Annotated in this window: 31 protein-coding genes (2 of these 31 running past the window's edge); 1 reads left to right on the top strand and 30 read right to left on the bottom strand. The window is 60.8% G+C overall.

All coding sequences use genetic code 11. The features are described 5' to 3' along the window. The 30 genes from EDB95_RS11985 to EDB95_RS11830 form a co-directional block, all read right to left on the bottom strand. A protein-coding gene (locus tag EDB95_RS11985) for a dihydrodipicolinate synthase family protein (protein WP_133993880.1) crosses the window boundary here: on the bottom strand, positions 1-575 show its 5' portion. 331 nt of this gene lie to the left of the window's left edge; the window shows 575 of its 906 coding nt (coding positions 1-575); the start codon lies at positions 573-575; its stop codon lies beyond the left edge, outside the window. Then, positions 572-1,717 carry an iron-containing alcohol dehydrogenase gene (locus tag EDB95_RS11980; protein WP_133993878.1) on the bottom strand — a complete coding sequence of 382 codons (1,146 nt, stop codon included), beginning with the start codon at positions 1,715-1,717 and terminating at the stop codon, positions 572-574. The genes EDB95_RS11985 and EDB95_RS11980 overlap by 4 nt, the downstream gene beginning before the upstream one ends. 17 nt (positions 1,718-1,734) lie before the next feature. Beyond that, positions 1,735-2,700: a dihydrodipicolinate synthase family protein gene (locus tag EDB95_RS11975; RefSeq protein ID WP_133993876.1), complete on the bottom strand. Its 966-nt coding sequence runs from the start codon at positions 2,698-2,700 to the stop codon at positions 1,735-1,737. Next, complete coding sequence (locus EDB95_RS11970; RefSeq protein WP_133993874.1) at positions 2,697-3,533, bottom strand: fumarylacetoacetate hydrolase family protein; 837 nt, start codon at positions 3,531-3,533, stop codon at positions 2,697-2,699. Before EDB95_RS11970 ends, EDB95_RS11975 begins: the two co-directional genes overlap by 4 nt. Then, positions 3,520-6,864, bottom strand: coding sequence for an exo-alpha-sialidase (locus tag EDB95_RS27755; protein ID WP_246073616.1), 3,345 nt, complete (start codon positions 6,862-6,864; stop codon positions 3,520-3,522). The genes EDB95_RS11970 and EDB95_RS27755 overlap by 14 nt, the downstream gene beginning before the upstream one ends. A 5-nt stretch (positions 6,865-6,869) precedes the next feature. Continuing rightward, entirely contained in the window at positions 6,870-9,401 is a 2,532-nt protein-coding gene (locus tag EDB95_RS11960) for an alpha-L-rhamnosidase (protein WP_133993870.1), read from the bottom strand. Next, positions 9,398-12,505 (bottom strand): glycoside hydrolase family 2 protein, encoded by a 3,108-nt coding sequence (locus EDB95_RS11955; protein ID WP_133993868.1) that lies wholly within the window; start codon positions 12,503-12,505, stop codon positions 9,398-9,400. The genes EDB95_RS11960 and EDB95_RS11955 overlap by 4 nt, the downstream gene beginning before the upstream one ends. Continuing rightward, on the bottom strand, positions 12,502-15,855 hold the full coding sequence (locus tag EDB95_RS11950) for a beta-L-arabinofuranosidase domain-containing protein (RefSeq protein WP_162852567.1): 3,354 nt from the start codon (positions 15,853-15,855) through the stop codon (positions 12,502-12,504). Before EDB95_RS11950 ends, EDB95_RS11955 begins: the two co-directional genes overlap by 4 nt. A gap of 101 nt (positions 15,856-15,956) precedes the next feature. Further along, positions 15,957-17,891: an exo-alpha-sialidase gene (locus tag EDB95_RS11945; RefSeq protein ID WP_246073615.1), complete on the bottom strand. Its 1,935-nt coding sequence runs from the start codon at positions 17,889-17,891 to the stop codon at positions 15,957-15,959. Beyond that, positions 17,888-18,721, bottom strand: a complete 834-nt coding sequence (locus EDB95_RS11940; RefSeq protein ID WP_133993864.1) for an SGNH/GDSL hydrolase family protein — start codon at positions 18,719-18,721, stop codon at positions 17,888-17,890. Before EDB95_RS11940 ends, EDB95_RS11945 begins: the two co-directional genes overlap by 4 nt. After that, on the bottom strand, positions 18,708-19,661 hold the full coding sequence (locus EDB95_RS11935) for a glycoside hydrolase family 43 protein (protein ID WP_133993862.1): 954 nt from the start codon (positions 19,659-19,661) through the stop codon (positions 18,708-18,710). The genes EDB95_RS11940 and EDB95_RS11935 overlap by 14 nt, the downstream gene beginning before the upstream one ends. Continuing rightward, on the bottom strand, positions 19,658-21,172 hold the full coding sequence (locus EDB95_RS11930; protein ID WP_133993860.1) for a glycoside hydrolase family 140 protein: 1,515 nt from the start codon (positions 21,170-21,172) through the stop codon (positions 19,658-19,660). The genes EDB95_RS11935 and EDB95_RS11930 overlap by 4 nt, the downstream gene beginning before the upstream one ends. 6 nt (positions 21,173-21,178) lie before the next feature. Next, positions 21,179-24,601: a DUF6298 domain-containing protein gene (locus EDB95_RS27545; protein WP_211352093.1), complete on the bottom strand. Its 3,423-nt coding sequence runs from the start codon at positions 24,599-24,601 to the stop codon at positions 21,179-21,181. Between the two features lies 1 nt (position 24,602). Beyond that, positions 24,603-26,243 carry a polysaccharide lyase gene (locus EDB95_RS11920; RefSeq protein ID WP_133993858.1) on the bottom strand — a complete coding sequence of 547 codons (1,641 nt, stop codon included), beginning with the start codon at positions 26,241-26,243 and terminating at the stop codon, positions 24,603-24,605. A 6-nt stretch (positions 26,244-26,249) separates the two neighbouring features. Then, positions 26,250-28,049, bottom strand: coding sequence for a RagB/SusD family nutrient uptake outer membrane protein (locus tag EDB95_RS11915; RefSeq protein ID WP_133993856.1), 1,800 nt, complete (start codon positions 28,047-28,049; stop codon positions 26,250-26,252). A gap of 11 nt (positions 28,050-28,060) precedes the next feature. Next, positions 28,061-31,261 carry a SusC/RagA family TonB-linked outer membrane protein gene (locus tag EDB95_RS11910; protein WP_133993854.1) on the bottom strand — a complete coding sequence of 1,067 codons (3,201 nt, stop codon included), beginning with the start codon at positions 31,259-31,261 and terminating at the stop codon, positions 28,061-28,063. A gap of 23 nt (positions 31,262-31,284) precedes the next feature. Then, positions 31,285-31,788: a DUF3826 domain-containing protein gene (locus EDB95_RS11905; RefSeq protein ID WP_211352092.1), complete on the bottom strand. Its 504-nt coding sequence runs from the start codon at positions 31,786-31,788 to the stop codon at positions 31,285-31,287. A 129-nt stretch (positions 31,789-31,917) separates the two neighbouring features. Beyond that, a complete protein-coding gene (locus tag EDB95_RS27540; protein ID WP_211352091.1) occupies positions 31,918-38,055 on the bottom strand; it encodes a family 78 glycoside hydrolase catalytic domain in 6,138 nt (2,045 codons plus the stop codon). An 8-nt stretch (positions 38,056-38,063) separates the two neighbouring features. Then, positions 38,064-43,952 (bottom strand): glycosyl hydrolase family 95 catalytic domain-containing protein, encoded by a 5,889-nt coding sequence (locus EDB95_RS27535; protein WP_162852566.1) that lies wholly within the window; start codon positions 43,950-43,952, stop codon positions 38,064-38,066. After that, positions 43,949-45,568 carry a glycoside hydrolase family 28 protein gene (locus EDB95_RS11880; RefSeq protein ID WP_211352090.1) on the bottom strand — a complete coding sequence of 540 codons (1,620 nt, stop codon included), beginning with the start codon at positions 45,566-45,568 and terminating at the stop codon, positions 43,949-43,951. The genes EDB95_RS27535 and EDB95_RS11880 overlap by 4 nt, the downstream gene beginning before the upstream one ends. 2 nt (positions 45,569-45,570) lie before the next feature. After that, on the bottom strand, positions 45,571-48,237 hold the full coding sequence (locus tag EDB95_RS11875) for a hypothetical protein (protein WP_133993852.1): 2,667 nt from the start codon (positions 48,235-48,237) through the stop codon (positions 45,571-45,573). Beyond that, positions 48,234-49,283 (bottom strand): Gfo/Idh/MocA family protein, encoded by a 1,050-nt coding sequence (locus EDB95_RS11870; protein ID WP_133993850.1) that lies wholly within the window; start codon positions 49,281-49,283, stop codon positions 48,234-48,236. The genes EDB95_RS11875 and EDB95_RS11870 overlap by 4 nt, the downstream gene beginning before the upstream one ends. 13 nt (positions 49,284-49,296) lie before the next feature. Next, positions 49,297-50,157 (bottom strand): amidohydrolase family protein, encoded by an 861-nt coding sequence (locus tag EDB95_RS11865; protein ID WP_133993848.1) that lies wholly within the window; start codon positions 50,155-50,157, stop codon positions 49,297-49,299. Then, the gene (locus EDB95_RS11860) at positions 50,138-51,370 is read right to left on the bottom strand and encodes a CaiB/BaiF CoA transferase family protein (protein WP_133993846.1); all 1,233 of its coding nucleotides are present in this window, start codon (positions 51,368-51,370) and stop codon (positions 50,138-50,140) included. Before EDB95_RS11860 ends, EDB95_RS11865 begins: the two co-directional genes overlap by 20 nt. Further along, positions 51,367-52,650, bottom strand: a complete 1,284-nt coding sequence (locus EDB95_RS11855) for a CaiB/BaiF CoA transferase family protein (RefSeq protein ID WP_133993844.1) — start codon at positions 52,648-52,650, stop codon at positions 51,367-51,369. Before EDB95_RS11855 ends, EDB95_RS11860 begins: the two co-directional genes overlap by 4 nt. Next, positions 52,647-53,807: an extracellular solute-binding protein gene (locus tag EDB95_RS11850; protein WP_133993842.1), complete on the bottom strand. Its 1,161-nt coding sequence runs from the start codon at positions 53,805-53,807 to the stop codon at positions 52,647-52,649. Before EDB95_RS11850 ends, EDB95_RS11855 begins: the two co-directional genes overlap by 4 nt. Before the next feature lie 15 nt (positions 53,808-53,822). Then, positions 53,823-54,275 (bottom strand): MaoC family dehydratase, encoded by a 453-nt coding sequence (locus EDB95_RS11845; protein WP_133993840.1) that lies wholly within the window; start codon positions 54,273-54,275, stop codon positions 53,823-53,825. A gap of 70 nt (positions 54,276-54,345) precedes the next feature. Continuing rightward, on the bottom strand, positions 54,346-55,479 hold the full coding sequence (locus tag EDB95_RS11840; protein WP_133993838.1) for a glycoside hydrolase family 88/105 protein: 1,134 nt from the start codon (positions 55,477-55,479) through the stop codon (positions 54,346-54,348). Between the two features lie 10 nt (positions 55,480-55,489). After that, positions 55,490-56,059 (bottom strand): hypothetical protein, encoded by a 570-nt coding sequence (locus tag EDB95_RS11835; protein ID WP_133993836.1) that lies wholly within the window; start codon positions 56,057-56,059, stop codon positions 55,490-55,492. A 137-nt stretch (positions 56,060-56,196) separates the two neighbouring features. Continuing rightward, positions 56,197-57,000: a carboxypeptidase-like regulatory domain-containing protein gene (locus tag EDB95_RS11830; RefSeq protein WP_133993834.1), complete on the bottom strand. Its 804-nt coding sequence runs from the start codon at positions 56,998-57,000 to the stop codon at positions 56,197-56,199. 75 nt (positions 57,001-57,075) lie between these two features. On the opposite strand from EDB95_RS11830, the gene EDB95_RS11825 reads away from it, so the two are divergent. Further along, positions 57,076-57,671: the start of an outer membrane protein assembly factor BamB family protein gene (locus tag EDB95_RS11825; RefSeq protein WP_133993832.1), read on the top strand. 1,552 nt of this gene lie beyond the right edge of the window; 596 of the gene's 2,148 nt are visible here — the first part of the coding sequence; it begins with the start codon at positions 57,076-57,078; its stop codon lies beyond the right edge, outside the window.

Here is a 57,671-nt window from a genome sequence, read left to right as displayed (position 1 = left end):
GCCGACCTGGCCGACCAGCCCAGGAGGTGGCAAAAGCCTTCGGGTTTTCGCCGCAGCGCCTCAAACAGCCGTTCCTCCCCCCGTTCGGAATCCTTCATACCCACGATATTCGGGTGACCGGAAAGTTCGTCCACCAGGGACAGTGGAATCGACATGTGCGTCGTCGACGGGATGTTGTAGATAAATAAGGGGCCACCCACGCGGTCTGCGAGCGCAAGGAAATACGCCCGCATGTCGTCCACCTCCAGCGCGTAGTAGGACGGCAGCGTCGACACCACCGCGTCCGCACCCGCCTCGAAGGCGCTAAAGGCCAGTGCCAGCGAATCCTCCAGACAGGCCGATCCTATCCCAACAAACAACCGTTGCCTGGGCGTTTGCAACCGGCCCGCGAGACGGATGTACGCCGATTTCAAAGCGAGGCTCAGGCTTGGCCCCTCACCGGTTGTCCCCAGGATAAAGGGGTCGACTCCATATTGTTCGAATCGTTCCCACAAACGTTCCACGGCGGCCTCGTCCAGGAGACCGTTCTCCTCCAGCGGTGTAATGGCCGGAACAACAACACCAGAATAGTTCATAACGCAGCATTAAAGATGTCCACCGCGTCCTGCCACGCGACAGGACGCGGATTGTTTTTGAGTAGTCTTTTTACTTCCATCGCCCCCGTGGCCAGGTCGGGCACCGACGCGGAGGATACGCCCACCTCCGCCAGCCGGGAAGGAATCCCGCAGTCCCGGATCAATGCCCGGACCTTGCCCACTCCCGCCCGGGCCGTGGCCTCGTCCGTGGCCGCCCGGGAACAGCCCAGCGCCAGGGCAACGTCCGCATAGCGCCGGGGGGCCGCCACCAGGTTGAACTCCATCACGTGCGGGAGCAACAGGGCGTTGGATAAACCGTGGGCCAGGTGGAACGCGCTCCCCAGCGGATACGACAAGGCGTGTACCGCAGCCGTGTTGACCGGCCCCAGGCAAAAACCACCCAGCAGGCTTCCCAGGATCAGTTGCGCCCGGGCGTCCACGTCGTTCCCGTCCCGGACCGCGCGGACCAGGTTTTCGGCAATCAGCTTCATCCCCTGGAGCGCGTACATATCGATAAAAGGATGGGCGTAAATATTGGTGTACGCTTCCAGGCAATGCGTAAACGCGTCCAGCCCCGTGGCCGCGGTGACAGCGGGCGGTACGCTCAGGGTCAGCAGCGGATCTATATACACCACGTCCGGTACCAGGTAGGGGCTGATGATGCCTTTTTTCTGGTTATCGGTATCATCCACGAGGATGGCGTTGGGAGAGGCTTCGCTACCCGTACCCGCGGTAGCCGGCAGACACACCAGCTTGCGGTACCGGCCCTGGAGCAGGCCGTTGCCCACATAGGCCTCCAGGGGTTGGGGATTCCCCACTTGCGCCGCGACGAGCTTGGCAATATCCAGCACGCTGCCGCCCCCCGCCCCGATCACGACGTCCGGGTTAAAAGGCGCTGCACGGCTCATCAGTTCGCGGAAGTCGGCAAAAGTAGGTTCCTGCACAATCCCGGTATCCACGGAGACCACCACGCCCCTGGCTTCCAGGGAATCGATCAGCCCCTTTAACAGGGGCAACAAAGGAAATATCGTCACCACCAGGACCCGTTCGGGATTCCAGGCGGTGATGTCTTCGGTTAACCGTTCCAGGGCGCCTTTGCCCATCACCAGCTTACCGGGGAAATACATTTTCAGTTCTGTCATAGATTACATAGTGAGGTTTAAATAGGGGGATCTAAAGGAATCGGCGTGCTCAATGCCTCCGCCGGAACGGGGGTAATACCCAGGCGTGCACACCAACCCTGGAAGGAGTCAAAGATCTCATCCAATGTCCTTTTCTGGGCGACGGTCAGTTCCGTGGCCACCGCCCGGCTGATGGTGCGTATGGGCAACCCCCGTTTCCGGAGGAAGTATTTGGCGCTAAGGGGATAGGCTACGTGGATCAGGGGATCTACCCGGCTGAGCTCACCCTGCAGCCACTTCACGTCTTCCTGCCGGGCGGGGTCGGTCGCGTTGTTCACCATCCACACCAGGACCTCCGGGTAGAAGTTCCCCGAGATCGAGGACATCCCCCGGGCGCCCATTTGCAGCGAGTACATGGCGTTTGGCGTGTGCGCGTCGTAAAACTCGAAGTTTGTCACGTCCCTGGCCACGTCCAGTTTGGCCTTGACCTTTTCCAGGTCGATCGAGGTGTCCTTGTGGTACACCAACCGGCCCGTATCCAGCAACGCCCGGAAAACCCCGGGCGTGATGATCCGCTTGTAGGGCGCCGGGCATTCATACAACCCCAGCGGAATGTTCCCCGTCAGGCGAAACATCTTGTCAAAATTCTTCATCAGCACCGCGTCGTCGTCCTCCACATTGGCATAGTGCCCCGTGATCAGGATGACCGCATCGATCCCGGTGTCGTGGATCCGCCTGGTAAATTCCGCCTTGTCCTCGACCGTGAGGCCAAAAGAGCCCGTGGCGACCACCGGCACCCGGCCCCGCACCCGGCGAACGATGTGCCGGGTCAGCTCCAGCCTCTCGTCCTCGCTGATGCTGTACATCTCGCTCGACAGACAATTGGCAAAAAAACCCCTGACACCGGCCGCCAGGTAAAACTCCACCAACACCGATACCGCCTCCAGGTCGACTTTCGCCTTGAGGTTGAACGGGGTGATCATCACCGGTACAAACTTGTTCATTCGACTGTATTTATAAGGATTCCAATATTATCTATACCTATCGTTATCTTGTCTCCGCTTTGGAGCGTAAATCCTGCCTCCGGGACGATACACGTCCCCGTCATCAGGTAACATCCGTTGGGGAAGGCGCACTCCCTGTATAAATATCCCACCAGCTCGGTATGCGCCCGCTTCATCCGGTCGATCGTCACGCTGCCTTCGAAGACCTGCCTGCGCTCCCGATGTATGGTCATGTGGATGCCCGTGGCCGGATCTATGGGCGTCTCCGTGACCAGGATGCTCGGCCCCAGCCCCGCGCAACGCTCATATACCTTGGCCTGCGGCAGGTAAAGCGGGTTCTCCCCTTCGATGCTCCGGCTGCTCATATCGTTGCCGATGCTGTAGCCCACGATGTTTCCCGTGCTGGTGATCACCAAGACCAGCTCCGGCTCCGGCACATCCCAGGTACTGTCCTTACGGATGCGCACCGGCTCGCCCGGCCCTGATACCCGCTGGGCCGTGGCCTTGAAAAACAGCTCCGGACGCTCGGCTTCATACACTTTGTCGTAAAACACCGCGCCCCCGCTTTCCTTGCTTTCTTCCATCCGGGCCGTTTTGCTGCGCAGATAGGTCACCCCCGCCGCCCAGACCTCCTGGCTCCCGATGGGGGCCCTCAGCGGCTGCGTGTCCAGCCACTCCTTCGTCCCCACGCTCGTCAACCGCTTTATTTCTTCCAGCAGGAGCGCATACAGGTTGTCCCGGTTAATATAATGATCCCAGTCCTTCTCAGGAGACACATAACAGTGCCCCTCGTGTTCCAGCAGGATGGTATGGGCTGTTTTAAAGATGCGCATATACACTATTTTGAAATATCGATTTGACATAGGCCACGTTGGCCCCGTAGTTCTTTTTGACATTGTGCGGGTCCTTCGCGTCCCGCGACCGTTCGATCACCAGCCACCCGCTCCAGCCCATCCGGTCCAGCGTTTTCTTTAGCTGGTGCAGATCCACCTGTGGATCGTACTGCAGCCACACGCTGTCCTTGTTACTGCAATGGATCTCGCTGATCCGGTTTTTACCCAGCGTCTCCAATTCTTTGTAAGGGTCTTCCCCTTGTTGGATCGGGTCCGCGAGGTTGAAACAGATCTTGATGTTTGGGGAGCCGATGTCCTTTAGGAGTCGTATTGCTTGCTTCGCATTCAATGACGTCTCTATCCCAATCACCACCCCCGAGTCTTTGGCCATTTGGCCAACGGCTTTTAGCCGCTCTACTATAGCCGGCCGCAGCTCCGGGTGTTTCTTTAAGTCCCCTTCCACACCCAGCGGTAGAAATCCCGTATGCACGCCCATTTGCCGCATGGTGGCGATGCAATCGCCTACCGCTTTCACAGCCGTGGGTCTCGTGGGAAAAGACTGCGCATAAAACCCGGTCATGGCCAGGGAGCAGATCTCAAGGTTTAACGCCTTGCTCTTGCTGAGGTATTGGTTTCTGATGGAGTCGATCGCCAACTGGTTGTCAAAGGTCTCCCGTGTCCCCAGGCCGCCCATGTCTACTTCGATGCCATCCGCGTCCAGGCGCTTAGCCAGGTCCAGGGCGCCTAACTTCTGGCGTTTGAGCAGCATCAGGTCGATCAGGGCTACGCGGTAGCGCGGGGGCGCCCCCTCTGCCGCGAGCAGCGCGGCTTTGGCGTGGGCGGCGAGCAGCGAGGCTCTGGCGCGGGCGGCCCGCCCCGCGGGTCTTGCGGGCGCCGTCACCGCCATCGCGTCAAACGCCGGTTCCGACACGAGCGCGTGCGCGTGCTCAAACACCGCCGTCAGGCTGTCAAACCCGTGGATCGCGTCCGCGGGCAGTTGGCCCCCCAGCGCGTACATAGCGGCTTCCGGTTCTATCGTTACTTTATGTTCATCGATTTTCGTCGTATCGAGGTGGAAGTATTTTGAGAAAAAGTAGTAGACGGCCTCCCGTTTATTGATCCCAAAGTCATGTACTTCGTGCGGAAGGTGTACATCGTGAACGTCGCCCTCCGCCCCGAAATAGCCATATACCTTTTGGAGATACGGATACTCGATCCGGGGCACATGGTCCGTCCAGTCCCCTCCGTCGCTTACCACCAGCAAGGGCCGGGGCGCCGCCATGGCCGCGATTTCGGGCACGTCCGTCCCCCCCGCGCTTTCGTACACCGGCATCCCGCTTTCGCAGGGACACCCGCCGAACATATAGCAGGAGACCGAGGCGACGGGGGCCGCCACCCTGATCCGGTCGTCCAGGGCCGTCACCATCGTTGTCAGGCTCCCCCCACCCGATCCACCGCAGATCCCTACGCGGGCCGTATCCGCTTCCTTGAGGCTCAACAGGTAGTCCAGCAGCCGGATGCTGTTCAGCACCTGGATGGTCTGCGCCAGGCTGCGCCGGTGGTCCTCATACCTGAATTGCAGTTGCGATTCGCCCCACGCAAAAAGATCGTAGCTCACCGCGATACACCCCAGCCGCGCGAGCGTCGCACACCGGTACTGGCAGTCGGGGCGATAGCGGCCGCCGTCCCAGTGGCCGTCGGGGCAGAGGATGACGGGGAGTTTGCCGGCGGCGCGTCCCGGGCGGTAGATCGACCCGCACACATACAACCCCGGCAGGGTCTCCAACGCAATATTCTGCACGGTATACCCATCCTTATGGCGCACCGCCGTCAGGATCGGCGGTTTCCCGGGCGAATGCGGCAGGGGTGAGAGCCGCAACGCCTTGTACAAGTCCGTACGGAGTTGCGCCTTCCGCGTCTCCCAGGACGCCCGATCGTTGTACCGGGCGGAAAGTTCATCCAGGTAAGCTTGACCGTCGGCTACGGACCAGCGGTAGTATTCGTAGTCCTTGAGCTTATAGGTCGAGTCGTTGATCTTGTTCACCTTCATGTCCAGGGGCGTAAGGATGTCGTCCAGGGTTTGGTCCGCGGACGCCCGGAAACGCCAGAAGGCAAACGGGACGACCTTACCCGTCATCATCGAGTCCGGCATTTTGATACGGACGTGGTAACGGGTCTCCACGTCCTGGAGGACGTCTTTTAACGGGCGGGTATAGTCGCCGTCGGAAGATTCCGAAGCCACCGTGATGCCTGGCCAGATGCCGCCCGCGATGGGTTTTTCTTCGAGTTTGGCGGGATCTACCTCTACGTATTTGATCCGTTGTCTTCTCCAGGTATATACGATGTGTACCATCCCGTCGGGGGTTTGGATCACAGAAGGATAGGAATACTGACTGATTTTCGAGTCTTCGAGCACCAGCGAGGCGTTCCATTGCCGCCCGTCCCGGGACACGGCCACGTTCAGGGGTGTCCGGTCTCCCTTGGTTTGTCCTTCGGGTGGAAGGACGTGGTTGTACACCAGAAGCTGCCGGCCGTCTTTGAGGGTGACGGCGTCGGTGCCGGAATTGTTGTTGGGTAGATCGGTGGGGGTCAGCGCGGACCAGGTCCTGCCGCCGTCGGTCGACCACGATTCCATAATGGCGCGCTGCTGGCTACGGCAAAGGACCTGTAAGCGCCCGTCGGGATAGCGGAGGATGCTGGGTTGGATGGCTTTCCCTTCGAGGGGTCCGATCATACGCCATGTTCGCCCCCCATCGTCCGTCTCCTCGAAATGTACCTTCCAGCCGTCTTTTTCCGTACTGCTCGGGCACAACAAACGTCCACCGTCCAGAAGAACGGGTTTGTTTTTGATGGGGCCGAGGAACCCGTCCGGCAGGGCGATGGCGGAGGACCAGGTGACGCCATTATCGGAAGAGGTTTTTAGAAAACCTTTCCAGGCAGCGACTTTGGGGCCGACCTTATAAAATAGCAGCAGTTGCCCGCCGGGGATCTGGTAGAGTACAGGGTTCCAGCAGGCGTAGCGGAGCGTGTCGCGCCGGCCCGTCGAGGGATTCGTGCTATCGTGCTGGATCCCATCGGCCGCACGTGCCGGGGCCGTCCACTGTCCCCCCACCATCCGGCTGACCCAGATACACACGTCGGGCGCGCCCTCATTTTTGCCTCCAAACCAGGCCGTCACCAACCCCGCCGGCGTGGCCGCGATCGTGGCCGCGTGACAAGAAGGAAAGGGAGCGCTTGTAAAAATAAATTCGTCCTTGACGATCCCTTTCTTCCACGTCTGGGCATGAAGGGCGACCGGCAGCAAGAGGAAAATCCAACCCATTTTTGTCATAACACTCATTTTCGTTCTTCTAAGGTATATACACCTGACCCTAATTCCAGGCTTCCCTTCCGGCCCGGCAGATACACCCGGGCGCGGGCGTTTGGCGGGATCCGAAGGTGCCAGGTCCATTTATCTGGCTCGTTTTCCCAGGCACTATACACCAACCCATAAGGTGTTCGGTAGGACGCGCGTACAAAACCCAGGCTGTCCACGCACACCGGTTTCATGATGATCAGCCCAAAACCGGGCGTCCCGGCCTTTATCCCCGCCAGGTCCTCGTATAACCAAGGCAAAAGATCCCCCAACAACATGACGTGGTTCCGGGAATTCATCGAGGATTCGGCGGTGTTGCCGTTCCAGCGTTCCCAGATGGTGGTGGCGCCTTGTTCCACCATGTAGCCCCAGCCCGGGTAGTCCCGGTTGTTCGCGACGCGGTACGCCAGGTTGGAAAGACCATTGTCCGTAAGCCCGCGCATCAGCCAGCCGGTACCGATGACGCCGGTGGCGACGTGGGTGTATCGCGCCAGGGTCCGCAGGAGGCGCGCCGTGTCCTTTGTCAGGTCGAAAACCAAAGGCAACAAGCTCGCCGTGGCTGTGCTGTCAGCGGCCTTCGCAAACGCACTGTCAAAAGCCCTCGCAGCCACCGCGCGCATCTTCTTCCAGCGGGGTACGTCGGCTGGCGACCCTGCCAGCGGCGCAAAACCCGTCATCAGGTCCAGGAGGTGTGCGTCATACGCCGTGGCGATCAGGGTCCCACCGGTGGATGCAACACCCGGCGGCGCACACCAGTCCCCATATTTGTCCTTTGTCAAAGGGCCATACCGTTCATGCATATAGAGGATCCACCGTTTCATGGACGCGTAGTGTTTCCGGATGGGCGCCGCGTCCCCGAACTGGCGGTATAACATGTCCGCCACCATCAGGTAGGTTCCCGGCCAGGTCATGTTGTCGCTGTAATAATTCCAGTAGGCGGGCGCCACGTCCGGCAGTGAACCGTCCTTTTTTTGCGCAGCTTCCATGTCGTCCAGCCATTGCGCATACAGGCGGTGGTTGTCCACCCAAAAGCTTTCCCCGAGACAGCCCACGGCCCGGTCCCCCAGCCAGGGCATCCGCTCGTTCCGCTGCGGACAGTCCAGCGGCAGGTATTTATAATCGCTTTGGATGCTGCGGCACGCGTTCGCATAGATCCTGTTGAACAGGTCATTGGAAGACGTCCAGGTGCCCAGCGTATCAAGCCCGTCCGACACCACCTGGCCCTCGAAGTCACTGAGCGCGGGCGTACCCGGGTATCCCTCTATAGACACATACTGAAAACCATGGTAAACAAAAACAGGGTGCCACACCTCCAACCCCTCCCCTTTCAACGTATACACATCCGTGGCCCTGGCGTCCCGGAGGTTGGCCATATCCAAAGACCCGTCTTCGCGAAGCGTTTCCGCAAAACGGAGGGTCACTTTTGTTCCCCTTTCCCCGCGCACCTTTAGCTGAACCCAGCCCGCCATATTGCGCCCCATGTCCATGATCCAGGTTCCGGGCTTTATTTCTTTCAGACCGGCGGGATGGACCACGTCCACCACGCGGATCGGATCTTGTGTCTGGGCCTTGAGCGCGGCGCCCCAGGAGGGCAATACTTCCGGCCGTAACCAGTTTCCCGGTTCTTTGGTCGCATCATATTCCTCCCCGTCGTATTCGTTGTTGCTCCGGATGGGTCCGTCCGCCGCAAACAACCAGGAACCATCGCTCACGACGCGCGCAACAGATCCGTCTTCGCGGGTTATTTCCAGTTGATACAAAAGGCGGGGAAAACCAAATTCTTTTATCTTAAGCGGCTTATACTTCGGGCGCATCGTAAAGAAGCGTCCGTTGCCAAGGACCACACTCAGTGCATTGGCGCCCTTTGTAATGTTCTCCGTCACGTCATAGGTGCGGTAGTCCACTTCTTTTGTGTAGTCCGTGGGGATTTGCGTCAATACGTCGTCACCCACGCGCTGCCCGTTGATGTACGCCTCGTAGTGTCCCAACCCAACGATATAAAGGGTTGCCCGCCGCACCTTTTGGGGGTTGTCAAAGGTCTTCCGGAAATACCGCGCGGAGAGGCGGGAATACTTGGACACGCTATCCCAGGGAAAACCGTGTTCATACCCGATCCACTGCGCGGTCCAGTCCGAAGACCGGAGAAGCCCCATCGTCCAGTGCGCGGGGGCACTCCAGGCGCTTACTCCGTAATTGGTCCATACCCTCACTTTCCAGGTGAGGGCTTCGCGGCTTTCCAGGGCTTTGCCTTTATAAGGTATACCGATGCTCCGGTTGCTCGTGACCTTACCCGAGTTCCAACGCTCGCCCTTTTTGCCGGACACGATGACCTGGTAGGCGACCTGGCGGATACCCCGTTCATTCCCCGTGAGGACCCAGCTCAGCACCGGCCGGGGCGCGTCGATCCCCATGGGATTTACGCGGCCTTCACAACGCAGCGAGTCCACCCCGCCGCTCGCTTGTGCGCCGCCGGCGAGAAGCAACAGGATCCATATCGTCAGCCCCCGCTTCATTCTCCTGAGAAATTAAAAAACAACGTCACCCGTTTTGCATAAGCCGGGGACTTGCCATAGTCATAATACATATTCTGATGCCCCGAAGGGCCCATGTTCTCTGCTTTTTGCGACTTGGTCCCGATCGGCGGAATCGCGTGCATAAACGAGATGTCCCCCACCGGGAAAGGCGGAGCCGTATTATATGCATGCGCCGGCCAGGCCGGGGTATACAACCGTAAAAAGACGTCCCGCGAAGCACACACGATCGTCACCGGCTGTCCGTCCGTCAAAAGCCTTACCCAATAAAGGTTCGCGTAATACCCCTTGAATTCAGGGTAGACCGGGTTTCCCTGCCCCGTGACCGTATTGTTATAGGCCTTGTCCCAAAGGCCCAGGGTGGTGCCCTTCATCCTGTTTTTCCATACACGGTAAGGGCCCTCCCCCATCCAACGCACGCCTTTTACTTTAGCCTCCGGGTAGGAAAAACTGATGCCCATATAGTCCGTTGTATAGGCCTCCGGGAAGTACGCCACGTCCAGCTTTACCCAGCCCGACGGACACACGGTCCAGCGCAGGGTTTGACAATCGCTTTTCTTTTCAAAGGTCGCTTCCAGGACGAGGCTGTCGCCGGTGTAGTGCGTGTCCATACCTTTAAAGCCCACGTCTGTGGTGTCGCACAGCAGGGGGCCTTGTCCAAAGGGGATGGTGCCTTGCGCGTTGCGCACACCCGTGAGGCGGGCGCTGGCGCGGTTGAAGGTGAGGTGGAGGGGGCCGGTGGTTACTTCGTAGGTGGTGTCTGTCGTCGCCAGGCGAACGGCCGCGTTTGTGGCAGCCGTGGCGGCGTTCGCCTGGGTCGCGACCGGCGACGCTGCTTGTCGCGCTACCGCTTGCGGCGCAGCCGCTTGTCGTGCCGCCGCTTGCGGCGCACCCACGGGCATGGAGGCCACCCGTTCCGCTATCGCCTCCGGCAACCGAAGCGGCCAGCTCCATGTATACAGCTCCCGGCCAAAAGCATCCCGTATCGTCAGATAGAGCACATCGTATTGATTCCAGTTGGCGGGCAACCCCAGATCGAGCACGCCCTTGTCGCCGGGCCGTACGTCGGGCGCCGCGGCGACGCCGGAGAGGCTATCGGTGGCGGCGCCCGCGGGCGGGGCGGGGACGACGCCGGAGAGGCTATCGGCGGCGGCGCCCGTGGGCGGGGCGGGGGCGACGCCGGAGAGGCTGTCGGCGGCGCCCGTGGGCGGGGCGGGGGCGACGCCGGAGAGGCTGTCGGCGGCGCCCGCGGGCGGGGCGGCGGCTGGCGCCGTGGACGGGCCTTGCGCGGCCGGCACGGCCCACGGCCCCCCCAGGCGTTTCAAAGTCCAGCGATAACTGCACCTGTTCAAATTCGTATAGAAATACCGATTCTCCACTGTCAAGCGCCCGTCAAATGAAGGCGTGACCTCCTTGCGGCCCATCACGACCGGTGTCCAGACGGCTTTGATCGCGTAAAAGCTCCCTTCTTTTTCGCGGTAGGGACCCAACACGCCGTCGGGTGCGTGGTCCCCGTCGGTGTCGAGCTCCCCGTTCCGGTCGGTCCGGACCACGGCCTCGTCTGAGAAATCCCAGATAAAACCACCCGCGCTCAGGGGATCGTTCCACATCCATTCCCAGTAGTCCTGGAGGCCCGCGCCCCCGCCTCCGTCATACAAGGCGTGCAGGAATTCCGTCGGGAAAGTTACGTCGTGTCCATGCAGCCCCGTCCCGCTCCCGTAGTCGTAATTAATGTAGTGTTGGGTATCGGTGTGCCGGAACACGGCCCACGGGTGGATCAGCGGGCGGTGCTGGATGTCGAGGCGGTCAAACAAGGGATCGAGGTCGAAGTTGAACCCGCCTTCGTTCCCGTTGTCCCAGAGTACGACCGAAGGGTGGTTGACGTCCCGGTCGATCATTTCGCGCACCAGCCTGGACCCGACCTCGGTGTCGTAGGCGTGGTGCCAGCCGGTGAGCTCGTCCAGAACAAAAAGACCCAGGGAATCGCACACATCCAGGAAGTGGTCGTCGGGGGGATAGTGGGACATACGGACGGCGTTCATGTTCATCTCCTTCATCAATTCCACATCCTCGATGCTCAGGGCCTTACTCGTCGCCCTGCCGGTGGTGGGCCAGAAGGAGTGACGGCAGATTCCTTTGAACTTGATTTTTACGCCATTTACGTAGATGCCGTCCTCCGGTCGCAATTCGATCGTTCTGAAGCCGAAACGGCGTTCGGTGACGTGGAGTGTTTGGCCATGTCCGAGCAAAGTGCAGCGAAGCTGATAGAGCTGGGGCGCTTCGGGCGACCAGGGCAGGATGCCCGGCACCACGGTTTGCAGGCGCACCAGTGTGTCGTTTGTAACACGCGCGGTGAAGGAGCCGCCAACGGGTCGTCCGTCCAACGTAAATACCTGCGCCCGCACCGAGTCTGCGCCCGGGGCGCCCGTCGCGCCCTCGCGCCCCCCGGGACCGGCGAGACGGAGGCCCGCGAGCCGAAGCTCCGCGCGCAGCGCACCATCGCCCCCCGCATCTATGGCAACGTGATCGATGTGTTGCACGGGGAACGCCTGCAAGTACACCGGCCGGTAGATCCCGCCAAACACCCAGAAATCCCCATGCCGTTCCGCCTGGTTGACCGAGCGGTTGGCCGACACCTTGGACACCGTCACCTCCAGGAGGTTTTGCCGGCCATAGCGCAAGAGCGGGGTAATGTCGTAGGAAAAGCGGTAAAAGGCCCCCTGGTGGATGGGCCCGGCGACGCGGCCGTTGATGCTGACCCTGGTATCGGTCATGGACCCTTCGAAAACGATCTTTACGGTTTTCCCATTCCAGTCTTCGGGTACGATGAAGCGGTACCGGTATAAGCCTTGTTCCCGCGCCTTCAGCGTATCCTTATCCAGGCCATAGTTGTAGGCGCCGAAGCCTTGCAGCTCCCAGTTGCCGGGAACGGGTATGGTCGTCCATTTGCCGGCGTTCTGTCCACCCGTGCACAAGAAATCCCAGTTCACGGTATGATCGCTACCGGTGCCGGACAGGTACAGCGTCTGCGCGTGGCCCCGTAGCCAAAGTCCCGCAAGGATCGTTATATATACAATTCGTTTCATGGTGCCTCATCTGTACGGAAGGGCGCCGCCGGGAGCCCTGCCTCGTTGAATAAATTCGGTTGTGCGTCCTCGCTCCATGCAAAACGGACGGCCGTAGGGTGGCGCACACCGGAAACGATCACCTTGTCCCCGCGGATCTCCGCCTGCGCCGGGACAAACTGACCGTCCCTTCCCGCTATGCTAAAACAGGTCAGGGGCTTGCCGTCCCCGGCGTCCAACGGCCCGTGGGTAAACGTCAACGCCACCGACCTTTTCCTCAATTCCATCACCGTGTATAACGGTCCCGAGTACACGATGTCCTGTCCATAGTCCTTTGCCAGCGCCCAACGGGCCAGCCGCCTGCCCACAATCCACTTGTAGGAAGGATGTAGCTGCGACAGGTCGTCCACCAGGTCGGTGGTGACGATCATGCCCGTGTGCGGCAAGGCCAGCACCCGCGTCTGAGCTTCTCTGAAGGCAGGCAGCGATGTCGTAGTCAGGCCTTTGGTCTTCGAATATTCATAAGGGGGGAGTTGCACGTAATAAAAGGACGCGCCGGTGTCCTTCCAAAGCGCACGCCAGCTGGTCACCAGCCGGACCATCTTGTCCGTGTATTGCTCCGTCTCCCCCAGAAAACAGTTGGTTTCACCCTGGTACCATAAAAACCCCTTGAGGGCAAAGGGCGCCAGCGGCTCGATCATATCGTCATAAAACTTCCCCGGGGCGGAAGAGCTGGTATCGTAGGTCCCGTTCCCCGGTAACCAGGGCTCTATATGGCTGCCGCTTACGGAGGCGTCAATCATCCCGATGGGTACGTGCAGGTGGTCGTACAGGGATTGCGCAAAAAAGTACCCCACCGCAGAAAAGGTCCGCAGCGCCCTTCCTTCGGCGGTGTCCCATGGCGCCTTCGTGCCGGCCTTCGAAAAACCGCGGTGGACGAGGAAAATACGGATGGCTGCGTTGTCCGCGCTGTCGAGCGCATGCCGGGGCGCCGGGTAGCGCAGGGTGTTTTCAAACTTCGCGCTTTTCATCATGGTGAACTCCATATTCGACTGTCCGGAGCACAGCCAGACCTCGCCCACCAGCACGTCGTCCAGAACAATGCTGTCCCTGCCCCGGATGACCATCTGCCGCGGTTGGGCCGAGGCCTCCATCGGGTCCAGGTAAACCATCCACCGGCCATCGGAAGCCACCGGTGCCGTCTTTTGCTGCCCGCCAAAGGACACCGTCACGGTTTCGCCGGGCGTCGCCCGACCCCATACCGGTACCGGCCGCCTTCTTTGAAGAACCATATCGCTGCCCAATACATTCGGGAGCACGACGTCCGGTTTGGCCGTTCCTTTTAGCCAGACTGCGTAGGCATACGCCGCCGAGTCCCGGCCGGGGGCTTGCGCCGGGTCCTTGTACCACTTCCCGATATTGGCAAACGGGTACACCGGCATGGTAAACCGTTGTCCATTCGCTGTTTCAAAAGGTACCATGAAGCCCGGACCCAAAAGATCCGGCTCCGGGTGTGCTACCGGCGCGAACGTAGCGGGGTCCACCAGGACGTACTTCACGGAGCTGAAAAGATCCTTGCCAAACGGCCCGGGCGTCCCGGCCGCACTCTGTGCAGCGCTATCGCCGGGCCGCGCATACCACATATCATCCGCCGCATACACCAACGGCCCCCGCACGAGCGCATAAGGCGCATCCGCATCCGGCTCGGTCTTATACGGCTTTTTGTCTGCGGTCTTCATGTAGTGTTCATGCCGCACCCAGGACAACTGCATCGGAAAGTCCAGCACCACCTTGTCCCCCGGCGCCCACTGCCGGGTCAGTGGGAGGTAGTGCCCCGGGTGCACACCAGGTATGGGCACACCGTTCACCGATACGCTGGCACCGGTACACCAGGAAGGGATACGGACCTCCAGTGTAAAGGTTGCGGCCTTTGCGGGCCGCACGTCGATCTCGTCCCGGCCCGAAGAGGGGTAGTCCGTCGTTTGTGTCAAACGCACCGCCTGCCCAACGGTAAGGGTCACCGTAGAGGCGACAAATTGGTTGATGAAAACCGTATGCCGCGCCCCGACGGCGTAGATGAAGGCCGGTAGCATGGTCTCCAGACGTTCCCCGCTCCCCGAACAACAGTCCGGGTCCCGGAAAAAGCCCTCAGGCACCACACCATCGGGGGGCGTATTGTAGCGGTGGGCGTTCCCGTCTATGGCCTGGGCGGCAAACACCTGGTTCCATAGTGCACGCTCGATGACGTCCGCGTACTTTGTTTCCCCGGTGAGCTCCAACAGTGCCTGAGACAACTGCATCCACGACATAGTGGCGCAAGTCTCCATCATTTTCCCCGTCAGGGGTTTGACAAAGTCTTTCTCATAATGTTCGCCCACGCTCACCCCGCCGGTGAGGTACATCTGGCGGGAAGCCACGTCGTCCCATACCGCCTCTACCTTATGCAAAAGTGCCGTATCCCCCGTGGCGCGGTACAGCCGCAGAAAACCCAGAAAATTCATCTGAAAAGTATGCGCATGCGCATAAGGCTGCACCTCGTTCACCGGCATCCGGCCCAACTTTGAAAACGCATCCCATCCGCTCCAGGTATCGATCTGGCGCACCACCCAGCGGCACCAATCCAGGTAACGCCGGTCTCCGCTCACTTCGTATAACCGCATCATCGGGTCGACCAAAAGCGTCCCTTCCCAACCGTAATGGACGCTATGCCCTGCCATGGCCGAGTGTTGCGTCCCTTTAAACGTCACCCCCTTATTTTCCGGGGGCCGCTGAGCTCCCGGCCAGAAACCCGCCTTCCCCGGTCCGATAAAGCGCAGAAAATAATCACCGAGACGCTCCGCTGCCGTCAATCCCCGGACGTCCTGCCAGTCTTCGTATCCCGTCAGCAAGGCGTGGAGCAGGAAGTGCAATTCATACGCATCCATGCCCCTCAGGGGATTGTCCGGGGTCCGTATGGAAGGACTGGTCACGCCCACATACCCATCTTTGCCCTGGGCATTCAGGATGCGTTCATACATGGTTTTTGCTTTTTCCTCCAGGGCTTTATCCTTAACCCGTTGCGTCGCCAGGATGGAAGCCTCCAGCCATTTTCCCGGCTGTTCGCCCGGGCGCCAGTCCCAGGCCGTCGTCGCCGGGTTCTGGATCAACGCGACATATTTTTCTATGGAAAAAGTATCGAGGTAATGCGCTTCGTTTTTTCGGATGCGGTCACCCGCGAAGCCGCCGATGGCGGTGATGTCCTTCAGGGGGACCTCCGTTTCCACGCGTTGCACCGCGGGCGCGGCCTTGACACGGGTGTCGGGGCCGGTACCCTGGGCCTGCGAGCCGTCAAGGGCGAAGGCGGCCAACAGCGCCGCGGCTGCGCCGCGCATCCATGGCCATGTCGCCGCGTGGCCCCCGACCGGCGTCCCACAGCGAGCCCACGCTCCCGCGGGGTAGCTGCGTCCAGGCTCGTTTATTTTTTTCCCTATCCTCATGGCTCCATCGTGTGCGTTTGCAAGTGTGTGATATAAAAAACCGCCGGGCCATCCTGACGCCCCGCGTTGGGTACATCAAAGTCCTGGTCGGATGGCGTGTCCGCATCGGGAAACCGGTTCACCGGGCCCGTGCGGAACACGATACGCTCCAGGTTCTCCACCGGGGTAAAGAAAAGCTGGTTCACCGACTTGCCATTGACCGTCACCGTATAAAAGCGGTTGTCCGCGGAGAGCGTCACCTTGCAATCATAAGCGCGGCCTGGTTCGTAGTTCAAAATATTTTTTTCGTGAGGCCCGGCCTTTGTCTTGAGCACGCCGTCCTTGTCAAACGTAAGCCGAACGGCGATGTCCCCCCGGGCATTGCGGAATTCCACCGCCAGCATCCCTGTATCGTTCTGGGCGGGGATCACCGTGAAGTCCGCTTCTACCCTACGCGCCGGCGGGAACACCCGTTCCGCTTCGGCCACGTCAAAAGGATCACGATCTTCCAGCCGGAGGGCCCTTCGACCATCTGCCATCCGAACGATCCCGACGGGCGCCCACAGGGGGCTGTACGTATTCCACCGTTCCAGCGCCCGGCTGCTGTCCATCCGGCCGAAGTCCTCGTCCACATCCGTCCGCGCGGTGTCCGTGATGGGGACCGGGATGGAAGCGACCCAGATGTCTTCCTTGTTCATGCTGTACGTCACCCAGACCTTCCCATCCGGTGGCACACCGTTCCCCTCCTCGATGCCCCGCACATACTGCGGGCCGTACGACTTATAGTTGCCCCCGTACCGCATGGTCGTGATATTGCCACCCACCAGCAGGAGGTTGGTATAGTCCAGTCCGTCCGCGCTCACCGATAGCGCCAGCGGCCAGCGAAATTCTGAAGGATTATACACCGTCACAAAACGGCCGTCCGATGTTTTTTGCCCCCATATTTTGGCATTGCTGTTGACAAAATGCGGCGCCCGCGTCACCGGACCCCACGTCCGGCCGCCATCCCGGCTGATCCCCGTGAGCGCATTTTTCCAAAGCCCCACGACCCTTCCGTCGTCGAGGTGGTAAAAGCAGAACGCCTTATAATCCTTATGCAACGGGATCAGCGGGTCCTTCCGGTCCGTCTCCTCCACCCATTGCATCATCATCAGGGGGTTGGCCATCAGCTCGTCGCAATCCGCCACAAAACCCTTGTCCGGGCTTTTCGTATAGTATGGGCAAGTCGTATTCCGCTCATTCCAGGCCGGGTTATAGTGAACAAAATAAACCGGCCCCCACGAGCCGTCTTCATGGATTTCCCGAACGACACGCCCGATCCCAAACCCGTCGTTCGGATCATCCTTCGGATCCAGACAGATCCCATAAAAAGCCAGCGCCAGCAGGTGCCCCCTCTTCGACACGTAAAATCCCATCCGCTGGTGCATCACTGCAAAAAGGTTTTTGGCGACGCCCGGATGTCCCTCCTTGGTCGTTCCATCAGGGATTTTATAGGGAGGAAAAAGTACTTTCGGTTCCGACCATTTTTCTCCATCTTCCGACGTGCATAATAAGGTCCGCCCCGGGGGCACGCTTTCCCCCACCAGGTCGCTCAGGTATTCCAGGTAAAAACGATGATTCCAGTAGGCCAGCATCGGCGCATGGTTATACGTCCACCCCGGACCGCCCGGGATCACCGGGTGTTCCCGGTTCGCCCGGAATACCTGGATGTTGTGGACACCCATGGCAGGGGCCAGTTGACCGTGGTGGTAGTCCACGTTAGCCATCGTATGGCCGGAATAGTGGACCGTGTCTTGCATGGCTCCGCTCGGCAACGCCGTATGGACCGTGTCTTGCACCGTGCCGCCGGGTGCCGGTGTCCGGGCCGTGCCGCCGGCAGGCGCGGCCGTCTGGGCTATCGCCCCAGTGCCCAGCGCCAGCCCCATCGATACTATCGTCAGCGACTTTTTCATGCTTCCACCGTTTCCATCCACGCGTCCGCCATCAGTTGCGCCCCCGCGAGCGACGGATGCACACCGTCCTCCGTCCAATACCCGCCCGGGGCCGAGCGCAGCGCCTTGTTATACACCTCCTGGTACGGTATAAAGACCGCCCCGAATTCCGCGGCGATTTCTTTTGCCGCCGCCTGGTAGTCGTAGAAGGCAGGAAACCACTTCTCGTCCACCGACTTTACACCCGGTATCGCGTAGGGCTCGCCGATGATCAGCTTTACATCCGGCAACGCCTTCCGGGTCCGGTCCAGCAAAGCCTTATAGTCGTCCCTGTACGTTTGGATCGTGCCCGTATACCCGTTCACCAGCGTATGCCAAAAGTCATTCACCCCCACCAGGATGCTCAAGACGTTCGGCTTCAGGTCCAGACAGTCCGTCTGCCAGCGGTCCGCCAGTTGAAACACCTTGTTCCCGCTCACGCCCCTGTTGTACATCTGAAGCCCAAGGTCCGGGTACTTATACATCAGGGCCGAGGCCGCCAGCAACATATATCCCGTCCCAAACGCCGAGGTGGCGTTCGCCTCCAGGTTGGTTTTTTTCCGCTTCGCGTCGGTGATGGAGTCGCCCTGAAAGAGGATGACGTCGCCTTTGGCAAGGGAGACACGGTGCGGGTGGGCGGAAGCGCCGGCGGGCACTGCTCCGCCGTACGCCGCGGCGGCCGCATCGCGGCCCATGGCCGGCGCCGCTGCGCGACCCGTGCCTGCGAGCGCCCTCCCAATGGCGGGCCCCGCCAGGGCCGCCAGCCCGATCTTACGGATAAAGTGCCTGCGGCTCTCCTCAGTGTGTTGCATGCGTCGTATCGATTTGAAGGTGTGTACTCGCCTCCTGCAGACCCCTCAGGGTCTTGCGGGTGACCATGAATATCGTTCCGTGTTTGTGTCCTTTGGGCACGCTTACCTGCGCCGTGATGTCCGTAAACGTATGGAAGTCCCGGGTGCGTGCGGCCCCAAACATCTTTTTTCGGTAAGCGTCATAGTAGATGAGCCAGTCCTTACCGACCCTTGTTGCGGTGGGCCCTTCGGTAAACTCCGCCGTCAACGAAGGGGACACGTTTGTATACGGCCCCAGGACCGAGGAGGCAAAGGCCACCTTGATGTCCCTTTCGGGCCGGGTATTGTCCTTGAAGACCAGGACGTACTGTCCCGGGCCGGGTTGGACGATGGTGGCGTCGATCGAGCTAAACCCAGGGTCCAGGAAAAGGCGCTCCGGGGTAAAAGTTTTGAAATCCTTTGTGGTGGCATAGTACAGCCGCTGGTTGTCGTTTTCCGGCTCCTGTCCCTTGGGGAAACGGAAGGGAATCGTGGACGCCCATACGATCACAAACCGGCTGCTGTCCTTGTCATAAAACAGGTCCGGCGCCCAGACATTGACGGTGGACGGTTCGTCTTCCATGACCGGGATGAATTGTTGCGGACTCCAGTGGATGAGGTCCGTGGAGAACGCATAGCCAAAACCCTTGTCCCCCGACCAGTTCGTGGTCCAAACGAGGTGAAACACCCCGTCCGGCCCCTGAACGATGGAGGGGTCGCGCATCAATTTCCGGGGACCCACGTCCGGGGGCAGCCACGGTCCGCCCAAATCCTTCCAATGATACCCGTCCCGGCTATACAGGAAGTACAAACCGGCGGTGGCCGGCTCCCGGAAAGACGTGAACAGGTACACGGACCGGCTTTCGCGGCAGGCGCCCAGCAGGCAAAGGGCCAATAGTCCAAAAAAGGGTCTCACGTTCATAGTGTCTTTTTTCCGTCCAGCATCAACACCCAATCATTCCCGGGAGCCGGCGCCCCGGGCGGATCAAAGGTCCGCTCTCCCCTGTTGGGAAAGGACCCGATGGCCGTCCGGCGGCCGTCCCGGGGGTTGAACCAGGCGGCGCTGATATAGTTTCCTTCTATTCGTCCCAGGCGCGCCCGAAAGGGCTTCCCGGTATAGGTGTATAAGAATGCGTAGGCGCGGCCCCGCGTCGCGGCGATATAGTCGTAGCGGGCATCGCCGCGCGGAGCGGCGGTGCTGGTGTGCGCGGCGGCGGCGCCTTCGGCGGTCGCGGCGCCACGCGTTTGCACCACCATACCGGTGTCGGGCACCCGCTCAAAATACCCCCGCGATAGCATCAGTTCCTTGAGGTACTGCATTTGCGTCGCGCCGGGGTCACCGACAGCCTTTTCCCAGGGGTCCGTGGCACCGTAGGCTCCGGTCTTTTCGGTAGCCTCGTGGAACTGCATGACGGAATTGTTGCCGTAGGTAAACCCACACGCCCCGGCGAACACGGACCAGTAGGCATAGCGGCGTATGTCCGCGGCTTTCCAGCGCGGCTGGTGGGTATCGTGCAACCCCTGGGGGATACCTTCATAAGAAGGCTCGGCGTCGAGGACCGGTTTGGCGGGGCTCCGGTCATAGTCGGCCTGTATATAGCGCCAGTTGTCTTCGCCAAAGTGCGGGTCTCCGGCGGACGTGTCCTGTTCATACCGCCGGTGGCCCGACTGAACGCTGTTAAAGTCCAGCCAGGGCTGGTCCGCAAACCAGTCGGAGGAAGAGTGGCGCCCCCTGGGATGAAAGGTCACGAGGTGGCCGTAGCCATGAAGGGTATTGCCCAGGGCATTCCATACCCCGGGTGCGTCCGCTCCCCTGATGTCGCCCCCGTTCATCCAAATGACGTTCGGACTCCCTGCGTAACGGGCGCCAAGGAAACGGGCGTAGGCCGTGGCCTGGGCGGGGGTGACGTGCCCGGCTTTGATGTTGTTGCCCCAGAGGGGCACCAGCGCGAGGTAGATGCCGCGGTCGGCGGCGGCGGCCACAAGGAAGTCGAGGTTCGACCAGAAGCTGCCGTCCGCCGCGGGCCCGGCCGTCGACGGCGCGGCCGCATCGAGCGCACCCGCCGGGGCGACCGAGGCAGGCCCGCTGGCCGCCCCCGCCGTATCCGGCCGCGCCAGATCACCGTCGACCAAAGCCGCGTGCCCATACGCATCCTTATCGCGCAGCCCGTGCAGCACCATCACCTGCACCACGTTATACCCCTGCCGCTTCCGCTCGTCGAGGTAGCGCAACGCGTCCTCGTGTTTGAGCTTGGTGAGCAACAGCCAGCCGGTGTCCCCCAGCCAGAAGAAGGGAGCGCCGTCCGGCGTCTCCAGGTAGTGGCCGCCCGGTGCGACGCGCAAGAGAGGAACGCCGGCGCGCAACAGCGCGGCGTCCGGCGGTGCAAGACGCAGCCAGCATGCGGAAAGGCCTATGAGCAATACTTGCAACATGCGATGTCAATATTTTTCCAACCAAAAAACATACTCACCGGAGAGCGCAAACGCCTTGCCGCCGGAGACCTTGGAAGCCTCGCCGGTGAAGGCGCCGCTCCGCGGGTCGATCCGGTGCAGACGGTACCGCCCCGGTGCGAGGTCGACGGAACCGGCGCCGTAGACGATGTAGCCCACGGCGGGGTTACCCAGCACGTGGGGGCCCACCGAAGGGGCGCCCGAACCGGGGGCGGCTGAACCAGGGGCGCCCGAACCAGGGGCGCCCGAACCGGGGGCGGCTGAACCGGGGGCGCTCGAACCGGGGGCGGCTGAACCGGGGGCGCTCGAATCGGCGGCGCACGAACGGGGGGCGCCGGCCGCGACCGCATCCAGCGGCCGCATCAAAGCGGCGGCGCGAAGAAACTGCGGATCCGCAACCACCGGTATGTTCGCGAGCGACCCGCCCGCCATAAACACAGCCCACCCAAACGTATCACAGCCCTCGGCCGAATACATCACCGCCTTGCCAGGGTAGCGGTCGCGGTACGCGCGGACCGAACGATAGACGGCTTCAAAGTCGGGGCGCTTCGGTTTCAGCACGCGTTCGTGTTGACGGGGCGCCATATTTTGACCGCCCGGCGGGGCGTACAAACGGCCACCGGATTCATAGTACCAATAACGGATGTCGATGAGGTCGATGGTCCCGGAACGCACGGGGTCGGCCAGGATGCTGTCCTGGACGTCCTTTGTGGTGCTGAGACCGATGCATTCGTGTATACCGGTGGACGCCTCCCAGGATGCGATCTGGTCCACCCAGAACCGGGCGAAGTGGAGGGGCCCGGTGTATTCTGCGGCGAGGAGTTGGATCACGCCGTTGTTGTCTTTGAAGTTGTTCAGGCATTGGCGGATAAACGCGGCGTGCAAGGCCCGGCGCTGGGGCTGGGTCGTGTCATAGAATTGTTCCGCCATAAAGATCCGCTTATCCCCGGCAAAAGGAGGGGGCTCAGGGAAACCGGTGTGGTTGATGTTGTTGGCGGTGCGCCAGGGGAAGTCGGCGTAGTGGGCGCCGGCCTCGATGATGTTGTGCTGAAAATAATTTTGATGGATAAGGACGAGGCCTTTCCGGTCGGCGAGGTCCGCAAACTGGCGAAGACGGCTCCAATACCAGGGGTTATAGCGGGTCAGGTCGTACTTGCTGAGCCCGTCCCAGGCGGAGTCGCGACCGCTGCGCATAAAGGGGAGCTCGTAAAAGGGGGGCCAGACGTCACCGTCCATACGACGGATGCGTTCGTGGTCGTCCCTGCGCCGGTCGTACCAAAGACCGTAGTTATGGTCCAGGGCCACGACGTGGGTCATCGCCATAGTGTCCGTAAGGGCGGAAAGGTCGTCGGTAAAACCACGGCCGGTGCGCCCGGGTACAAAACGGGTGATGGCGGGTTTGGCATCGGCTACGCCGTAAGGCCGGATGGAACCTTCCCACCAGGGTTCATAATAGCGCTTGCCGACGAGGACGGCGTCGCCGCGTAGGAGCCAGCCGCCGGCGATGTGCATGGGGGGCGCCGCCGGCGGCAACGACACCCCGCCGGGCGCCGCTGGCGACGACACCCCGCCGGGCACTGCGCCGGTTGCGCCGGTTGCGCCGGCTGCCCCGGTACCGCCCGAAACGCCAGCGCGCGCGGCCGAAGCCACCTCAAACACCCGCGCCCCGGCGGCGGCCACCGCGAGCGGATGCATCGCCTCCAGCGAATCGATCCACTGCGGCATCACCACCGCCGGTCGCGTGGACTCCGACATAAGCCTTGCCGCCTCCTCCGGCGTCGGGCTGCTGCTGGCATCCCCCATGATGGGTAACAGGCCGCCATCGATGGGATGACCCAGGCGTTGGGACAACTGCGCATAATATAAACTACGGGGCGGAATGGTGCTGTTGGATTCAGCCCAAAAGCCGTCTCCCCGGAACTGCCCCCAGGAGCCAAACGACCAATTCTCTGCGGTAGGGGGCTGATAACAGTCGATCATAGAAGCGGAGCAATTCCACAACACACTGTTGGCGGCGTTCCACCCCGCACCCTGTCCATCCTGTTCGCGGTTGAAGAAACCCAAGGTTTGCCCATCGATCCGCAGGACATCAAAAAGCACCCCGGAGGCCCAACTGTCCAGGCCACCGCTAAAGCTATAAGGACGGACGTCGTCGCAGTCGACAAAGGCATTGGGTCCGGGCGCACAAAAGCCCGTCCCGAAATCGTGGTACCCATGTTCGGCATACAACCGGTGGAAAAGCGTTTGTCCGCCCTCGGTAAAAAATGTATTGCGCCGCTGTCCGCCGATCTCGCCGATCGGATCCAGGGACTTGCAGTCCTCCACAGTGACGCGGGAAGCCGTACTCAAGACTTCCACCGCAGATCCGGCAAAGTGTTCGAAGTCGATCCGGCGGACCCAGGCGTCGCGGACATTCTCCAGGGAAATTCCAGTCCAGCTGTGGGCTTCGTCTTTATTATTAATCGCATCGACATCGCTAACACAACGAAGGTTCTCGACGCCAACGTGGGTGATCCGGCCGGGCCAGCGATAACGCGCGATAAAGCCGCCACCGAAGGCGGTATCCAGGGCCGTAGTCAGGGGGACGTCCAACGTCACGCGGCCACCCGAAGCGGAGACGACACGGCGGTCCCAATATATATCGCGCTGACCCGGTTTCCACGCCAAGGCAGTGACGCCGCCCCCGAAGTGATCGGTGCCCAGGGCTTGTATCCAGGAGGAAGAAGACGGCCGGCACACGAGCACCTCGTCACCGGGGGCAAAGGACCCGGCCACGGCCAAAGACGCCTCCCCGACGGGCACATAACCAGCGGCAACAGCAACATACGGCTCCACCACCCTATCGTCCCGCCCCAGGATGCGGATCAGCGTCCGCCGGTCGGGGCCGGTTGCCTCCAGGACGGTCTCGCGACCTGCACCCCGGAGTACCACACCCGAGTGCGCAAGAACCAACGATCCGGAAACACGATAAGTCCCTTTCTCCAGCAACACCGCCCCCCGAAACCCCGAGGCATCCAGCGGCAACGCCGACACATAGTCGATCGCCGCCTGTATCTGCGCGGTGGCGTCACCGGTAGAAAGCGCCACCACGGCGCGGACGGGCACCTCCGGGAGGGGAGCGTCACCCTGCGCATAGCCGCAGTAGGAGAAATCGGGGACGCGGTTGCCGAGCTCGTCGGGCGCATAAGTTAGCCGGCCGCCGGTGAAGGTCACGGGCAACGCCGGGGGCTCAACGCGCGGGCGCGCCGGGGCCGCTGCGCGGGGGTTCGCCGGGGCCGCTGCGCCCGGCCGCGCGGAAGCCCCCGCGTGCGAAGGCCCGGGCCCCTGCTGCGCCCACCCCCCGACATGCATAAAGGCGGGCACCAAGCCCACCAGTATGCGTTTGCAAAAGTGTATATGGTCAGACATCATGTCAAGCCTTCAATGGTTTTTCGCCTTTGGCGGCCACGGTATTCAGGTACACTTCAATATTGGTATAACCGCCCCCGTTTTTGGCGGGTTTGGAAGCATCCGAGGCGTCGTGGGGGTTGAGCCCGTGGGCGATTTCCCAAGCGTCCGGTATGCCGTCGTTGTCCGAATCCTTGTAGGGCGTCCCCTGGTAGTCGGGATAACCACCAACCTCCACGATGTTGGTCACGATCCCCAGTTTGTACGAATCCTTGGGGAGCTTGCGCACCTTGAACTGGAACATGGTATCGGTATTGACCTCCTGGTAGGTGATCTTGCCGGTGCGGACCTGTTCGATGACGCGCTTGTCTACCGGGTCGCGGTCAGGCAGCGTGGCGCCCGCGTTGGCCAGCACATACGAGTAAGCCTGAGAAGCAGGCAGGATAAAGATCGGTGCGTTGATCGGGAACGGAACAGACACCTTCATGTCATCCTTATAACTCCCGGCGTCTTTTTGTTCCTCGATCTGCACGCCTCCATTCCAGTTGTCCGCCGTTACCTCGGGATTCCCTTCCATCACGTTGCCATTGACATAACAGCGCCCGTACGCACGATACCCTAGTTTGCTGCGCCCGGATTCCGGTTTCAGGATACGATGCCCTACGTTCTCGTTCTTTGGCGTGACCGGCCCCGGTTTGAAATAGTTATTGATGATGTTGTACAGACAGGTATAGTCGCCGCCGTCCATGGACCGGTGGTGCCAGTTGAAGACGACGTTGTTGACAAAGTTAAACACCCCGTTCCAACCGATCGACGGATTCCGGCCGGTATTGTCGGCCCAGAGGTTGCGGATGAGGAGACAATTTTCGCCGCCCATGGTGGACCCGAAGGCGTGGTTCCAGGTATCCAGGGATTCTGCGGAGATACAGTTGGAGATGGTGATGTTGACGGTCCCCAGCTTCTCGTCGATTTTGCCAGGCTCCCCGTCGTTGTACATGTGCCGGTACATGGAAAAGTTCTCGTCGAGCCCCCAGCTTGTCGAGCAGTGGTCCACGATCACGTTCCCCACAGGGTCGCCGCCCAGGGCGTCGTCCCGGCGGCCGACGTTGGTTTCGCCCCGGCGGAACCGCATGTAGCGGATGATCACGTCGTGGGTGTTGACCCAGAAGGACTCGCCGGCCACGCAAACCCCGTCCCCGGGCGCCGTCTGGCCTTCGATGCTAATATAGGGCGCACGGACGATGATAGGTGTATGAATCCGGATGATCCCGGCCACGTTAAACACGACGATACGGGCGCCGCCCTGCTCACACGCCCAGCGCAAGGTCCCCGGTCCGCTGTCGTCCAGGCTGGTCACGACATACACCTTGCCGCCGCGACCGCCAAAACTGTGGGCACCGCCCCCTTCTGCTCCCGGAAAAGCAAGGATGGGCGCCTGTGGCAAATCCGTTGGCCGGGTAGCCCAGGGGACATAGGGTTTACCATGGGCGGCTTCGTCCTGGATGATGGGCAAGGCCACCTGCCAGGCGGAATCCGAGTGGGCGTAAGCCGCTTTCAACATCGCCTCGCTTTGGGCCTTTATGTCTTCCGGTACCGTCGGGTACTGGGCCCTGGCGATGCCAAGCGACGCGGTCAGGCCAACCAGTAAAATCCATTTCTTATTCATGTGTTATTATTTCGTCGGGTCAAAAGTCCCTGCGGCTCCCCCATACGTCCAGCCAAGGGTCTGCTGGAGGTTGAGGTCTTTCCCAATGTCCGAAGACGGGATGCCGTAGGCATAATAGGTGGTCAGGAAATTGATCGGCAGGTCGTTGGTGATCGGCGCCACGTTATACGAAAAGTACGCCGTGTCGTAGTTGACATCGATCGTGTCCCTGAGCCGTGTATTCGTCAGTGTATTCAGCGTTTCGAGAAGGGAAACCGTCACGCCTTTTTTGAGGGTGATCACCAGTTGATCCCTGTAGGACCCGTTCAACTGGTCGAAGGTACGCGTGCGGCGCAGGTCGTCGTAGCGCTTCCCTTCGAAGGCCAGTTCCACCCTTCTTTCGTTTAAGATAAAGGTCTCCATCTGCGCGGCGGTGAGCCCGCTGGGAATGCCGTAATTGGTGCCTGCCACGATCCCCGCTCTTTTGCGGATGGCTGTCAACAGCGTTATGGCCTCGGACTGGTTGCCCACCATATTGGCGCACTCGGCAAGGTTGAGCATCACTTCACCCATCCGCAACTCGACCCAGGTCGTTTTGCCTAAGTTGGCGACGGCGGCCTGGACGGTCGTGTCGATGTTTTTGCGGCAATAAAAGCCGGTGGAGGTGATGTGTCCCTTGTCGTCGGTCATGTTGGGGTACATCCATTGTTTGCGGCCTGCCGTTCCGCTGAGGCCCCAGACGGCACCGTTATAGACGATGGTGGCATAAAAACGGGGGTCCCGGTTTTGCCAATAGAATTGCTGGTTGTAGGGATACTTCGCAGATGAAGCCGTGATGGGCTCCCCGTCGGCCATTGGAAAAGCAGTGACGAGGTTCCAGGTCGGGTTGTTGGTCGTCCCCCCGCTCCCCGTACCTTGGGAGTACGGCCGGGTCACGTTGTCATAGCCATTGTATAATCCGGCGACATTGCTTCCATTGAAGGAACGGAAAAGTATGGGTTCCCTGTCGCTGGTAGTGCTGATGGCATCCAGTGCGATCCTGGAAAAATTGGTATACAGCCCGTACCCGGCATTGACGAGGGAGTCGTACGCCGCTTCGTTGGCGGTGTAGGCTTGTTGCCAGCGCGTCATGTCGCCCGTGGGGTTGAACTGGGGGCTGGCCCAGTACAACAGGATCCGCGCCTTCAGCGCCAGGGCGGCCACGCTCGTGATGCGTCCGAAGTCCGCGCCCGTCCAGGAAGAGGGCAGGACCGTGCAGTGGTTCAGGTCCGCCAGCATGCTGTCGACACACTGGGACGTCGAATTCCGGTAGACGTTCAGGCTGTCCGTGATCCAGTCCTGGGGCTTGGTGATATAAGGTACCCCGCCATAGAGCTTGACCAGTTGGAAGTAGGCAAATGCCCGGAGGAAGTAAGCCTGGGCCTTGATGGGGGCAGTGGTATTGGAATCCAGCCCGTAGTTATCGATGTTGGCAAAAAGGATGTTGATCCGGCGGATATACGGATACACCGAGTTGGTGTTCGACGTATAAAAGTCGGTGACCTGGTCCACGGTGAGCGTCCCTTGCAGGATGGACGTGTTCCCTCCATTCTGGTCGTCGGAGGTGTTGTGCATGGCGATCGGCAGCGTCGAGTTCCCCCAGTCGCAGGGCCAGTAAGGCATGATGATGTTGTACAAACCGTTCAGGTAAAGGTTGGCCGTGCTGGCGCTTGACCAGACTTCGGCGTTAGGCACCCCGTTAAAGTCTACCTTGTTCAGGATCTTTTTGCAGGAGATGGGCGCCGCGAAGCAAACCAACAAGACTATATAGAGCAGATACTTCTTCATTGTCGTTCGTTTTATAAGGTCATGTTCACACCAAAGGTCCAGGTCCTCAGGATGGGGTAATCGGTGATCTCGTTTGACCGGACGTCCTTATAGGGCGTGGGGTTGATGATGTTCCAAAGGTTGAAACCCGTCAGGTACACCCGGAAACCGGGCAGGTGGTACCGGTTGACAAAACTGGACGGTGCCGCCCAGGACATCTGCAGGTTTTGGACATACATCTGGGTCGCGCTGCGCAACCAGTACGTCGACCCCTGGTTGACAAAGGGCGCGTAGATGGCGGGTAAGGAAGCATTCGGGTTCGCGGCCGTATAGGAGTTGCTCCACATCGCCAGCCCCCGCGCGTCTTTTGTCGGCGGCGCGATGTCCACCTTGTTCGGGAGGGTCTTGCCCCCTACCCCGAGCGCAATATTGGTGCTGATCCGGAAATCCCGCCACTGGGCACCCAAATTGAAGCCCATCCCGAAGATGTTCCCCGAGCGCTTGGCAATCTGCGTCTGATCGTTGGACGTGATTTTGCCGTCCCCGTCCAGGTCCACATAGTTCAGGTCACCCACGCGCAGGGAGTCCCCGTTGATGGTCCAACCCGGGTGTTTGGCATACCAGGCGTTGACCTGGTCCTGGGTCCGCACGATGCCCGTGGATTCGTAGCCCGAAATCCCCAGGTCCTCGCGTTTGCCGATGGGATACTTATACCCCGTATCGGTACCGGCGCTGTAGTATTTCTGGATGACGCGGTTGTCGCTGATGCCAAAGTTGACCGTGGCAAATACCTTCCAGTCCCGGCTGAGGTTTTGGGTATAGTTCAGTTGGAGTTCCATGCCCCAGGAGTTCAGGATACCGTGGTTCTCGTTGGCAATCGTGCCCCCGAAGGTCGTGGGAACTGTGGCGGTCGGGGTTTCCAGCATGTCATACTGGTGCTTGTACCAGAAATCCATCGCGAAGTTGAAGCGGTAGTTCCACAACGACCCGTCAAAACCCAGGTCCTTGAACAGCGCCCTTTCCCAGGTGATCTGTGAATTCGGCACCTGTGTCGTCTGGAGACCGTTGGCCAGGGTGTTCCCAAAAAGGTATCCATAGTTGTTCCCCGTGGCCGTGTACCGGGTGACATACCCAAAGCTGGAGGTCGCGTCGTTCCCGGTCAGCCCCACGTTCAACCGGATCTTCAGGTCATTCAGGAAATGCACGTTATCCGAAAACCAGCGTTCCTGGGATATCTTCCACCCGCCCGATACCGAGGGGAAAAAACCCCATTGGGCATACGTCGGGAAGTTCGGCGAAGCATCGTCCCTAAAGGCGGCCTGAAGCAGGTACCGGTCCTTATACGCATAGTTCAACCGGCCGAAATAGCTCACCCTGCCCGTAGACGTACTTTGACCGGCTAGGCTCCAGCCCGTCTGGTTGCCGCTATATGCGAAGTACTGGTCGTATCCCGGGATCAGTTGGGTCTGCATACCTGTTTGCAGGTAGTCGCCGGTCAGCTGGCTTTGTTCCGTTCCCAGCAAAACGTCGATCGAATGCTCACCAAAAATATTGGCGTACTGGATTTGCTCCGAAGCCTGCCAGTTTGTGGACTTGCTGTAAAATTCGTTCAACGAGTTCCCGTTGGCGATCGTCTTGGTGCCGCTCACCTGGTCGGTATAGATCACGTTCTGGGTGCTGGTCGGAATGTTGGCGCCTCCCGATGTTTTGTTCGTATGGACTCCATCCGTATTGAAAACATCCAACACGTAGGGTACATAGTATTGTTTGGAAAAATCGTTAAAGGTGTTTCGTCCGTAGAGCGCCCGCACGGTAAGCCCCTTAATAACGGGGACCTGGTAGGTCAGGCCGATATTGACCGCGTTGGCGTCCTGGTTGTCCTTGTTGTAAGAACCCGAAGAGGCCAGGGCAGCCGGATGCCAGTTGATCGGCTGATAATAGACCGGCGTGCCGTTGATGTATTCCGGTACCCAACCCGGGACGCTCTCCAGCGTACCCACGGTCACGTTCATCTGGTCCGCCTGCTCCGAGGAGCTGGTGCCCTTTGGCGCCGGCCGGTTCGAGATGGCCGTGTTCACGTTGGCCGTGAAGTCCGCGGTAAGACCCGTAAAGAGCTTGGCCGTCGCGCCGATCTGGAAACCGTATTTGTTGTCCGTAACACCCGGCAGGTTGCCGTCCTCGCTATAGTAGTTCCCCCCGGCAAAAAAGGTAATCCGGTCATTCCCGCCGCTGATGTTCAGGGCGTGTTTTTGGATATAGCCTTTTTTCCACTCATTCCTCAACCAATCGTAATTGTGCGACTGGATCGTATCCAGTTCCGCCTGTGTATAGACTTCGGTCGGCACCAGGCTGCTGGGTTTGTAATTCTCCACCCAGTTGTTCAGGAGCAACGCCTGGTTATACGGATCGATCATTTTCGGGAGTTTGGAGGCATCCTCCATCGACACGGATCCCGAATAGCTCAGCACCGGTTTGCCCGAGCGGCCGCGTTTGGTCGTGACGATCACGACGCCGTTCGCCCCCCTGGCCCCAAAGATCGTGGCCGAGGCGTCTTTTAGGAAAGAGATGGATTCGATCTCGGACGGGTCCAGGTTGTCAAACGAGGTTTTCCCCGTCGGGTCGATGTTACCGGAGGCGGACAACAAGGGTACCAACCCATCGATCACATACAACGGGCTGGTGTTGCCACCGGAGGCAAAGGTCGTCGCGCCCCGGATGGTCAGGTTTGTCGTGGCCCCCGGTTTCCCCGAGGTCTGGGAAACGCCCACCCCCGGGATCGTGTTCATCAGGGCCGTGGACAGGTTGGCGGCAGGAAGATCTTCCAGCTCCTTGCCCTGGATCGTGGCAATCGACCCCAGGACGTTGGCGCGTTTCTGCGTGCCATACCCGACGACCACGACGTCGTTCATGGTTTTGTTGTTCACCTCCATGGTCACGATAAGGACGTCCGCGGTGTTTACGTTTAGTTCTTTGGCATTATACCCGACGTGTGAAAACTGGAGGGTGACGTTTTCTTTTTTAAGACTTGCAGGAAGGTTGAACAAAAAAAATCCCTTTGCATCGGTCACGACCGTACGGTGCGTCCCTTTAATGGTCACCGTGGCCGCCGCAAGGGGTTCGTGCGTGTCCTGGTTGATCACATTCCCCGAAACTGTCCGGTCCTGCGCCCAAAGCGCCCCCGAACAGGTGAGCAAGATCAAAGCCAGCAAGCATTTCAGTGCATGGTTGTTCATATAGCAATCGTGTAATGGTGTCGTTACTTAAGGGTATATCCCTGGGCGGACAAATAATTATTGATTCGTCCTTTGTATTTTCCAAACCAGGCGTGTTTTTTCTCAGAGGACCCGGCGTCCATCGCGTGTTCCCTCGCTTCCGTCAGCCACGCCAGGATCTGTGCCTTTTGCGGATCCGTCAGGGCGGGCAGTTCTGCGCAGTAGGCGTTGTAGGTGACTTCCAGGACGCTGTAGGTCATCCCGTCTTTTACTTTGTCGATCTGCGCGGGGGTCAGCTCCGTAGACAGTTCCTTTAAGAACAGCAGATGGAGGCTGTCGATGCTCTTGTCGTTCTGGTCTTTTTTATCGGCGTACACCGCGTTCAGGTGCCGGTACTGCCAGGACACCATGTCCCGGACCCGCGAGGCCTTAGCCGTGTCCGTCAGGTCCAGTTGGTTGACGATCTTTTGCGAGCGGAGAAAAATGGTCTTTATATAAGCGCTGTCTTCGCCGGCGGCGGTGGCGCGTGTGCACAGAAGAAGGGGCATCAAAGCCATCACTAGCAAGCAATCCGGCATAACATCGTTTGTAGGAATAAAGTTACCGGAAGGCGCTGCTGCGGACAATGTAAGGTTTAACTATGTTGATGGAACATTTTACTATTCGCCCCTGGCGCCTTATGCGCCGGGCGCAGCCGTCATCGCGCCCTTGTGAGCCGCGCCGGAGGCAGCCGCCGCGCTCTTGATGGCCGCGCCCGCCGGCGTCCCCGGGCCTTTCGCGGCCGCGCCCGGCGCCTTGTCACCAAGCATCACCGTTCCCGGGCGAAGCCCGTCCGATGTAACCTTTAGCGTGATCCGGCCGGGGCCGGTTCGCCGCACGATGATCATACATTTCCCGTTATACGCCCGGTGTTCAGACGCTTGAAATGACGTCGTATCGGCCTGCCGCCCGTTGTCCGCGCAGACGAAGCGCCCCGCGCCTTCTACCTGGAAATGCAGCAGGCTGGCCGCTTTCGGGGCGGGGGTGCCGGCGGCGTCGAGCAGGGTCGCAGTAATAAAGTACAGGTCGCCGGGCGTCGGCATTGTTGCGCCGGCGACCGGCGACGTGGTGCCGGCCCACGACGGTGCGTCGACGTCCGCGCCCGCCGGGACATCCGCGCGCAGCGCGATCTGGGCCGCCGCCCCCGCCGTCCGCACGACCACCTCCCGAACGGCTTTGCCGCGATCGAGGGCCACCGCCCGGAGCGTCCCCGGCGCCCAGGGCACGGTCCAGGAGACGTGCAGTGCGCCGTCCGTCTTCGAGCGCCGCCCCAGGGAACGCCCGTTGAGAAAAAGCTCCACGGCGTCCGCGTGGTTATAGTACACGCGTACATCCACCCGCTGGCCCGGGCTCCAGTTCCAGTGCGGGTCGATGTGGAGCACCGGCCGGTCCGTCCACACGCTTTGATAGAGGTAATAGACGTCCTTGGGGAACCCCGCCAGGTCTATGATCCCGAAATAGGACGAGCGTGAGGGCCAGCCATAAGGCGTGGGTTCGCCCAGGTAGTCGTACCCCGACCACACAAACATCCCCGCGACAAAAGGATACTTTCGGATCGTGTCCAGGGTCGCCTCGTGGGTCGCACCCCAGTATGCCGCAACATTGTCGTACGCGGATACGCTATGGTCCTCGTGTCCCGGGACGTTTTTTTCCTTGGGACCAGACGGCCAGAAACGCACGCTGTCCGCGGGCAGGTCATAGTCCCCCCTGCTCGCGAGTCCCGATACGTCTTCGGAGCCTATAAGAGGTATACCGGTATGGGTTTGAGGAAAAGTGGAAATTTTCTCCAGGTGATAATTCAATCCGAACACATCGAGCGCCCCGGCGTCAAAAAGATAGTTCTGCCCTGTTTCCGTCAGTGCTGCCGTCACGGGCCGTGTGGTATCCAGCGCCCGGACCGTTGCCGCCAGTTCGCGCGCCAGGCGGATACCGCTCGTGTCAAACTGTTCGCGGATTTCGTTCCCGATGCTCCAGGCGATGATGCAAGGGTGGTTGCGGTCCCGCAGGATCATGTCCTCCAGGTCCTTTTGATGCCAGGCGTCGAAGTCAAGGTGGTAGTCGTTTTTATTCTTTTTCCTTGCCCACATATCGAATGCCTCGTCCATCACAAGGAAACCCATCCGGTCGCATAGGTCCAGGAACTCCGGCGCCGGTGGGTTGTGCGCCGTCCGGATGGCATTGCACCCCATCGCCTTCAACTGCGCCAGCCGGTGTTCCATCGCCTGGGTGTTGACGGCCGCCCCCAGGGCGCCCAGGTCCTGGTGGAGACAAACGCCGTTGATCTGCAGGCGATACCCGTTCAGGAAAAAACCTTTCTCCGCGTCGAAGCGTATCTGGCGGAGGCCGGTCATTGTTTCCACGCGGTCGCCCCTCAGTGTTGTGGCGGCCTCGCCCGCCTCCAGTGTCGTGACGACCTTATACAAATACGGATCGCTGGGAGACCACAGGTGCGCATCCGGAATAGGCAGCGTCACCTCAGCGCCGGTGTCCCTGGCAACGACCCGCCCCCGGGCATCCACCACGTCCGTGTGCACCACAGCATGGCCACCCGTCACGCGCGTAACCACGCGAAGGACATCCGGCGCAGGGTTGGTCACCGTTACGCCCCAATGGTCGATCGCCACCGGTTCCGTCACCACCAGCCTGACGTGCCGGTAGATCCCCGACCCGGTGTACCAACGTGCGTCCGGTTGCAGCGAATTGTCCACACGGACGTCGATCGTATTCTCCTGACCGTATAGCAGGGAATCCAACGGATACCGGAAGGAGGCATACCCGCTCGGCCGGAAACCCAGCAGGTGGCCGTTGAGCTGGACCGTGCTGTTTTTATAAATGCCATCGAATTCGATATAAACTTTCCGTCCCTTCCAGCTGTCCGGCGCGACGAACGTCTTTTGATAGAAACCTACGCCCGTGGGTAAGGCGCCTTCGGCTACATCGCCATTTACAAAGGGGCCCTCGATGCTCCAGTCGTGTGGCAGGTCGACCCTTGTCCAGGCGGTGTCACCCACCAGGCCGAAAGACCCGGCGGCACCTTCGCGGCGAAAGGCCCAGCTCGTATCAAAGGGGATCACGCGACGACTGCCTTGCGCGGCGGCCTGGGGTTGTACAGCGGGCGGGCCTTGCGCGGCGGCCTGGGCTTGTGCGGCGGGTGGGCCTTGCTGCGGCGGCGCCCCCACGAAGTGCACCAAGCTCGCCCCTTTGTCCTCGGACGTCGCCACGGCAATCCCCCGCTGGTTGGCTTTATCGACGGCGCAGTAAAAGTGATATACGACGCCCTTGTAGGACACGACACAAGACTTGTGCGCAAACAGGTTGTCAAAGGGCTCGGACGACTGGATGAGGTTCGCTCCCGTCCAATCCGTCCAGTGAACAAGGTCGTATGAACACGCGAAGCGGTTAAACGCCCCGTTGGTGCCCTTCCAAAACGCCCCGAAATAAAACATCACGTACACATCCCCGATCTTTTGTATCCATGGATCACCGGTGATGCCCGCCCCGTGGTTGAGGACCGGGTCCCGGCCAAAACGCATCCAGTGCACCATGTCGTCGGAAACCGCCATGCCGATGCGTTCGGCGCCCCGCTTTTTGTTGACACTGTCGCCATTGGCGTTATAGTACAGCACAAAAGGATGACCCGTCAACCCTTCTTTGTCCCGGATGACCGTTTCTTTATACTGTGTATGGTTGTCCCACCAGGCCACGTCCGGATCTACGGAAGAAAGCACAGGGCGGTCCTGCCGGTCCCACTCGTGGGAAACCGAAGGATCCTTGTCCGTGGACGCCATGCCGATGGACAACAATCCTTTTTCATACCCCTTGGCGGCGCCGCCAAAATAAGACATCCAATACCGTCCCTGGTACTTATCCAGGCGATAGGAGCCCCCGAAGGTCAGGTCCTCCAACCCCGCGTACCCGGCCTGCTGGTGGGCGTCCCAGCGTGTTGTATCCGCGGGAAACGGCAGTACCTTCCCCAGCGTAGACCAGTGCAGCAGGTCCGTGCTCCGCGCCAGCCACGTTTGGTAACCCCTTCCGTTAAACTCCAGGTAGGTCATAAACCAGGTGGAGTCCTTTCGAAATACCGTAGGGCAGTCGATCTTTTTATCATTGTCCTTCGGCGCGATAACAAGACCGTATTTATAAGGCGTCCGCACCCGCGTGTACACCGCTTGCATGACGCTGTCCGGCACTTGACCGGCATAGTTTTTGACTTTGAATACGTAATCACCCGATCCGACCTCGTGGCTGATTCGTTTTGGCAGCGATATAACCGCGCTGGTGTTCGCGGGTATATGCACCTTGAGCACAAAGTCATTCCCTTCCATCGACCAGGCGCTGATGATCCATCCATACGCCGACCGGTAACTGGCGGACACCGACGTCAGGTCCCCCACGGGCATGGGCGCTATGCGGATGCGGTGATAGGCCACGTCTTCCGCACGGATCCCGGCCAGGTCTTCAAAAAACCATTCCATGAGGTGTCCCAGCATCAGGTGGTCGTTCGATACCGTGGGCAAGGCCTGCCAGGACTCCGTCAGCGCCGTGGCGCCTTTGGCAAGCTGGTAGCCGTACCCCGGTTGGCTGCTTTGGTTGTTCAGATCATACAGCACGCTGTTCTCTGCGAGCGCGCGCACCAGGTAGTGATACCCGATGTCCCCGGCGGTGAGACCGCGCGCCCGGACATCGCGTACGAGGTTTGCCAGCACGGCCGTTCGATACTTGGGGTCGACCAGGCCCAGGGTGAGGGCCATGGCGTTCGCGGTTTGGCTGTTGGTGCCGTAGTAGGCGCTGTCGGCCGCGGCGGCGCCCGCGTGGAAAAACCGCTCATTAAACGCTTCGCGAATGTTCCCCGCCAGCGCGGTATACGCCCTCGCCTCATCGCCCCGCCCCAGCAAGGCGGCGACCTTTGCCAGCACTACCGCGTCGTTGTAATAGAACGCCGTGGCCGTGAGCCCCTGGGGCGTCAATTGCGCGTACCCCGGGGGGTTAGGCCCCAGGTCGTACCAGTCGCCCAGCCCCTGCGTCAGTATATAGTGATCCGCTTTGCCGGCGAGGTAGGTCATGTACCGGCGCATCATTGGGTAGCACTCCCGGACGATGTCCGAGTCGCCATACCAGCAATACAGGGACCAGGGCAGGAGGACACAGGCACTCCCCCACTCCGGGGAATCCCGGAAGGGTTCTCCGAATACCGTAAACTCGGGGGCGATTTCCGGGACCAGGCCATCGGGGGTCTGGGACGTGATCATGTCGTGCGCCATCTTCCGGTACAGCGCGGACAAGTCATAGTTATATTGGATCGAATTCCCCATCAGGTGGGTTTGTTCGAGCCAGCCGAGTTTTTCCCGGTGGGGGCAGTCGGTGAGCACGCTCGCCATATTGTTTTGGATGCCCCAGCGGATCAGGGTGTAGATGCGGTTGAACAGTTCGTTCGAACACGTGAACGAGCCTGTGCTGTCGGCGGCGTTCCGGGTGTGGAGGCCGCGGACCGATACCAGGGTCGCGCGACCGCTCGTGGCGTCCGCGGGCGTGGGCGAGGCGTCCGCGTCCGCGGGCGCGGCGCCCACCACCTCCAGGTAACGGAACCCATAGTAGGTAAACTTCGGCCGCCAGGTCTCCACTCCGTCGCCCTTAAGAATGTACGTCCAGTAATAGGGGGAGCCCGTCGCGTGCTGGTTGACGCTACCGTCTTCGTGCACCAGCTCACCCGGGTAAATCCTGACCGTATCCCCCCGTCGCCCCTGTACAGCGAGCTCGGCGATGCCCGACATGTTCTGACCGAGGTCGTAGACCCAGGCGTCCGGACGGATCTGTTTTACGGACCGGGGGGCAAATACCTCCGTCACCTTTAGCGGCGCTTCCTCCTGTTCGTGCACAGGCGGACCGTCCACCACGACCGCGGGTTTCCAGTTGGGCGCGTCTTCCAACCGGGCGTCATAGTCCTCTCCTCCATAGATGCTGCTAAAAACCGTCGGGGAAGGTGCCGTTTTCCAGCTGGCATCGGTTACGATGTCTTCGGTATGACCATCCACGTACTCCAGATGGAAAAGGGCTTTCACCTTTGGATAACCGTATACCCCGGTGAGCTTGCGGTAGCGTTCCGAGGGCGTATACAGGAACCCGTTGCCCAACGACACCGTCAGTGTATCCGACCCGGTTTTCAAGTGCATATCGAGGGGCACATACACCGCTTCCTTGTCATACCGGGTCCAACCCGGATCGAGGAAGTGGTCGCCCACTTTTTCGCCGTTCACTTTTAGCTCGAACTGACCAAGGCCGCAGACAAAAGCGGTTGCCCGTAAAAGGGGCGAACGAATACGCAACACTTTTTCAAACTGTGGCAGCACGTCCTCCGGGACCTTTCGCTTCTTCTGACCGGGCAGACACAGGGCCGTGTCCGGCAGCGCCTCGTAGGCGATCCACGCGGCGCCCTTCCAGTCGCTTGTGTTGGACAACCCCGTTTGCCCGGTGGCGGGTGCGCTCCAGGGAGAGACGTGGCCGTGGTTGTCCCAAACGCGCACCTTCCAGGTGTACGTCGTGGCCGGTGGCAACGGTTTGCCGCGGTAGGGTATATGGAGGGACCGCCAGTCACTCACTTTTTTTGAATCCCAATACCCGTCGACAATGACCTGGTAAGCCGTCTGCTTTACGTTCTTTTCCTCCGATACAAGTGCCCAGCTGAGCCGGCCGTCCCGCATCCGGAGTTGGTCTACCCTTTGCGCCCGGAGCAGGCCGCTACACAGCAGGAAACCCCAAAAAATATATCCGCTTTTCATCTTATGCTTTATTGTACGTCGAGGGCGACGCATTGAACATCCCCGGTTACCCGGACCGTATACGCTCCCGCGTTGATCATGCCGCCGGTATCCGTCAACACGCTTCCTTTTTTCCCGGTGGCTGTGGGTTTGAATGTCAATTGTTCTTTTTTCAACACGACTCCGCCGGCATCCATCAGCGTCAGCATGCCCGCTGCCGGGCCCTTCGTATTGATATAGCGTACCGTCAGCGAATATGTATCCGCTACCCCCAGCGTAAAGTGCCAGGTATTCGCGCTGTCGGGCGCATAGCTTTTTGAAGACCGTACGTCGTAGGCCGGGGTGCCGATGGTGTCGTTATCGAGCCAATGGATAACGGGGCCATCGGAACCGGCGGGGATCCCGGTTTCGTGCCCGGCGATGGCGATCGCGCTGATCACCGCCTGGCCTGCGGCTACCCTTGGGAAAGAGAGGTCCAGGCGCCCTCCGCTGACGTGGGCGGTGACGACTTTTTTGACGGCCCCATGGGTCCCCGCTTCTTTCCAAAGGTCCACGTCTTGCAGCACCGTTTCCCCATTAAAGGCGACGTCAAAAAGCCGCCAGCCCGTGGCATCCACGCCTCCGCCCTCTCCATACCAGGGTTCCATAAAATACAGTTCCACCCGGTAGTCCCCGTCGGGGAGCGGGAATGTATACCTTAACTTGTCCCTGCCATACCGGAAAGTCTGGAACAACGGCCAGTCGGTTGTTCCCCGGACGGGGTCAAAAATCTGACGCTGGCTGGCAAAGCTGGCCGGTAACCCCGGGTAGTCGTCCGTCCAGGAGGAGGAGCCCCAACTGGTGTCGGTGTGCCGCTCCCGGTCGGCCATCCAGGTATTGCCCTGCCGGTCCGTATAAGCGGGACCGCCGCAATGGACGCGGTACCAATAGTAATAACCGGGCGCGGGTGCCGTCAGCGCAGTGCTGCCCGCATACAGGTCGTCGAAGTGGGGCGCCGCCGGTAAATGCCTCAGTACAATGGAGTCCGACGCCACGACTTTGCCACCGATATATCCTTTTGCATACAATACGTTATACTGTACGTCCACGCTGTCCCAGCGAAACGGCGGGCGTTTGCGGCCCAGGGATATGGCGTTCACGTCGTTAAAGAGTTCGACCTCGTCGCAGTTGGAGAAGATGGTGATGTTGTTTTTTATTCCGGGTTCTTTCCAGCGGTCGGGCCAGGTGTGGGACACGATGTACACCATAGGGCCGGCGGCGCCGCCGGAGCCCGGGCCGTGCGCCGCCGCGGCGGCCAGGCCGCGCGTCAAATGGGCACGAAACAAGTAATAGGCATCAACTGGTTCGCCCCATTCCGTCAGGAGTCCCTTGTAATTGACAGGCCCGATCCGGTCCAACTCCCTCAAGCCTTCCCCACTCTGCACCCTCCCGGGATTGTCGTGGGAAGAGAACAACCAAAAGAACTGTCCCACGGCGTCCGCGCGCACCGAATCGGCGGCGTTGAGCTTCATCTCCAGCAACTGGTCCATCCGCTCCTCACTATAAGGTCCCTTGGCGATGAAGGGGCCTTCGGTGTGCAGATCGGTGGTCCGCCATGCGCCGTACTCACCCACGAGGACCTGCCGTTTTAAGTCCGAGGCGTACGTCGCGGGATCTCCTCCATAGGTGCCCGTCCAGTTTTGCGGGACGTCCCAGTCGGTCCCTTCGCCCCCGTTGCAGGTCGTTACGAGTCGCTGGATCGAGGCCGTGGGATCGAGCTTCCGGATCGTATCCACGCAAAGACGGGCAAAGTCCGCCGGGAGGTGGCTTTCGTTCTGGAGCCCCCAAAGGATAACGGAGGGTTCGTTGCGTCTTTCCCTTATCCAGTCGGTCAGCAGGCGAAGGAAGTTTTGCCGGAAGGCTGGCGTATCGAACCATATATGGGCGGAAAACTGCGGCCACCACAACAGACCCGTACTATCCCATATCTGGCCATATAAAAGGTTGTGCGGCTGGTGGGCGTCCCGGAACGCGTTAAAACCCGCGGCGCGGATCATCCCGGCGCGGGCGCGGATCTCCGCTTCCTCGAAGGCGTGGCTGCCGCCGAGGCGGTGCTCATACTCCGCAATCCCGTTGATAAAAACGGGGCGGCCGTTGACCAACAGGCGATGCTTTTCCCAGGTGATGGTCCGGATGCCAAACGGGGTCGTGACCTGATCGGTGATGATTCCATCCGCGCGTATTTGCGCGACCGCCTTATACTGGAACGGGTCCTCCGGGGACCAAAGGTGCGGTTCACGTATGATGATGTCTCCCCGCAGCGTTTTTGTTTCTCCGGCCTGTAGTTGCGCCCCGGCGATCTCCGTCCCGTTAACGGTGACGGTTAACCGCCTTGGTTGATCGTCATCGTTGGTGACGTCCACCTCCGCATGCACCCGTCCACTCGTATCCTCGTTCCAAAGATGCACCCCGAAAGGCGCCACGTGCACCGCTCCCGTCACCAGGAGGTGTACCGGCCGGAAGATGCCCATGGGCTGTGAGCCTTCGGAAAATCCCCGGTCATCAGAGCAGCCGCCGCACACCCAGGGAAGGTCCGTTATAAAAGCCGGGTGGTCGGCGCGCACCGCCAACAGGTTGACCCCATGGTGCAGCGCCCGCGTAACGTCCAGTGTAAATGTCGTCCGTCCCCCGGCATGTGTACCAACGAGGACCCCGTTTACCCATACGGTGGCGTAGGAGCCGACGCCTTCGAAATACAAAAAGCACCGCTGGTCTTTCCTCAGCATCGGTGCAAAAAAAATCTTCCGGTACCAGGCGTATCCGTGGAGGTTGCCGTGAACCAGCCGCCGGTAGCCTCCGTAATCATCCCAGTTGTGGGGGACGCTGACGCGCTTCCAGGCGCTTTCGGGAAAGCCCGGTCGCTCAAACCCGTCGAATGCGTGCTGGTTCTTCGGATCCATGACCGTCCGCCAGTCCTCGTCCATGCGGAAATCCACGCGCGGACCCGCTTCGGGATGCAGCTCCGCATGCCAGCCGTCGATAACGGTACCCACACTGGTCAGCGTCCCGTCAAACAAATAGGATACGCCCCGGCGCGCGTCAAAGCGTACCACCTGTCCGTGGTAGACCAATGTACAGGGGCCGTTCGCGGCCGCGTGCACCACCGCGCGCGTCAATGCCCCGGCTGACCATTGCAACGCCAGTGTGAATCCGCCCCGGGCGCCCAATCCGTCGACGGACCCGTTCGCCCAGGCCGCGGGCAACGCCGGAAGCAGGTCGATGCCGGTGCCCTGGCTTTGGACAAGCATTTCCGCGATGCCCGCGGCGCCGCCAAAGTTGCCGTCGATCTGGAAGGGGGGATGGGCGTCAAAAAGGTTGGGGTATACGCCTCCCTTTTCCCCCGCCCCATCGTCCGCGGGAGATAATAATTTGTCGAGGAGCCGAAGGGCGTGATCGCCTTCGCGGAAACGCGCGAGCAGGTTCACCTTCCAGGCAAGACTCCAACCCGTTCCCCCGTCGCCCCGGTACCGGAGGGAGGTGCGGGCGGCGCGCAGGAGGGCGCTGTCCGCCCAGGTGATGTCGGTACCCGGGTAAACGCCCCACAAATGGGAGACGTGCCGGTGTTCGTCCGCGGTATCGTCCTTGTCCTCCAGCCACTCCTGGAGCTGTCCATAGCGGCCGATCCGGTTGGGCGCGATCCGGTCACGGGTCGACGCCCAACGCCCGCGGAGCGCGGAGTCCACGCGGAGCACCCGGGACGCGGCGATACAGTTGGTCAACAAATCCCGGATGATCTGGTGATCCATGGTGGGCCCGGCGACAAGTCCCCCATGTTCCGGTGAATTGGACGGGGTGCTGATCAACCAGCCCGTCTGTGGATCCGGTACCAGGAAGTGGCATGCGAAGTCAGCCGCAGACCGCATCACCGGGTATTCTTTCTGAAGCCAGCCCGTGTCCTGTGTATAGCGGAAGTGGTCCCAGATATGGTGACAAAGCCACGCGCCCCCGCTGACCCATATACCGTGGGTGGACGCATTAATGGGCGCTGTCCCCCTCCATTGGTCGGTATTGTGGTGGAGCACCCAGCCCGGCGCGTCGTAATAATCTTTCGCGGTGGCTTTCCCTGCCTCGGCCACCTCCCCAATCAGCCGGAATAACGGTTCCGCACAACCGGAAAGGTGCAGCTCGTCCACCGGCCAGTAGTTCATCTCCAGGTTGATATTGGTCGTATACTTGCTGCCCCAGGGCGGCGTAAGCAGGTTGTTCCAGATACCCTGGAGGTTTGCGGCCCCGGTCCCCGGCATCGACGACGAGATCAGCAGGTATCGCGCGTACTGCAGGTAGAGGGCGACCAGGGAGGGGTCGTCTTTTTCGGTAAAATTTTTAATGCGCTCGTTTGTCGGGAGGTTTTCGTTCGGGCCATGCCCCAGGTTCAGGTGGAAGCCATCGAATAAATAGCGATAGGCCCGGACGTGGGCGGCGTAAGTGTCTTCGTCCACGTGTTGTAAAGCCGTGTTGCAACGTTTTATTGGGTCTGCCGATACATCCTTGTAGTTTTTGAAGTTGGTCGCGGCGACCAGGTACAGCGTGACCTCGTCTGCGCCATCTACGTTCAGGCCGTCGCTTGTTGCGGTGACATGCCCACCCTTTGCTTGCACGCGCAGGTAGCTGACACCCCGCATAACCCCGTCCCGGACTTTTAGCGAAAGCCCCAGGGTATGCTCATCCACCCGAAAGATCCGGTGCTCCCGGTGCGGCGTCTGTAGCAATGCGGTAAAACGCAACGCACCCCGCCGGTCCGCGCGAAGACGCATCACGATCCCATCCTCGCCCGCAAAATAGGTCCGCGTATAGTGCACCCCGGCCCGTGTATACGAGACCAGGCCGGTCGCGTCGTCCAGGTTCAATGAGCGGCGGTAATCCTTCGCCTCGCCGGTGGCATGGTCCTCCAACAGCACATCCCCAAAGGGCTGGTAGCTGGCCTCGTACTGCGGATAAGACGGCGGGTTCTCATCCTGGATATGGTATTTCCAGGAACCCCGGAGCGAGACGGGCGTGCCCGACCCTGCGGATATTTCCAGGGTGGGCTGGCTCCCCTTTACCCCCACCAGTCCGCCTTTATCAAAATAGTTAATAACCTGAACGGAAATCCGGTTCACCCCCGGTCGTACGATACCCGCTTTTATAATATACCTGCGTTTGTTGTTGATACCCTCCCCCGCGCCGACGCGAACGCCGTTGACGTAGGTAAAATCCTCGTCCCTGATTTTGCCGAGGTCCAGGACAAGGTCCTTTCCCTTCCAGTCATCGGGTGCAACAAACGAACGGTGAAACCAAAGCGCCCCGTCTACCCCTTCCAATCCTTCCGTCTCCCAGCCGTTAAGCGTGGGGATGGGCATGGTGGGCCAGTCCTCGTCCGCAGCCGTTGCGCCGCTGGTGTCTGAACGGACTTTGCGCAGCCAGGCGGTTTTTTGAAGCGCATACACCGAATCGCTTTTGTCTTTGGCCCCCATAAAATGCTGCTCCGCGAGGGCCATCGCCGAATCCTGCCGGCCCTCCGCGAGGAGCTTCCGGATGGGCTTTAGGTATAGGTGGGCGTCCGGCCGCTGGTAGCTACGGGGGCCGCCGGTCCAAAGCGTCGCCTCGTTGAACTGGAGGTGCTCGGTGTCCACGCCCCCATAGATCATGGCGCCCAACCGGCCATTGCCGATGGGCAGGGCTTCGGTCCACCCGCGGGCGGGGTGGGTGTACCAGAGGAGGAGGGTGTCGCCGTCGGGTGGCGGCGCCGCCGCCCGCGCGCCATTTTGCCCGGCAGCCTTCATCGCGCCAATGCGATCGACGGGCCCTGCGACCTGTGCACCGGCGCGACCGTCAGACCGGGGCTCGCGCGTAAGCGCCAACGCCACTAGCGCCGCAAGCAGGTACCCCAGCCGTCTCATGGCTTGCCCTCCACTACTTTGGCCCTGCCAAGCTCATTTGCCAACAGGAAAACCTTGCCCTCGCTTTGCAAAAAGATATCCGTGCCCTCCGCCGCCCAGCAATTGTGCACCAGCACACGATCGACACGCCCCAGCCGCAGCACGGGCACCCCCTGCAAGGGCTGCGGATCGGTCACCCCATCCAGCTCCAGCTGACGCACGGAATCCGCATCGACGGCGGGACCGCGCCGCGTATGGATACGCACCTGGTGAAACGCAACGCGACCGGCGTGGTGGAGGACAAACCCGGTCTCCGCCTCCAGTTGAACGTCGTCCAGCACGATGTCATCGGGTGGCATTTCTTCCAGGCCGTTGATAAGCCCCGCCACGGCTGCGGAACCCGTAATGTGGCTGAAGGTAAAGTTTTGGAACCGCGGCGTGCGTTCCGAAACCGCTTCCGGCCGCGAGCCCCCGTATTGCATGTCCAGGACGATCGCCTGGGTTTTTATGTGGTCCATGATCACGTTCTCCACGCGCACGTCCTCGACGATCCCGCCTCGACCGCGCCCCGTTTTGATACGGATACCCCGGTCCGTGCCGTCAAACACGCAGTTGGAAACCACCACGCGTCGGACGTCCCCGCTCATTTCGCTCCCGATGGTCACGCCCCCATGCCCGGCCAGCATGGTGCAGTTCGTAATGGTAATGTCCTCGCAAGGCGCCGCCAGGTTACGGCCGTCCCTGTCCTTCCCACTTTTGATCGTCACACAGTCGTCCCCTGCGCTGATATGGCAGTCGGAAATATGGACATACCGGCAGGATTCCGGATTAATGCCATCCGTATTGGGTGACTTCGGGTTGGCGATGGTCACCCCGGTAACGGTGACGTTGGTACAAAACTCCGGGTTGATGGTCCAGAAGGGCGGGTTGCGGAAGGTCACCCCCTGGAGCAGGACGTTGCTGCAATGCAGGAACTGCACACAAGGCGGCCGGAGAAAGCCCCTTTCCATCCAGGCCGAGTCATCCGGTTTGACGATGCCCACGTTGTTTGCCGTAAAGATAGCGGCCCAATGGGCGCGCCCGCTGGTGTCGCCTTTCCCCATGGCAAAGTCCCACCACCGGCGACCGTTCCCGTTGACCGTTCCCCGCCCCGTGATCGTGATGCAACTGTCCCCAAAGGCATATAAAAGGGGGGAAAAATTATGCACGCTTGTCCCCTCCCAGCGCGAGGGCACCATCGGGAGATAGTCTTCGAAGCGGTCGCTGAAATCCAGCTCCGCCCCTGCGTCCAGGAAAAGCGTGAGGTGGCTTCGCAAACGGATCGGCCCCGTGAGGTAGTGGCCCGCGGGGAAATACACGGTTCCCCCGCCGGCGCGCTCCGCTGCGTCTATCGCCGCCTTGATCGCGGCAGTGCACGAGTGTGCGCTGTCGGCGATGGCGCCGTAGGCGAGGACGTTATAGAAGGGCACCGCGGTCGTCGCGGGGGCCACCGTCGGGCGCGTCGGCGCGGTCGCCGACCGGCGCTCCGGCCCCGGCGCCGCGGTGGCAGCGCGATGCGCAGGCGCCGCCGCGTTTTGCGCGCCCGCCGGCGCGCCCGCCATCAGGAGGCCCAGCAGGGCCAGTATATATTTTTCCATAATTATTTATCAAATAACCAATCCACATTGACGGCCCCCGGGCTATGCAGACCCGCGTCATAAGCGCTAAAGACCTGATCCCCGTCGATAAAGCCGAGCACAAGACAAGCGCCCTTGCCAAGACTCAACGTATGCGTCCCGGCAGGGTATGCAAAAGCATGTACATTCACCACCGGCAAGCCCGGCACCAGCAGCGCCCCTGCGAGCCGGATGTCCGCCTGCCCAAAGTCGTTGGCGCTCGCGTCGGTCTCCAGTTGCGGTTCCTGCAGAAAAGCCTTGTCGTGGGTGACAAAATAGCCCACCAGGACCTTGACGGGCCGGGTGCTGGTGAACCGCACGCTGGTATCCCCACCAAAAGGGAGGCGTACGCCCCGAAGCCCCCGGAGGGGAACGGCCAGGTCTTGGATCACGACGTTCGTATCGCTAAAGACGCGCGATCCCGGCGCCAGCGTAAAGGTGTCTCCTTGTACGGTCACAGCGGCCGCGCGCAGGGGTTCTACCTGTGGGGGTTTTTGCGTCCGGGCCGTATGCAAGGAGTCCAAATTTTTTATAAACCGCTCCCGTTCCATTTGATAGAGGGGCAGCATCTCTGCCCAGGTCTTATACGTGCCGTCCGCACCACGGATGGGGATCTTTCGCTGGGCGGTCTGCATGCTGTTGGCATACCGGTAGGTACCCCGGGTTAAATCATTCAGCGTATCGAAGGCCCGCACGCTCGCGGTCAACGGCGCCACGGCCGAGTCCAGGTCCGCCAGGTCCCCCGAATACGTATACCGTAGTACGTGAAGGGCGGCTTCTATTTTGTCTGCGTAAAAATCCGCCAGGGCGCGGTAGGCTCGCATATCGTTGCTCAAGCGCTTGAACTCGGGGTGCTGACGCGTCACAGCCGGCGCCGCGCGGTCGATCGCCTCCACCGCCTCCCGGCCCGCCCTTATCACGTCGTCCGCCACAGACACGGGGGTTTCGCCTTCATGGTTTTCGTGCGCCCAGTCCCGGGCGGCATATTGCGCAAGGCTTTCGCCCGGGGGTGCCTCGGATTCATATAGAAGCGAAAACAAACCAAACCGGTTGGGGTCGATCAATTGGTCCATAAACATCCCGAGCGTAAGGGTCTGGCGGTTGCCGTCGGTGATGCCGACCCGGCGCAGGAGCTCGGGCGCGATGATGCCGGAGGCGTTGTAGGCGGCGAGAATGGCCGCGCCGCCGTCAGTCCCGCATCCAAACCGCGTTCCGAGCAAGGTGGACCAATAGGCTGTCTCAGCGGCGCTGTCCCGGTGACAGTTCCAGGCGTATCGCGCCCAGGCCCGGTACCAGATCCAGTCGCGGTCCATTTCCAGGAGGCGGGCGGCGGGTGCGCCCCCGCCCACGCTATCCGCACTATACGGCCAATCCCAATAGGACGCCTGGGGGTAAAGGTGCAACCCCTTCGCCCCGTAGACGGCGTGCATCGCCTGCACACAACGCTGGATAAAATCCGCGGAGCCGTAGCGGAACGGCTCCAGGTTGGCCATGATGTGGACGTTTTCGATCTGGATCGGTGCCATGCGGCTCAGGGTTCGGTGCAGCTCCGCCCAGGAGCCGCGCGGTGTGTAGGTTGTCAGGGCCTCCCCGTTAAATTTGGCTTCCGTATACAGGTGCGCGTAGAGCGGAAGCGCGGCGCGAAGGTCGGCGGGGGCGTCGGTATCGTGCGCCCTCAGGACCAGGGGCGGCAGGTCGGTACGGCCCAGTGCGTGAAGACCGTCCAGGACGCCGGGGATAATGGTTTTTGTCAGCCAGTCGATGTCATCCTGCCCGACGCCCTCCATGGCTTCGCCTAAGGTGAACATAAGACCGGTGTTCGGGTATTGCTCGACAAAAGCGGCGATCGACTTCCGGGTATAGTCCGCGATAAGGGGAATGATGTGCCGGTTCCGGTCCTGTGTCTTGAGGTGGTTGGCCTTTGCAAAAGGCTGGCTGACGATGATGTTGTAAAACGTCTGGATCACCCATATCCCCCGTTTGTCCGCTTCAGCGGTGAGGAACTTGAACAAGGCGCGGTTCTTTTCAAGAATGGAGTCGGGCACTTCCACGGCATAAGGATACGCTTTGACACGGACCAGGGAGGCAAACGGATGTCCGTTCCAAAGACAAAGCGCGTTCATCCGGTTATTGGCCATACTGTCCAGGTACCGGAGCCAAAGCGCCCGGTCATAAAACCAGCGAAAATTCTCCGGGGTATATGGATATTCATAAGCGCCCCGGCCCGGCAGGAGGGTGGGCTTTTGCAAACCGATACAGGTGGCCCGGAACGGCATTTCCGGATGATCGGACACGTGGATTTTCGCGGGCAAACCCTTCCGGGCCGCCACGGTATCGGCGAGTTCCATACATCCGTATAACAGACCGGAGGCGTCCGAGGCGGTGACCTCGACGCGGCCGTTTTTCGACTCGATCAGGAATCCTTCCTGTGGCAGGCCCTTGCGGAGGATCAGCACCACGGGGCGCTGCACCCCCGCCGCTTTCAGGGCTGCCGTCAGGCGTGCGGCGCCGTAGTGGACGCGGGGCGCCGCATTCGGCGGCAAAACGACCCGCGGCGCCGCCGGCAAGAGAACCCGCGGCCGGGCCGCCCCTTGCCCAACCACCGGGCAGGTCAACACGCAGCAAACAATATAGGCGAAAATCTTTTTCATAAAAATAATTCCGGCCGTACCCCGCCCTCCTCACTGGAGCGATAGGCAGCCTCCACACAGGCCATGGTGTGGAGGACATCGTCGACGCTGTTGTCGGGACGGGGGATGAGCCCGTCGGCGGCCGCCATGACCTGCGCCATGGAGCCGATAAAGGCGTGGGGAAACCACGACCCCGACAGGGGTAGGCTTTGCCAGGCGGCGTCGCCCCTGACGATATATTCGAAGGTATCTTCCTGTCCCTTTGGGTAGTCCAGGAGCAACCCCAGACCGATCCGGATCGCGCCCTGCGTACCTTCCAACTGGATATACGCCTGCTGGTGACGGGTATGAAAGTCGTGGGCGTGATGGGTCGAGATGCCCACCCGTAAAAAGTCACCATAGTCCATGATCAGGTGGGTACGCACGGGGGCAAGGTCAGGGGTGGAGGGGTGACGTACTGTTTTGGCGTATACGCTTTTCGGATCGCCCGCCAGGTTGCGCACCAGGTCGATGTAGTGGATGCTGTGGTACAGGATTTCGATGCGGGGGGACGTTTGGAGAAAGGTCCAAAGGTGCCAGGGGGTATACACATGAACGTGTATGTCGATGTCGCAAAGGGGGCCGATCCGGCCTTCCGCAAGAATACGCCTGGCTTCGGCGATAAAGGGCGCATAACGGAGTTGTACGTTCACCCCCGCGACAAAAGAACGCTCCTTCACCAGCCGGGCGATGGCCTTGGCTTCGGCCATGTCCCGGCCAAGCGGTTTTTGGATCAAAACAGCAGAACCCTCCGGCAATTGTTCGAGGGTGGGCAAAATGGCGTCCGCGGGGAGGGCAATGTCAAAAACGGCACGTTCCGGTGCGGAAACCACCATTTCCCTCAGGCTGCCAAACACCTGGGGTATGCCAAAGACCTCCGCGACCGCGGCCGCCTTTTCACGGATGGCGTCGTAGATCCCCAGCACGGGAAAGTCCGCCAGCCGGTACGCCGGCAGGTGTGCATCCTGGACGATCCCGCCCGCCCCGATGACAAAGACAGGACGGGGGTTTTGAATGTGTTCGTTCATATAGCAATCATCGTCAAAGGTTCAACCCGTAGAACCGGACGGCGTTTTCTCCCAAAACCGCCGCCTGGCCGGAAGCGTCGAGCAGGGAGGCCAGCGCCTCCCTGTACACCTTCCAGGTCCGTTCATACGTCCCCGCCAGCAGGGACACCGGCCAATCGCTCCCGCAACAACAACGCTCCACGCCGAAATGGGTCAGTATAAATTCCACATAAGGCTCAATATCCTTTGCTGTCCAACGGTCACCCATAGCCGAAGTAGCACCGAGGCCCGATATTTTTGCTAAAAAAGAAGGATGCCCGCAGGCCTCTTTCATCAACGCACCCCAACGCCCAAACCGTTCCCCCGACGCGATCGGAGGCTGGTTAAGGTGGTCGAAGATCATCCGCAGGCGGGGCACCAGGACCGCCACCTCCAGCGCCGTTTCGATGTGTTCGGGCCGCACACCCACCAGCTCGAAAACGAGGCCTTCCCGGGCCAGCAGACGCAACCCCTCGATGACCGTGGGTTGCAACAGCCAGCGGGGATCTGTCTCGTCGTGGATGAGGTGCCGGACACCCTTGAACAACGGCTGTCCCTTGTAGCGCTGCGCATACACGCGCTCCGCTTCCTCCGGGTCCGCCAGCGGCAACCAGCCGGTCACCCCCGCGATCCAATCGGTATGGGTTGCCACTTCCAGTATCCAGTCCGTATCCTCCAAATTGTTGGCCGCCTGCACCAGCACGCCCGCACGGACCCCGGCCGCCACCCGCTGCACCTCGATCTCTTCGATCGCATACGTACGCTTCAGGATGGAGGTGTCGTTGTCCAGCCAGCCGTACCTCGCCCTGGTAAAATCCCAGATGTGTATATGCGTATCAATAATAGCCACTTCCATATACGGGTAAATGTAGGCCAAATTGACGGTCTATAAGGTCGTTGTGCTCCCCCAGCAAAGGCGCGCCCCCACCCCCGTCCAGGGTCACCCCGTCGACCCGGATCGGACAACGCGTGGTCCGCACGCGAAGCCCCTGACTGGTCTCGACGGTGATTTCCATATCCAGCACCCGGTATCCCTCCTGCGCCCTGAGGCTGTCATAATCCAGGACAAGCGCGCACCATATACCGGCGGGTTCCAGCCGCGCGAGCCAGTTCCTTGCGGTTTGCGTAGCCAGGTGACCTGCCAGGTATTGTTTGATCTCATCTCTCCGGTCAAACCAATCGGAAGGGTCGGTATACCCTTCCAATGACGGGCACTCCAACAACCGTCCCAGTTGAGGCACGTCCGTCATCGCCAGCGCCAGGAATCCTTCCGCTGTCGGATAGATCCCGTAAGGAGCGGCGATATAGGGATTGCCGCCCCCCCGCGCGCTGCGGACGGGCAGTTCGCGTCCATCGTTGAGGAAGGACGTAAATGACTCGAACTGGAAGTCCATGATGGATTCCAGCATGCTGACCTGGACGAGGCCGCCTGCGGCGTCTTGTGCGCCCGGGGCGCCATTTGCACCCTGGCCGCCGTTGGCGCCCGCGCCCGTCCCCGCCACCGCGCGGCGGTACAGCAGCGCCAGTATGCCCTGGCAAACATGGGCCCCCGCCAGGATGTCTACCACGGCCACCCCCATGGGTGTCGGCGGCCGGTCCCGGTCGTGGCTCAGCCAGGTCAGCCCCGAGACCGCCTGGACCAGCAGGTCCTGGCCCGGCAGGTCTTTCCACGGCCCCTCATCCCCATACCCGCTGATCTCCGCGTAAACGATGCCAGGGTTCCGTTCCCGCACCGTCGCATAGTCCAACCCCAGACGCCCAATGACGCCCGGGCGGAAGTTGTGCATCACCACGTCGGCCCGGTCGATGATTTTTTTGACTTTTTCCAGGTCGGCCGGATGCTTAAGGTCCGCGGCATAGCTTTGTTTGTGCCGGTTGATGGCGTGAAAAATCGTGGACTCCCCCTCCAGTTGTACGTCCGACACATAAAGCTGACGGCAGATGTCGCCCGTCCCCGGGCGCTCGATCTTGATGACCCGGGCGCCCAGGTCGGCCAACCTAAGGGCGGCGGAGGGGCCGGACAGGAATTGGGAGAGGTCTACGACGAGAATATCTTCAAGAAGGTTCATGTGATCGGTGTTTGTTCGCGCCCGTTGGCGCCGCCAATTTTCGCGCCCGGCGCGGCGCTCTCGAATTGCGCCCGGATCGCGCGATTGTCCGCGCCCAGCGCAGGCGCCGCCTTTGCGGAATAGAGCCGCGCTCCGTCCAGCCGGATCGGACAACGGGTCGTACACACGCGCAGGCCGGAGGCCAGCCGCAGCTCCTGTTCCATCCCCAGGGCGCGGTACCCCTCGGCGGCGGTGAGCCCGTGCCAATCCAGGACCTCCATCGCCCAAAGGTCTTCCGCCTGCATCAGCCCCAGCCAGTGCGCGCTGGGCAGGCCGGCAAGGTGTGCCGCCAGCGCGGCTTTTATCTCGTCCCGCCGGGCAAACCCATCCCCGGGGGCCACCCCGGTAAGGGCGGCGAAGCCGATCGCCCGGCCCAGGCGGTGAAGGTCGGCCATGGCGATCGCCACGTACCCATCGGCGGTTGCGTAGACACCGTAAGGAGCGCTGAGCAACGGGTTGCCATTGGACACCTTGCTCCTTTCGGGCAAACGTCCTCCATTGAGATAGGTCGTCATCAACTCAAACTGAAAGTCCATCAGGGACTCCATCATACTCACTTCCACCAGCGCGCCCTTCCCCGTTTTATGCCGGCGGATCAGCCCGCCCAGGATCCCCTGGACGAGGTGCGCACCGGCCAGGGTGTCGGCGATGGACAACCCAAAGGGCACCGGGGGATCGTCCCCGTTCCCCGTCGTATAGGTGAGCCCGCTCATCGATTGGAGCAGGAGGTCCTGACCGGGCTTGCCGCTCCAGGGCCCCCCGGGACCAAAGCCGGAAATGACCGCATAGACCAGCCGGGGGTTGACACGCAGGACTTCCCCGTATCCCAACCCAACGGCGTCCATCACCCCCGGGCGGAAGTTGTGTAAAAGCACGTCTGCCTCGGCCACCAGGCGAAGCAGGAGCGCCCGTTCTTCCGGAGACTTCATGTCCGCCTCCAGGCTTTCCTTGTTGCGATTGATGGTATGGAAAAGAAGGCTGTTCCCATCCCCCGTCCAAAGGTTTTTGATCGACAGCCGCCGGCAGGGATCGCCGCTCCCGGGCCGTTCGATCTTGATGACCCTCGCGCCCAGGTCCGCAAGGCGCAGCCCCGCGGAGGGGCCGGAGAGGTATTGTCCGAATTCGAGGACGGTGACGCCCCGAAGGGGGAGGTCCGGCGAGGCGGCCGCCCCGGCGGGGCCGTGCGCGACAGCGGCGCGCGATTCGACGGGGCCGTGCGCGGCTTGGGCTTCAGGCTTCATGCATGCACATTTTCCGGTGCCAGGCTTCGCCTGTACACCTCGTTGAGTTCATCGAGCGCGGACGCGGGCCGGCGCTTTCCCATCAAGGCCTCACGGAGCGGATCGCCCCCATGGTCCTGGAAAAACAAATAGCCGTCATAACGGGGACGCGTATACCCGCGCTCCATGGCGGGGAGTACGACCCGGAAATAGTCGTTGCACAGCCGGTTGGCCTCCGCGTCGACCCAGGCGCTCCGGTGAGCGGGTTGCCCGCCGTGCTGGAGATAGAAAGTGGATTGACATTCCCCGGAGGTAACCCATTGGGCAAACGCCAGGGCCTCTTCCATGTGGATACAGCGGGTGGAAATGGCCAGCCCGGTGCCCCCGATGGTGCTCCGGAGCCGGTTGCCGCGCAGGGCAACCAGGTCCGCGTACGTCAGACGGGTACGGGCATACCCCCGGCGGGTATAGTTGGAGTACCCATAGGCAAAAGGGCAATACCAGAAATCGTCCGTCCGGGTCATGACCTCCGCTACGCCGATGGGGTTGAGTTGGAACATCTTTTTGTCGAGCAGCCCATACAGCTCCTGCATCGTCTCCAGCGCCACGAGACCCGTTACCCGGTCTACGACTTCGTCTTTACACTGAAAGGGAAGCGCGCCATGGGCGATGCAAAACATATAAAAGTTCATCAGGATGTCTATCGGGATAGCGGGCACGGCCACCTTTCCCCGGCGGGCCAGCGCGAGGACCTCGTTCCAGGTGCCGGGCACACTGACCTGGTGCCGGTCCAGGAGGTCCTGGCGGTAGCTGGCGACCGGGGTGGCGGCGTCCAGGGCAAGGGCCCACTGGTGCCCGTCGTAGCGGTAGCTGGGATGCGAGTCCCCGGTGGAGTGTCGCGCCTGGTCTTCCAGGAAAGCGGCCGGCAGCAAGGTATCCAGCGGCAACACGCAGCCCGTGGCCGCGGCCCGCCCCACCCAGGGATGGTCGATGACCAGGAGGTCGTATTGTTCCGTAAGTGCTTCGAGGGGTTTATCGGCAAACTCCTGGAGCGAACGCTGCGTCCAGGTGACCGACACATCGGGGAATAATTCGGAGAACCGCTGTGCAGCGGCCAGCAAGGGGGTCACGCCCCTTGAATGCGACCAGGTGATCCCCTTCAACAATAGCGCAGGCATCGTCAATATTTTTAGTCAATGTGCGGCGTCCCCGGGGACGCGCTTCTCTACCAACAACAGGTGATCGCAAACCATCACCAGGTCTGAGCGCTGGTTGAAGACCTCCAGGCCTTCGGTGACCAGGCCATAGCCCGGCCGTTTATGTTCTTTTCGTTCCCGGACGGTCACCTTTACACGGAGGGTATCGCCAATAAACACCGGCTGTAAGAAACGAAGCCGGTCGTATCCATACGTCATGGACACTTCGTTGATGACCCCCGCGGTCATACCCACGGCCACGCTAAAGACCAGCGTACCATGCGCGATCCGTTTTTTGAACGGTTGCTGCTTGCACCATTCCTCATCCATGTGGTGGGGGTAGAAGTCCCCCGTCTGCCCCGCGTGCAGGACGATGTCCGTTTCCGTGATCGTGCGCCCCGTGCTGTCACGGACACTGCCTGGCTCAAACTCCTCGAAATATTTCCTCATGGGGCACTAAGGTACCCCGGCCCCCCGGGGAGGGCAATGTAAGGTCTTACTGAAATGATGGAATATCTTACTATCGCCCGCCGAGTTCCGCGGTCGCCAGCAGATACGCCCCAATCCCCTTCGGGTCGTCGCGGACAACTTTTTCACTCAAGTAGTATGCGTAGCTGCCGTCGCGGTAGTGCGCGCCGCCCAGCCCGCTCACGCTCACCGTTCCGTCGAGGTGACCGTCGGGGGTGACAAAACGGTGGAGGATACCCGCATAGCCCCTGGACGCGGCGGCCTTGAACCGCGAAGGCAAAAGACCCAGGCGCACCCCTTTGGCAAGGGTATAGACAAAAAGACAGCTGGCGGATGCCTCCAGGTAATTACCCTCGCGGCCGGGGTAGTTGAGTACATCCCACCAAAGACCGGTGCCGGGGTCCTGGACCGCACTAACGGCCGCGGCAAACCGACGAAAGACCGCTACCAGGGTGTCCCGCCCGGGCCTGTTTTTAGGAAAATCTTCCAGGACGTCTACCAGCGCCGCGCCATACCAGCCCATCGCGCGGGCCCAGAAGTTCGGAGAGCAGCCTGTCAGGCTGTCCGCCCATTTTTCCCGGTGAGACGCGTCCCAGCCGTGATACAAAAGACCCGTCCGGGGATCACGGGCGTATTTTTCCATCAGGATAAACTGGCGGGCGATGTCCGTAAAGTCGGTGTCCTCTCCCGTCGCAAGGGCGTAATGATCATAAAATGGTTCGGCCATGTACAAACCGTCCAGCCACATCTGGTCGGGGTAGGTTTTTTTATGCCAGAAACCGCCTTGTGCGTTTCGGGGTTGCCGGCGCAACTGTTCGCGCAACCGGTCTGCGGCCAGCTTGTATTTGGCCTGGCCCGTTGCCTTCCATAAAAAGAGAAGGACCCTGCCTGTATTGATATTGTCCAGGCTGAGGTCCTCCTCCTTATAACTCCGGATGTTCCCATCGTTTCCAATATAAGGATCGATGGTGTGCCGGATGTAGGTGAAATAAGTACTGTCGTGTGTGCGTGTCCAGAGGGCCTGCATTCCCGCCAGGACAACGCCCTGTTCATAGTTCCAGTGGATGGGCCGTCCAACGGCCATGGAGTCTTTCCAAAGGGTCATGGCGGTGACCGCCACTTTGTCTTGGGTCCTTCCCATCCGCGGGAACAGACAAAAGATGAATACAACGCACGCGAATCGCATGCGCGTGAAATTACATCAATTTGAATATAACGCCGGCCTGGATGTTGGTGATGTCATACCCCGCTTCGGCATTGAACCCGAATTTGGGGGTGACAAAATACGATGCCCCTACAAATACCCCCGCGACAGGCACGACGTCATTGCTCGAATAGGTGACGTTCCCTTCATACCACTGATGGTGACGGAAACCCAAACCGGCCGAGACACCGCCATACGTATCCAGGTTCGGGACACCCCAGCCGCAATGCCAGGCGGCGCGGGCGGCCACCACGATGGTGTGCGCCTTATAGTTCGCATAATAGCCACCGTTGGAAAATGAGCCACCGATTTCTCCACCCAAAGTAATGACACCAGGCCCTGCCTGCCACAGGCCAAATTCCAATGCGGCCTTCGTACCAAAACCGGAATTGTAATTGTAATTCCCATAATCCGCACCGGCGCCCACACCAAGGTTGAGCACAACGCTCCCCACCTGTACGGGGCCGTCACCACCTCCTCTTCTCGATTGGGCGTTGGAAACGGTGGCCCCTCCTAAAAAGAGGAGCGTGCATGCGACGTGAATCAGACGTAATCTTTTCATAAATAAATAGATATATACCTAGGCCCCTGCAATTATTATTCCAGATATTTCTTTGGTTCTCCGCGGCAGCGAACGGGTGCCGCGGCGGGCGGCCGCCGCGGCACCTCATGGGGCGCAAGAGCCTCGTACGAGGCTGTCTAGTGGGCAGTAGCGGGTTTTTGTGTCGTTGTGTCACCCGGGACCACGGAGTGTTTCGTGGCGCTGTCGCGCCGGAGGGGCTGCCGGGCGGCGCTGTCGCGCGGAGGCGCGGTATGCGAGACCGTATCGCGAGTCGCCGGGGACCGGTGCGCGGCCGTATCCCGCAGCGCGGGCAGCACCGCGCCTCCGTAGGACGGGTCGATGGGCTGCAGCTCCCGCGTCTTTTTGCGCCTGCCCTTGAACAGGGTCAACAGGTTCACCCCGACTACATCGGGAACCGTCCCCGAGTTGGCGGCATTCTTTGCGTTTTGGGTAAGCGTCCGGTCCGTTTTTTCGGAAGCGCTGAGGGGGACGCCTTTGGAGATGATCTTCAGGGCCTTGGGGTCCAGGCTTTTTTTGGCAAGTTCCTGTTCCTTGTCTTCGAAATGGGCGTTGACAAAGTCTCGCGCAAATTGATCCTTGGAAGGATGTGCCCGGATAAAGGCGGTGGCGATATAGGCGGTATCGGTCTCCATAATGACCACGTGGGCGTGGTCGGAGCCGTTATTGACAATGATGTGTTGGGGTTTATAGCCTACGCTGGTGAGCTCGATTTCCTGGCCAAGCAGGGCCACGATGCCAAAGGAGCCCCGGTCGCTGGTGATGGTTCCCCGTCCCGTCCCCTTGATGACGATGCTGACGGCGGGCAGTGGCTTCAGGCTGTCCTTGGAAAGGACGATACCGTTGACCTCGACCAGTGAGTCGTGCTGAGCCCAGGTGAACATAGGGACAGTGAGCAGTAAGCAGAGGAGAAGGGAACGCATGGGGCACAAACTACTTCCTTTCCGTGATCCACGGGCGGCTGCGCAATGCTTTTAGAAAAGAATTAACTTCCTCCTATGAAGTATTTGTTTGCCGCCACCGCGTTGCTCCTTTGCATGGCTTGCCGTACCCACGTCCCGGTCCACACGGTGGATTGGCCGGTGTATGGAGGGGGAAAGGACAGCCGCCACTACGCCTCATTGACCGAAATCGATACCAGCAACGTGGACCGCTTGTCGGTGGCGTGGACCTATCATACCGGGGACGCCGACAAGACGGGCACACAGATCCAGGTAAACGGGCTGGAGGACGAGGGCGTCTTCTACGGGGTATCGCCACATCTGAAGGCTTTTGCCCTGGATGCCGCGACGGGACAGGAGCGCTGGACCTTTGATCCCTCGACGCAGGGGGAGTCTTCCCTGAACGTTTGCCGGGGGGTAGCCTTGTATAAAAACGGCAACGAGTTACGCTTGTTTTATTCCGCGGGCGCCCACCTGTTTTGCCTGGACGCGCATACCGGGAAGCCCATTCCTTCTTTTGGCCAGGGCGGTTCAGTTGACCTCCACGACGACCTGGACCGTCCGGCCCGGGAACGGTATGTGGCGTCCACGACCCCGGGGTTAATCTATAAAGACCTCATCATCATCGGTACACGGGTGGATGAAACCACGCC

The sequence above is a fragment of the Dinghuibacter silviterrae genome, assembly GCF_004366355.1.
Lineage (GTDB): Bacteria > Bacteroidota > Bacteroidia > Chitinophagales > Chitinophagaceae > Dinghuibacter > Dinghuibacter silviterrae.
Note: the sequence above shows the minus strand (reverse complement) of the source record. Positions and strands in the feature narration are given on the sequence as shown.

Excerpts from the sequence above, each read along its gene's own strand:
- EDB95_RS11940 (WP_133993864.1), bottom strand. The coding sequence starts at position 18,721 with ATGCAACACACTGAGGAGAGCCGCAGGCACTTTATCCGTAAGATCGGG.
- EDB95_RS11845 (WP_133993840.1), bottom strand. The coding sequence starts at position 54,275 with ATGAGGAAATATTTCGAGGAGTTTGAGCCAGGCAGTGTCCGTGACAGC.
- EDB95_RS11955 (WP_133993868.1), bottom strand. The coding sequence starts at position 12,505 with ATGAAACGAATTGTATATATAACGATCCTTGCGGGACTTTGGCTACGG.
- EDB95_RS11840 (WP_133993838.1), bottom strand. The coding sequence starts at position 55,479 with ATGCGATTCGCGTGCGTTGTATTCATCTTTTGTCTGTTCCCGCGGATG.
- EDB95_RS11830 (WP_133993834.1), bottom strand. The coding sequence starts at position 57,000 with ATGCGTTCCCTTCTCCTCTGCTTACTGCTCACTGTCCCTATGTTCACC.
- EDB95_RS11870 (WP_133993850.1), bottom strand. The coding sequence starts at position 49,283 with ATGAACGAACACATTCAAAACCCCCGTCCTGTCTTTGTCATCGGGGCG.
- EDB95_RS11960 (WP_133993870.1), bottom strand. The coding sequence starts at position 9,401 with ATGAAGCGGGGGCTGACGATATGGATCCTGTTGCTTCTCGCCGGCGGC.
- EDB95_RS11850 (WP_133993842.1), bottom strand. The coding sequence starts at position 53,807 with ATGCCTGCGCTATTGTTGAAGGGGATCACCTGGTCGCATTCAAGGGGC.
- EDB95_RS27540 (WP_211352091.1), bottom strand. The coding sequence starts at position 38,055 with ATGAAAAGCGGATATATTTTTTGGGGTTTCCTGCTGTGTAGCGGCCTG.
- EDB95_RS11915 (WP_133993856.1), bottom strand. The coding sequence starts at position 28,049 with ATGAAGAAGTATCTGCTCTATATAGTCTTGTTGGTTTGCTTCGCGGCG.
- EDB95_RS11970 (WP_133993874.1), bottom strand. The coding sequence starts at position 3,533 with ATGCGCATCTTTAAAACAGCCCATACCATCCTGCTGGAACACGAGGGG.
- EDB95_RS11935 (WP_133993862.1), bottom strand. The coding sequence starts at position 19,661 with ATGAACGTGAGACCCTTTTTTGGACTATTGGCCCTTTGCCTGCTGGGC.
- EDB95_RS11855 (WP_133993844.1), bottom strand. The coding sequence starts at position 52,650 with ATGAAGCCTGAAGCCCAAGCCGCGCACGGCCCCGTCGAATCGCGCGCC.
- EDB95_RS11910 (WP_133993854.1), bottom strand. The coding sequence starts at position 31,261 with ATGAACAACCATGCACTGAAATGCTTGCTGGCTTTGATCTTGCTCACC.
- EDB95_RS27545 (WP_211352093.1), bottom strand. The coding sequence starts at position 24,601 with ATGATGTCTGACCATATACACTTTTGCAAACGCATACTGGTGGGCTTG.
- EDB95_RS11835 (WP_133993836.1), bottom strand. The coding sequence starts at position 56,059 with ATGAAAAGATTACGTCTGATTCACGTCGCATGCACGCTCCTCTTTTTA.
- EDB95_RS11905 (WP_211352092.1), bottom strand. The coding sequence starts at position 31,788 with ATGCCCCTTCTTCTGTGCACACGCGCCACCGCCGCCGGCGAAGACAGC.
- EDB95_RS11950 (WP_162852567.1), bottom strand. The coding sequence starts at position 15,855 with ATGCGCGGCGCAGCCGCGGCGCTGTTGGCCGCCTTCGCCCTTGACGGC.
- EDB95_RS11980 (WP_133993878.1), bottom strand. The coding sequence starts at position 1,717 with ATGACAGAACTGAAAATGTATTTCCCCGGTAAGCTGGTGATGGGCAAA.
- EDB95_RS27755 (WP_246073616.1), bottom strand. The coding sequence starts at position 6,864 with ATGACAAAAATGGGTTGGATTTTCCTCTTGCTGCCGGTCGCCCTTCAT.
- EDB95_RS11975 (WP_133993876.1), bottom strand. The coding sequence starts at position 2,700 with ATGAACAAGTTTGTACCGGTGATGATCACCCCGTTCAACCTCAAGGCG.
- EDB95_RS27535 (WP_162852566.1), bottom strand. The coding sequence starts at position 43,952 with ATGAGACGGCTGGGGTACCTGCTTGCGGCGCTAGTGGCGTTGGCGCTT.
- EDB95_RS11865 (WP_133993848.1), bottom strand. The coding sequence starts at position 50,157 with ATGGAAGTGGCTATTATTGATACGCATATACACATCTGGGATTTTACC.
- EDB95_RS11875 (WP_133993852.1), bottom strand. The coding sequence starts at position 48,237 with ATGAAAAAGATTTTCGCCTATATTGTTTGCTGCGTGTTGACCTGCCCG.
- EDB95_RS11880 (WP_211352090.1), bottom strand. The coding sequence starts at position 45,568 with ATGGAAAAATATATACTGGCCCTGCTGGGCCTCCTGATGGCGGGCGCG.
- EDB95_RS11930 (WP_133993860.1), bottom strand. The coding sequence starts at position 21,172 with ATGTTGCAAGTATTGCTCATAGGCCTTTCCGCATGCTGGCTGCGTCTT.
- EDB95_RS11920 (WP_133993858.1), bottom strand. The coding sequence starts at position 26,243 with ATGAATAAGAAATGGATTTTACTGGTTGGCCTGACCGCGTCGCTTGGC.
- EDB95_RS11860 (WP_133993846.1), bottom strand. The coding sequence starts at position 51,370 with ATGAACCTTCTTGAAGATATTCTCGTCGTAGACCTCTCCCAATTCCTG.
- EDB95_RS11945 (WP_246073615.1), bottom strand. The coding sequence starts at position 17,891 with ATGAAAAAGTCGCTGACGATAGTATCGATGGGGCTGGCGCTGGGCACT.